Origin of the sequence: Chryseobacterium sp. Leaf404 (assembly GCF_001424145.1) — a bacterium.
Classification (GTDB): Bacteria; Bacteroidota; Bacteroidia; order Flavobacteriales; family Weeksellaceae; genus Chryseobacterium.
Window position 1 is genome coordinate 128940 of sequence record NZ_LMQM01000010.1, and the last position, 57671, is coordinate 186610.

Below are 57671 nucleotides of genomic sequence, written 5' to 3' on the forward strand. Positions count from 1 at the left end.
GGTAGTGATGGCATTGTTAAAACCATAATTTACATAATCAATATTTCCTATATTGCTTCCGTCAAAAGTTCTTACGGTACCTGAAGCATTGATGGATGTTTTTTCAGTAACATCTAAAACCACACCACCGGTAGCATTATAGTTGTCGTTTTTACTTTTTGAAATCGATTCATTATGCGTTTCTCTGAAATCCCCTGATGTAAGATAAGCATTGTTACGGCTGGTATTTTTGGACTCTCTGTAACCACCGCCACCATTCAGAAACCATGTAACGTTTCCTTTTCTCCAGCTTAGATTGGTATTTAAATTTGTTTGAGGCAAATACCCCAAAGTTCCAATTACACTACCGTTAAAACCGGTTTTTTTTGATTTCTTTAAAATAATATTTAAAATACCTGCTGTTCCGCTGGCTTCAAACTTCGAAGATGGGTTGGTAATCACCTCAATTCTTTCAATTTGGTCTGCAGGAATACTCTGTAATGCATTCGCACCATCATCAATTCCCAGAAGGGCAGAAGGTTTTCCGTTAATTAAAAAACGGACGTTAGAACTTCCTCTCATAGAAACTGTACCGTCTGTATCCACAGAAACTGAGGGAACATTGGATAAAACATCCTGCAAACTTCCTCCTTTACTCACAATATCCTGAGATGGGTCGTAAGTTCTTTTATCAAGTTCCACCTTGTAGGGTTTGGTAGTTGCGGTAATTACAACACCTTTAATTTCCTGAGTTTTCTCGGAGGCAGCAGCTGCTTCAGGCTGAATCGTGAGTGCTCCAACGTTTCCTGCGGTTGCAATCTGTTTATTGAAAGTAGCCTTTTTATAGTCAATTGCCTCAATGGTAATATCGTAGTTTCCGGGCGATAAGGGCATTGTGTACTGTCCTTTTTCATCCGTTAATGCACCTTCACTCAGGGCTTTGTTGGTTTTGTTTACATACGTCACAGAGGCGTATGGGACGGGCTGATTATAACTGTTTACTACAGACCCTGTAACATTTACTTTATCCTGCGCAAAAGCAAATGCCGCTGCTGATAAAACAAAAGTCAATCCTAAAGTCTTTTTGGTAAACAGACTGATGATTTCAGTTTGATTCATAAGTTCTTAATTGTATACAGAATGCAAAAAAAATAAAAAATAAGACTGTTTCTTATGATTTAAATTGTTGCAGACAAGTTAGTTTGTTTATTATTTATGCTTAATTAGACGGTTTTTAACCTGATTTGTTAAATTTTAAATTGTTAAAAAAAGGTTAAATATTTTTATTATTTTATATTTCGCGAGTTAAGCCACTCCTGATATACTTTTGCATTGGCAGCATGCTCCTCTGCGTTGTCTGTGAATTTGTGAAACCCCGGTCTGGAAGGATCTGCACACATAAAAATAAAATTGTTTTTTGCTGCATTCAGCACCGCATCTACAGAGTTTTTATCTGTGATACAAATCGGTCCCGGCGGAATTCCTTTATTGGCATATGTATTAAAGGGTGATGGCGTAGAAAGATGTTTGTACAGAACTCTTTTTATAGATTCTTTAAAGTTTGTCTGCTTGTTGATTGCGTAAATCACTGTAGGATCACTCTGAAGTTTCATATCCTTTTTGTAACGGTTCAGATAAAGTCCGGCAATGGTTTTCATCTCATCCGGTTTACCTCCGGATTCCTTAAAAACAATAGATGCCAAAGCGTAAATCTGATCTCTGCTTAAACCGGATTGAGCTTCTTTTGCTTTCCTGTCGGCATTCCAGAATTCGGTATACTGATCATTAAATTTTTTAAAAAATTCGGAAGGAGTTACCGTCCAGTAAAAATTATACGTGTCGATAAAAAAATATTTTTTTAAATCTTCCGCAGAAGTGTAGCCTTTCTCATTTGCAATCTTATTCAGGTCGCTTACAAATTTCAGAGAATCAATTTCAGTTTTTCTGGTTACTTTTCCCACCATTTGGTACACATCACCAAAATCACCAATCCTGAACGAATTTTCACTTTGATTTCCAGCCTTTATCATATTCACAAGATCAGAATTTCCCATTCCTTTCTTAAAATGATACCTTCCCGGTTTAAAGTTTTCAGGCAGATTTTTTTCCTGTGCAATATCTTCAAAAGACGCTTTATCATCTACAAACTTTGCAGCAGAATCTATAATCTGTTTAAACTCTGCACCATGAGGTATTAAAACATAGCCATCTTTTTGGATATTGTTTCCGTAATTTTTTTTGTAAAACTTAAAACCGAAAAATCCACCGATAGCAATCAGCAGAACTACGATAATCAGAGCTGTTTTTTTCATAATTTATAAAAACCGATATGTGTTTTGTTATTTTATCTAAATCTCAATTTCTCCGTTGAAAACCTGACGGGCAGGACCTTCTAACCAGATGTTCTCAAAAGATCCCTTATTTTTATCTGCATAAACTTTCAGGTCTCCGCCTAAAGTTTTTACAGCGATCTCCATGGCAGAGTTTTTCTCAAGATAGGTGAGCGCAGCGGCAGTAACTCCCGTTCCACAGCTGTATGTTTCATCTTCAACGCCACGTTCGTAAGTCCGCACAAAAATCTTTTCATCAGAAAGTACTTCCACAAAATTCACGTTGATACCTTCATCTTTGTAATCAGGGGAGTATCTGATATTTTTTCCTTCTTCAAAAACGTTTACATCAGCAATTTCTGTAACATATTTAATGTAGTGTGGCGACCCGGTATTTAAAACAGAATCTTCACCGTCTTTTAAAATGTCTTTTACATCACTCATCTTCAGTTTTACAATATCACCACTGATTTCAGCTTGATGAAGACCGTCGATGGCTGTAAAGGTAGTTTCAGATTCTTTAAAAATCCCTAAAAAATGGGCAAATGCCACAGAACAGCGCGCTCCGTTTCCGCAAAAACTTTTTGAGCCGTCAGAATTATAATAATCAACTTCAAAATCTACACCTTCTGCAGAATTTATTTTTATCAATCCGTCTGCGCCAATTCCAAATCGTCGGTCGCAAAGCATTTTGATTGCTGAAATTTCTAAAGTATTCCATTCTCCGGCACGGTTATCAAGCATGATAAAATCATTTCCTGTTCCCTGATATTTATAAAAATTCATGATGAGATATCTCTTTTTAATGGCCTGCAAAATTACGCATTATTAAACAAAAAAGCGAACGGCCAAAAACCGCTCGCAAGATATTTGTGATGATTACCTTCTGAAACCGGATCCATTAGTACTTCCGTTGTTTGGGGCAGTATTCTGTCGGTTGGTATCCGTGCCGTTTCTGAAGCCTCCCGAATTTTGATTGGTATTGGTATTCGGCGTTGGTGAAGGAGTAGTGTTATTCCTGAAACCTCCGTTATTTCTCTGCTGAGACTGCTGGTTCTGCTGATTATTTCTAAACCCGCCATTATTACGGGACTGGGAATTCTGGTTAGACTGAGTGTTTCTGAAACCATTATTCCTTCTCGTACCATTATTGGTATTTGTATTGGTGGGAGGAGTTGTAAAGCCATAATTTCCGGATCTCACTCCGCCACTGCTAGCGTCCGAACGTCGTTCTATATAAACCTTCTGTCTGTTGTTTCCGTATAAATAATAAGGAACTCCCTGGTCATAATAATAGTTGATATCATTTCTGTAATAGTATCCGTCGTTTCCGTAATATCCGCCGTTTCCGTAGTAATTGCTCGGCGCATAGTAAGCTCCGTTATTCATATATGGATCTCCATATCCCGCACCCTGATCAGAATATACGGTACATGAAGAAAGACTCATAAAAGCGAAAATGCTTAGCGAAATTTTTATTAAATTTTTCATCGTATTTTAAATTTTACTGTTTTAAACTTTTTTTCCAGGCAGTAAGTCCGTTAATTGCCATGAAGGTAAATACCAAATATTGCACCGAAGTAATTCCCAGCTCTTTATAAAGCATCATGGGAACACAAATCACGTCGCCCAAAATCCAGAAATACCAGCTTTCCAGGCGTCTTTTGGCCATGAGCCACATTCCAACTAAAAAAACAGAGGTGGTAATGACGTCCAGCCAGTTTCCCCAGTCAAGATGGTATAAACCAAAACTGATTCCATCTGAGGAGAAATTATTGTCTATAAATGGCTTGTAATAATAAATAACTGTTACCAGAATCATGCTCACTGCAAACAGAATGATACTGTAAAACCAATCTTTCCTGGTTGCCTTTTGAACATCCACATGAATATGATCTTCAGAGTTTTTAGACCACAGAATCCATCCGTAAATACTCATTACCGTATAATAAATATTGATCATACAGTCGCCCAGCAGCCCAAAGTTAAAGAGAATATAAACATAAAGTACCGTCGAGATAATTCCCGTAGGGTAGAGCCAGATATTCTTTTTAACAGACAGATATACACTAATGATTCCAAATATACAGGCCACAGCTTCTACAGCTATTTGTAAAGAAGTATATGTCTCATAGGGTTTTATGAAGAGATCGTAGAAATTCATCGGTGCAAAAATAATCAATTTTATGGTAGGTAATAATTTTCTAAAAGTTGTGAAAATCAGATTTTTATCATTGATACTTAAAGTTTTTGTTCTAAATATGAGCAATAAACGTTAATATTTCTAAATTTTTTATATTTTCGTAAATCTTAATTAAATTAAATTATATGTCTAAAATTTGGGCTAAAAAGCCAATGAGTGCTTACGAAGCCGATATTCAGAAGAGCGAGCTCAAGCGTGTCTTGGGGAAATGGAGCCTTACTGCCATCGGAATCGGGGCGATTATCGGAGGAGGAATTTTTGTACTTACGGGTACTGGTGCTTACTATAATGCCGGACCGGCTTTAGCACTGTCATTCGTAATCGCAGGTATTGCCTGTGTTTTTGCTGCTTTGTGCTATGCTGAATTCGCATCTATTTTACCCGTTGAAGGTTCTGCTTATGCCTATGCGTACGGAACTGTAGGAGAAATTTTTGCGTGGATCATCGGCTGGGGTTTGATACTTGAGTACGCCATGGGATCAATGACGGTTGCTGTTTCCTGGTCAGGATACTTCGGTAAACTGCTGAAAATGTTCGGGCTTCATCTGCCATACTGGATGACCACAGATCCCGGAACTGCCCACAAAGCCTTTGGTGAAGCTACAAAACAGCTTGCTGACGCAAAATTACCTGCGGATAAGTTATTAGGATTTCAGGAAACCATTGCTAATTTTAATGCAGCGCCAGAAATCGCAAATTTCAAATTATTTTTAAATCTTCCGGCTTTACTTATTGTATTATTTGTAATCTGGATTTTATTGAGAGGAACAAAAGGGGCGGCAAAAGCAAATAACTTCATTGTTATATTAAAGGTTTCTGCCATCATCTTCGTGATTATTGCCGGAATATTTTTTATTAATGTAGACAACTGGTCTCCGTTTATCCCTGAAGCTACAACTATCACAGAAAACGGGGTTTCCCACAAAGCCTACGGTCTTGCCGGGGTTGTTGCCGGAGCATCTGCAATTTTCTTTGCGTATGTAGGTTTTGATGCGGTTTCTACGCAGGCTGGTGAGGCGATTAATCCTAAAAAAGATGTACCTTTTGCCATCATCACTTCACTGATTATCTGTACAGTTTTATACATTTTGGTATCACTTGTTCTTACAGGGATGATGCATTACACAGATTTTAATCCACTTGGAAAATATCCGGATGCAATCAAGGCTCCGGTAGCGTATGCATTTGATATTGCAGGGCAGGCTTGGGCTGGATACATTATCACCATTGCTGCAACCGTAGGTTTAATTTCTGTATTGATGGTAATGATTATGGGGCAGTCCAGAATTTTCCTGGGAATGTCTAAAGATGGATTAATTCCTGCCACTTTTTCTAAAGTAAATCCTGCTTCAGGAGTACCAAGAAAAAACCTGATGATTTTAGGAACCGTGATCGCAATTGTTGCATCACTTACTCCAATCAATGATTTGGCACACATGACAAGTTTCGGAACTCTTTTCGCTTTCACAATGGTGTGTGTAGCAGTTTGGGTTTTGAGAGTAAAAGAACCGAATATGGTAAGAAGCTTCAAAGTGCCTGCATTACCACTTATCGCATGTTTAGGAATCGCAATCAATGTTTACCTCATTTTTAACCTGAGCAAAGAAGCACAGAAGTATTCTTTCGGATGGTTGATTATCGGTTTTATCATTTACTTCCTTTACAGTAAACGAAATTCAAAACTGCAGAACGGCGGTTATGGAGAAACTTTCAAGGCTGAGCAGAAGCCTTTGGAGGATGTAGATATCGATATTGACAATAAAAAATAAATTTTAAATTCCGCACTGGGCGGAATTTTTTTTTGACTAAATTTGATTATTATGAAAAAACTGTTCACCACCACCATCATCACATTTTCTCTGTTTTCATCAGCTCAGAAAATCGAAAGCTTTACCAATATTCTTTCCGATCAGATCAGCATCAGAGCGATAGAAATTTACGACAATAAAGTCTGGTACAGCGGTACTGGATCTATATTCGGTTATGTTGATCTGAAGAATTCTGAAAACAAAAAACAAATGGTTCTTTCAGAAAAAAAGCTGCAGTTTCGAACTCTGGCGCAGGATCAGAATTCTTTTTACACTATTAATATAGAAAGCCCTGCACAGTTTTTTAAAATCGATAAAAAGACTTTGAAATATCAGGTAGTTTATAAAGATACAGCCAAAACTGCTTTTTATGATGCTTTGTATTTTCATAAAAATAAGTTCTTTGCATTTTCAGATCCTTCAGAAGATTCAAATTTAAAACTGATTGATTTTACCTTTGCAAAAGGAAAATTTCTTACTAAAAAATACGCTCACTTAAAAATGAAAACCGGTGAAGCTGGTTTTGCCGCAAGCAATACCAATATCGCTGCCGGAGATAATTATCTTTATGTGGCAACGGGCGGAAATTCTTCAAGAATTTTCAGACTGAATCTTAAAAATGATAAACTTGAAGCTTTTGAAACTCCTTTTGTACAGGGAATTTCTTCTCAGGGAATTTACTCAATAGATTTTTCGGGAGACAAATTCGGGATTGCAGTGGGCGGGGATTACACGAAGCAGAACGAAAATATAAACAACATTGCCACGTCCACAGATGTCGGGAAAACATGGCAGATTCAGGCATCGGGAAATAATGCCGGTTATACGACATGCGTTAAAATAAAGCCTGGCTCGAAAGGAAAAGAGATAATTTCGGTAGGAGATCAGCATATTTCATACTCTTCAGATTTCGGGAAAACATGGAAGAAAATTTCTGACGAAAAAGGCTTGTTTGTCTGTAAATGGATTGATCAGAATACTGTAGTTTTCGCAGGAAAAGATAAAATTCTAAAAGCAAAAATTGTCTTTTAATTTGAAGTAATTGATCTCTGAAATCGCAAATGATCTTATATCAGTCGATGAATTTTATTTCGACGAAATCAAAGTACGACTTTTCAAAAGCTATAGGTCGTTTCTTTCTTAAAGAGGTTAAAGATGTTAAATTTCAGCACTGAAAGAGCGATTTTTCATTAGCCATGGGTGAAGCCCACGGAATCAGTATTTTCACAATGTTAAAGAGCCCTGAAAGGGCAAAATCCTATCTAAAATTGATAATGAAAAAAATGAAAATAATAATTCTAAGTCTAATGCCATTTCTCTTTTCTGCCCAGAAAATGAGAGTTTTTATGTTAGCTGGTCAGTCAAATATGAACGGTTTCGGTTACACAAAAGATTTACCGAAAGATTTAAAAGAATTCAAGGACGTCTACATTTTTCAGGGAAACACTGCTGATGACGGCGACAAAAACGGTGGCGTCGGAAAATGGGATATTCTCAAACCCGGTCACGGAACAGGTTTTAAAACTGATGGTAGAAACAATATGCTTTCAGATAGATTCGGGCTTGAACTTTCTTTGGCAAAAAGACTTAAAGAACTTTTTCCAAAAGATAAAATTGCATTGATCAAATATGCAAAAGAGGGAACTTCAATCGACAGTTTGGCAAAAGCCAATTTCGGTTGCTGGGAGCCAGAGTACAGAGGTTCAAACGGAATAAATCAGTATGATCATTTTCTGAAAACACTTAGTTTGGCTTTAGAAGATTCTGATATTGATAAAGATGGTAAAAAGGATGAAGTAATTCCTTCGGGAATCCTGTGGATGCAGGGAGAAAGTGACGGAGGTTTTACGAAAGAAGTAGCAGAAAAATATTATGGTCACCTTAACAATCTTATAAATTTGATGCGTGCTTCTCTGCGAAAAGATGATATTCCTGTCGTGATTGGAAAAATTTCAGATTCCGGGAAAAATGAAAAAGGTAAAATCTGGGCTTTTGGTGAAATTATACAGGAAGCCGAAGAAAAATTCGCAAAAACCGATAAAAAAGGAGCGGTTGTTCGTTCTACAAAAAATTACAAATACAGCGATAATTGGCATTATGACAGCGCAGGCTACATTGATTTAGGAGAAAAATTTGCGGAAGAAGTATTTAGACTCATTACAAAATAAGAAATCTCAAAAACCCTAACATTTGTCATTCTTTGTAATTCATCATTAATGAGTAATTTTGCATTGCCGGCTTTATAGCGGTTTACAAATTTTCTCACATGAATTCTTTAGTTAATAAATATAATATTCCAGGACCACGTTATACATCTTATCCCACCGTTCCTTACTGGGACGAGAGCAGTTTCTCAACGGAAAAATATAAAGAAACGGTCATCAGATCTTTTAACGAATCCAATCCCGGAGAGGGACTATCGATTTACATTCACCTGCCGTTTTGCGAGGCTTTATGTACATTCTGTGCCTGTCACAAAAGAATTACAAAACAGCACAGCGTAGAAATTCCGTATCTGGAATCTGTTTTAAAAGAATGGAATTTATATTTAAAACTTTTTAATGAAAAACCAAAGCTTAAAGAACTTCACTTAGGTGGCGGTACTCCTACATTTTTTTCTCCCTCAAACTTAAAGACAATGCTTGAAGGAATTTTCGAAACTGTAGAAATTGCAGAAAACCCCGAATTTTCATTTGAAGGCCATCCAAATAATACAACCCGTGATCATTTGCAGACTTTGTATGACCTTGGTTTCAGAAGGGTGAGTTTTGGTGTTCAGGATTATGATCCGAAAGTTCAGAAAGCAATCAACAGAATCCAGTCTTACGAAAAGGTGAAGGAAGTTACAGAATTTGCCCGTGAAATTGGTTATAGAGGCATCAGCCATGATTTGGTTTTCGGTCTGCCGCATCAGAACTGGGAGGCCATGGAAAATACAATCCGTAAAACGATGGAACTGAAACCAGACAGGCTCGCATTTTATTCTTACGCTCACGTACCGTGGGTAAAAGGTGTTGGACAGAGAGGTTTCGACGAAAATGACCTTCCAAGTGGTGACGAAAAAAGACGTTTATACGAAGACGGTAAAAAATTACTTGAAGATTTGGGCTACATCGAAGTGGGGATGGATCATTTTGCACTCGAGCATGACGACCTTTATCAATCGATGAAAGAACGTAAACTTCACAGGAACTTTATGGGATATACTTCAAGCAAAACTCTTCTAATGGTTGGTTTGGGGATGTCTGCAATTTCAGATTCATGGTATGCTTTTGCACAGAATGTAAAAACGGTGGAGGAGTATCAGAAAATGGTTGAAGAAGGCGAAATACCTGTGGTAAAAGGTCATATTTTAAATTCAGAAGATCTTTCAGTAAGAAGGCATATTCTCAATCTAATGTGCCAGCTTGAAACTGAATTTACAGATGCCAATTCTTTTCCGGAACTGCAAAACTCAATGGATATGCTCGCTGAAATGCAGCAGGACGGTCTGGTTGAAATTTACGACAGAAGAATAAAAATTACCGAAAAAGGCAGAGCATTTACGCGAAATGTAGCGATGGTTTTTGACCTCAGAATGATGAGAAACAAGCCTGAAACCAGAATTTTTTCAATGACGATATAGTCTATGAAAAGCAGAATTTTTTTAGCGGTTCTGTATTTTTATGCGCTTTTTTTCAGTGTCTGCAGAACAGTGCGTTTTCCCAATGACTGGGCAATGGCTCACTGGCTGATGGATTATCACTCTGGGATCATCAAACGCGGTTTGGCAGGTGAAATTTTTGGTTTTCTCTTCACTAAAACTGAATTAAATATTACGATTGTCTCAGCAGTTGTTCTTGTAGTCTTGTATTTGGCTGTTCTGATGATTGCTTTGAAGGAAAGTTTCAGAAAAAAAATACAACCTCTTGCTGTTTTATTTTATCTCACTTTTTTCATTTCCCAATACGTGGTTTTTTCGGCGCATTTGATAGGATATTTAGATCATCTCATCTTTCTGATGGCAATTCTGACGGTTTTTCTTATCCGAAAAAAAAAGGTTTTTATAGCTTCTTTAATTGCAGGGCTTTCAGTTTTTATTCATGAAATTTCGTTTTTTCTTCTTATCCCCGTGAGTGTTTTTGCTTTGATTTTATCTGAAATTCAAGCTCGTGAATTTTCATTAAAAAAGCTTATGGAGGGAATGATGGTGAGAAAAATGTTTATATTTTTAATGTTACCAGTGGCCTCTTTAGTATCTGTTTTCTATCTTCAGGAATACCATTTACGGTTAAACCATTCTCAGATTTTCAGTAGTCTTAAAGATTCAGGTTTTATTTCAGAAAGTGCTGCAGATTCGGTTGCATCGGGATTTACCAAAAGTTTTGCCTATCAGTGGGAAGCGCAGAATCCGCATTTTTTTCAACGGATTTTGATGTCAACTTGTACTGTTTTTTACGGAATTCCAATCGCTTTTATGCTTTTGATAATTTTTAAAATATTTAATTTAAGAAAAAACCTGACTTTGTTTTTCGCAACTGTTTTCATTTGTTTATGTCCACTTTTTCTTCACGCCATAGCCTATGATACTTACAGAATCTGGACTTTTCCTTTGATGATTGTTTTCCTCCTTTTTTGGATTCTGAATTCTTCAGAAACTGAATCATTAAATTTTGAAAAATTTCCAAAATCTGAATTTATAATTTTCATCATATCTTTGCTGCTGATGGTATTCACTCCACTGCATCTTTTTGATAATGAGGTTGAAAATGTGTCTTTTTTCAATAAGATGATTGTGTTACTGCAGATAATATTCATTACACTTTTTGGGGTAAAAAAAATCTCAGATTTAAAAAAACCTGAGATTAAATAAGAAAAACAACGTCTGAAATTACTTGATAACGATTCTCTGACTATGAGATTTCAGATCGCCGTTTTTTAGGATCAAATAGTAAACTCCTGCCGGAATTCCTGTTATATTAATCCCGTTTTCATGGTCTATAACTCTTTGTTCTAAAACTTTCAAACCTTCGCTGCTTATAATTTCTGCACTGATTTTCTGAAGATTATTCATATTCACAAAAATCTTTTCAGATGCAGGGTTAGGATAAACTTTGATGGGTTCAGACATTACCGCTTCATCAGTGGCCAGCGTTCCTGAAACAATTTTAAAAATCTTTCCGCTGGTTACCGCTGCTACGTAAAGTTCTTTCTGTGCATCCTGCCCGAATGTTGAAAAATTATTTCCTGTAAAAGCCGGCGTCCATGTAATGGAATTATCGGAGTTCAGCATTCCAATCTGAGTAGAGCAGTAATCTGCGAAAAAATATTTGCCCTGTAACGCAGGAAATGCGGTTCCTCTGTAAACATATCCTCCTGTAATTGAGCATCTTCCGACCGAGTGATCATACACAGCAAGAGGAAATGTGAGAGTAGATGCGGCTGCGCAGCCTCCAGTGTTGTAAGTACTGTTTCCTTCATAACATCTCCATCCGTAATTGATTCCTCCCTGGGTGATTGGCATAGAATTAATTTCTTCAATTACGCCCTGTCCCACATCGGCGATCATGGCGTTTCCTGAGGTCAAATCAAATGAAAATTTCCATGCATTCCGAAGACCGTAAGACCAAACTTCGTCTGCACCGTCAACTCCGATGAAAGGATTTCCTGCAGGAATGTTGTAAGGTCCCGTAGAATTGATATCAATTCTCAACATCTTTCCGAGCAGGGAATTTTTGTTTTGTGCATTGTTATTCGGGTCACCGCCACTTCCTCCATCACCTGTCACAACCCAGAGATTTCCGTCCGGTGCAAAATGGATGCTCCCGCCATTGTGATTGTCAAATGGTTTAGGAATATTCAAGATAATTTTTTCGGTTGCAGAATCTGCAACATCTGCATTTGAGCTTACCGTATATCTGGCAACTGTAAGATTGCCTGCCGTGTTGTTGTAAAAAACAAAAAAGTAGCCATTGGTGGCGTATTGAGGATGGAATGCAAGCCCCAGGAGACCTCGTTCCCCGCCGTAGGTAATTTTGGATGAAATATTTAAAAAACTGGTTCCGTTGGTAACACCATTCGGCTGCAGAATTTTAATAATCCCGTTCTGTTGAACTATGAAAAGCCGCGAATCATTGGCATTTACGATCTCCACGGGAGCTGTAAAACCGGTTGCAAACTCCTGCAGACTGATGCTTTGCGATGACAGATACGATGAACAGATAATGCCCATCGCAAAAAATAGTTTTTTCATAATAATTTGGTATTTAAGGTGTTAAATTAGTGATGAAAAATCTGTACCATAAAATAATCGTACAGGAGAAAAATCGTATATTTCTTTTTTAACATTAATAAATACTGAATTTGTCTGAAAATAAACGATTTCTATTGTTAAAAAGTCAAAAAAAATACAATTAAATTGTTATATTTGCCGACTTAATTTAACGTAGTTATAACAAAATGCAAGGAAAAGGACTTATTACAATTGTTGCTATTGTCCTCGGGTTAATTTGCTTTAACGAGCTAATTCCAACCTGGTACGCCAGCAAAATTGAATCGCAGATCGAAGCTGCGAATGGGAACGAAAAAGAAATCAAGAGACTGAAAGAGCAGACTCTGAATCTTGGGTACACAGAGCTTACTTATGCTAAAGCCAAAGACAAGGAAATGAAACTGGGTCTCGACCTTAAGGGTGGGATCAATGTTCTTTTGGAAATCAATCAGAGAGATCTGGTGAATGATTTAACCAATTATTCCACAAATCCTGTGCTTATCGAAGCTCTAAACAAGACAGATGAAGTACAGAAAAACTCTACAAAATCTTACATCGACAATTTTTTTGTTCAGTTTGATGCAGTAAACAAAGCGAAAGGGGCAAATCTTAAACTTGCAGATTCTGAAATTTTCGGAAATACAAATCTTCAGGAAATTAAGTATAATACTTCAGACGAGCAGGTAAAAAGCATTGTAAAAAAGAGAATTGATCTTTCCGTAGATGCTGCTTTTGAAGTGATCAGAACCAGAATTGACAAAGTAGGAGCTATACAGCCAAACGTTCAGAGAGTACCGGGTACAGCAAGAATTTCTGTTGAAATGCCGGGTATGAAAGACAGAGATAAGGTGAAAAAAATGCTTCAGACATCTGCGAAACTTCAGTTTTGGGAAGTGCAGAAAGCTGAGGAGGTGGTTCCTTATTTCCAGTCTTTAGGCTCTATGATTACTGCAAAAGGAGATTCTATCGGGATTTCTAACAAGACAGATCTAATAAAACTTTTACAGTTCGAAAAACTGCAGTCAAACGGTGTAGGAAACATTAAAATTTCTGATACTGCAACTGTAAACAAAATTTTAAGAAGTAAAGTGGCTCAGTCTCTAAGACCTGCCAACTTGAAATATACTCAGTTCCTTTGGGGATATAAGCCGGAAGCTACATCTCCTGATGATCTTGTGCTTTACGCTATCAGAGGGAATATCAACCAGAAAGCACCGGTAGACGGAGCGGTAGAAACAGCAAAAATCAGCTACGATGATCTTGGAAGAATAGTAGTAGATATGCAGATGGATTCTAAAGGTGCCAAAGAATGGAAAACTTTAACGGAGAAAAACGTTGGAAGACCAGTTGCAGTAACTCTTGACGGAAATGTTTATACAGCACCAAATGTTGTAGGCGCAATTCCTAACGGTAGAACCCAGATTTCAGGGAACTTCTCTCAGGAAGAAGCCAAAGAATTGGTAGACGTTTTGGGAGCTGGTAAACTTCCTGCAGGAGCAAAAGTGGTTCAGGATACTGTTGTAGGTCCGTCATTGGGTCAGGAATCTATCAACGCGGGGATGATGTCATTCGCAATTGCATTCCTTATTATCATCGTTTACATTATTTTCTACTACGGTGGAGCTGGTGTTTATGCGGTTATAGCGATGATCATCAACTTATTCTACATCTTCGGAATTATGGATTCCGGTGACTTCACACTTACACTTCCAGGTATCGCAGGTATGGTACTTACGATGGCGATGGCGGTAGATACGAACGTCATTATTTATGAAAGAACAAAAGAAGAACTTTTCGCTGGAAAAGGTATTCTTCAGGCTTATAAAGACGGATTTAAACACGCTTTAAATGCAATTATTGACGGTCACCTTACCACTTTATTAACAGCAGCTGTTCTGTTCTTCTTCGGAACAGGTCCTATTAAAGGATTTGCGATTACTTTAGGTATTGGTATCATCATGACTTTATTCACGTCTGTAGCATTATCAAGAGTAATGATTTTCTCAAGACTTGAAAAAGGAAAAGGGCTTTCAGTTTGGACGGCTCCTACGAAGAATTTATTCAGAAATACTTGGATTGATTTTATCGGTAAAAGAAAAATTGCTTACGCTGTTTCAGCTGTTTTAACGATTATAAGTTTAGTTTCAATCTTCACCAATGGTTTCAAATACGGAATCGACTTTACCGGAGGTAGAAATTATGTAGTGAGATTTGATAAAAATGTCGGCGCTGAAGAAGCAGAAGAAAGTTTAGTAAAACTTTTCAGAACTGATGAGGGAAAAAATTCTTCAGTAGAAGCAAAAACTTTCGGTAACGACAGACAGCTTAAAATCTCTACCGATTACCTTATTGATGATGAATCTCTAAAAGCAGATCAGACTGTAGAAAAGAAATTATACGAAGGTCTAAAAGCTAATCTTCCTGCAAAAATGACTTTAGAAGAGTTTAAGGCTGCAGATAAAGATCACGCTGGTATTGTATCTTCAGAAAAAGTGGGTCCTACCGTAGCAGATGATATCAAAACACACGGGATTCTTGCTGTAGTTGCGGCTTTGGCAGGTATTTTCATCTATATTCTGATCAGATTCAGAAAGTGGCAGTTTTCTTTAGGTGCGGTCGTAGCTTTATTCCACGATGCTATCATTATCCTGGGAGCGTATTCACTGCTACACAATATCATGCCGTTTAATATGGAGATCAATCAGGATTTCGTTGCGGCAATTCTTACGGTATTGGGATATTCAATCAACGATACTGTAATTATCTTCGACAGAATCAGGGAATATTTAAGAGAGAAAAAATCGGTGACATTAGCTGGTTTGTTTGATGACTCTATCTCAAGTACTTTGGGTAGAACGTTCAACACCACTTTCACGGTATTATTGGTAATCCTTGCTATTTTTATCTTCGGTGGAGACAATCTTAAAGGATTTATGTTTGCCCTGTTAATCGGTATCGGTTTCGGTGCGTACTCATCCGTATTCATTGCATCCGCGATTGCATACGACTTCCTGAAAACAGGGAAGGAAGAAGAGGTGAAAGGAAGATCAACTTCGGACAAAGAAGTTTTGGCTTCAAAATAAATTTAACTACAATTAAGTTATACGGACTGTCTTTTTTAAGGCAGTCCTTTTTTTTGGAGTTTTTAAATTTTCTAATTACTTATATGAGTAAAATAAAACAGTAAGCGAAACAAACTTTCCCGTGACGAAAACCATTCAAAAAATCATTGGAGTATTTGCTGTAAAATTTCAGGATCAAATTGGATTAAACTCATTTGGATTTTTATTTAAATTTAATCTAAATGAAAAATAAAAGACTACATTTTTTCACTTTTCAGTAATTTTGCACCTATGGAAAAATCAAAGAAAAGTGCAGCCATCGGCTTTATCTTTATTACACTTTTAATCGATGTAATCGGGATTGGAATTATCATTCCCGTAATTCCGAAACTGATCGAAGAACTCATCCACGGAAACGTAGGTGATGCTGCAAAATACGGTGGCTGGCTGGGCTTTGCCTATGCATTTACCCAATTTGTTTTTTCACCGATCATTGGAAATCTCAGCGATAAATTCGGGCGGAGACCTGTTATTTTAATTTCACTCTTTGGTTTTGCCATTGATTATATTTTCCTTGCACTGGCACCCAATATCTGGCTTTTATTTGTAGGAAGGGTGATTGCCGGCATTACTGGGGCAAGTTTTACCACGGCAAGCGCCTACATCGCAGATATTTCTTCCGATACAGACCGGGCAAAAAACTTCGGAATGATCGGCGCTGCATTTGGTTTGGGTTTTATTATAGGTCCTCTTTTGGGCGGAGTTTTAGGGCATTTTGGGCCAAGAGTTCCTTTTTATGCTGCGGCAGTTTTATGTCTGGTAAATTTTCTTTACGGATATTTTATTCTTCCCGAAAGTTTAGACAAAGACAAAAGACGAGAGTTCGACTGGAAGCGGGCAAACCCCATAGGATCATTAAAATTTTTGTTGAAGCACCGCGAACTTTCCGGTTTGGTCATCAGTCTTTTTTTAATTTATATCGCGGGTCATGCGGTACAGACCAACTGGACATATTTCACACAGAGCGAATTTAACTGGAGTACAGCAATGGTGGGCTTTTCGCTTGCTGTGGTGGGAATTTTAGTCGCTTTGGTGCAAGGAGTTTTAATCAGATACACCACTCCAAAATTAGGTGAATACAAAAGCATCTATCTCGGTCTGTCTTTCTATGCAGTAGGAATGCTGTTTTTTGCTTTTGCTAAAGAAGGATGGATGATGTTTGTGATTTTAATCCCGTATTGTCTGGGCGGAATCTGTGGTCCCGCTCTGCAATCTGTAATCTCCCGCAACGTGGCAGATAATGAGCAGGGCGAGCTGCAGGGGGCTCTCACCGGTTTAATGAGTATTACAGCAGCTATCGGACCACCTCTGATGACGTATCTTTTTTACAGATTCAGTGAAAAAAATGCCGAGTTCAGATTTCCCGGCGCTCCGTTTTTTCTGGCATTCATCATGATGAGTGTAAGTGTGGTGATTACGTATTATGCTTTCGAAAAAAAGAAATCTTAAAATATCTTTAAATTTAAACCTAAACTGAAGATTTATATTGAATCTTTTGTATTTTTACAAAATGGAATTAAGCTTTGGAGAAATGGCTCTCATCGTTCTGGCAATCGTTGTTTTGTTCGGTCCCGATAAACTTCCGTCTATTGCCCGTGATCTGGGTGCAGGCGTAAGAAAAATGCGTGGTGCTGTGGATGAAATCAAAACAGAAATCATGAAAGAAGCCGATAATCCGGTTTCTGATATCAAAAAAGAAATCGATAAGATTAAAGATGCTGCCAAAGATTATAATCCTTTAAATAATCTGGAGGACGATCTTAAAAATACAGGACCGAAAGAATTAACCGACGATAAACCTATAATCAAACCTTCTGAAGATGATACTTACGAAGGGCCTGTAAGCAGATAATGGAAGAAGTAGTATTAGAAGACAAAGAGATATTTCTGTACCTGAATACTCTCGGAAGCCAGCCCTTTGACCAGTTTTGGATTTTAATCTCCAAGACCTTTATCTGGATTCCTCTTTATGCTATTTTCTGCTATTTTCTTTACAAGAACTTTAAGCTGAAATCTTTTATTTTCATTTTAATTTTTGTGGCAATAGGAACTGCAGTTTCAGACCAGATGGCGGGTGTATTTAAACACGGTGTCCAGAGATTGAGACCTTGCCATGACCCGTCATTACAGGGCTTGATGAGAATTGTAAAATGCGGCGGAGAACACGGTTTCTATTCTGCCCACGCATCTAATACTTTCTTTCTGGCATCTTATTTAACGGTTTTATTAGGAAAAAAAATCAAGTGGCTGCCTTATTTCGTATTCTTTTGGGCAGCTGTGGTATCATACAGCAGAATTTATTTGGGCGTACATTTCCCGGGAGATATTTTGGTGGGGGCGTTTGCAGGATCTTTGGTGGGAGTGGTATTTGCCTTACTCGCAAAAAAAGTGATCAACAAACAAACCATATCTCAATGACAGCAAAACTATTTTTTTTAGGCACAGCATTGTTTTCAATGATCTGTATCCATGGTCAGGATAAAAAAGCTGCAGAAGACTGCATGCGCAAAAACGATTTTCTGTGCGCAGAAAAACAGTATCAGATTTTGGCAGATAAAGAGCTGATTCAGAAATTCAAATCAGATTATTACGTTCAGCTTGGAACAGCACAGCGAAGACTCGGTAAAACCTCTGCAGCATTCAAATCTTTCGAGTCTGCGCTCATTACTAATCCTCTTTCAGTTTCTGTTTACGAAAACCTTGCAGCACTGCACAATACAAAAGGCAGCCGCCCGAAAGCGCTGGAATACATCACTTCCGGACTTAAAGTGGATGATCAGAATGCCAACCTTTATCTTTTAAGATCTAAAGTCTATGACAATATGGGCAAAAAAGATCTTGCCCTGAAAGACCTGAACTATATTCTTACATTCGCTCCAGAAAATCTTTTTGCAAAAACAGGTTTGGCAACGTTGAAAAAACGTTCAGGGGATCTTGAAGGTTCACTGGCAGATTACAACAAACTTCTTGCAGAACGTCCGGAATCACTTTTATACAACGGAAGGGCAGAAGTGTATGTTCAGATGAAAAAATATAAAGAAGCTCTGGCAGACGTCAACAAATCGATTTCTATAGATCCCAAATTTTCTCAGTCTTATGTTACAAAAGCCGCAGTTCTGTTTGAAACTGCAAAATCTAAGGAAGCCTGCGAAAATTTAGACAAAGCCATAGCACTGGGACATGAGAAATCTCTTTTGCCTGATTACGCAGCTAAATGCATCAAAAAAACGCAGTAAGCTCTTTGTTTTTCATCTTTATAAATTTTTTCTCCATTCATGTTAAATATCGTTCTCGTAGAACCTGAAATACCAAACAATACAGGAAATATAGGAAGACTGTGTGTAGGAACCGAAAGCAGATTACACCTCATTCATCCACTGGGATTTTTAATTGATGATAAAAATCTGAAACGTTCCGGCCTTGATTACTGGGTTCATCTGGACGTTACCGAATACAGTAATGTAGACGAATGGATGAAAAATATTCGTGATTTGTCGCGGGTTTTTCTGATGAGTTCCCATGCTCAAAAATCCTATCTCGAAATAGAATTTCAGGATGGCGACTGGTTGGTTTTCGGGAAGGAAAGTAAAGGGTTGAGCAAAGATGTTTTAGACCGTTTTGAAAATCATCTTACAATTCCGATGTCTAAACTGATACGGAGTTTTAATATTGCCAATTCAGTTGCTTTTGTGGTGGGAGAAGCGAAAAGACAGCTTAATCTGAAACTGTAGTTTAATCATTATGATAAGGTTTTCCCTGTAAAATCTGATCTGCACGGTAGACCTGTTCAACGATAAATAAGCGGATCATTTGGTGAGTAAAAGTCATTTTTGATAATGACAGTTTTTCGTTGGCTCTGCTGTAGATTTCATCTGAAAAACCGTACGCTCCACCAATCAGAATATGTGCTTTTTTCACTGAAGAATTCATCCATACATCAATTTTCTGCGCAAATTCACGGCTGGTAAACTGTTTTCCTTTTTCGTCCAGAAGAATGACCAAATCTGTTCTGTCGATTTGATTTAAAAATAATTTGCCTTCCTCTTTTTTCAGAAGTTCAGCTGTTAGATTCTTTGCATTTTTGATATCAGGAATCTCGGTAATTTCAAAATTCCAGTGTCGCGGAAGACGGGTAAGATAATACTGAATGAGAAAATTGATTTCTTTATCGTCTGTTTTACCTATGCAGAGAAGTGAAATGCGCATTGTAGAATTTTTAGACTGCAAAGATATTTAATTTGAATCAGACTTTATCGGGCCTGATTTTTGAAAATGATTTTATTTGTTTACATTTACCTTTTAAACAAAATTTAAACGTTTTCCAACTTGAAATTGATGACTTCAGAAGTTACATTTTCAGTTTAAAAAAGATTTAATCGAAATGGCTTTTAAAACTCCTAAAGTAATCCTAAAGGTTCAGAAATTTTTTGAAGACATTCACCTTCCTGTACTGGGAATTTCTCTGTGGGAAATGTTCCAGATCTATTTTGCAGGTATTTTCAAAGACAGAATCGGTAGAAAAGCAGCAGGGATTTCCTGGAATTTTACCTTGAGCCTTTTTCCTTTTTTGCTTTTCCTCCTTTCGGTTTTGCCTTATCTGCCGCACTATGACAAGCTTCAGTTTTATATTTTTGAAGTTTTGATGCACAATATTTTTCCCAGTAATATTGAAGGCGATGTGAGATCTTATATTGAAGAGAATATTATTCCCAATATGAAGGGAATCAGCAATTTAACGATTCTTATCGCTTTGGTTTTTGCCACCAACGGAACTTTCGCACTCATCAGCGGTTTTAATGAGAAATCCGAAGAAAAACTTACCGATGTTAAAGAATTTATTCTCTCATTCTTTATCACAATAGGATTTGTGACGATGGTTTTTTTAACTCTTTTTGGAGTGTATTACGTGGAAGTGGTAGTAAAACTTTTTACACCGAGTGATAATCTTACATGGCTGGTCAAAAACCTTACAGCAATCATAGGTTTTGTATCATTTCCGCTGTTCTTTTTTCTTCTTCTGGCGCTGTTTTACTGGCTCGGCACGGTGAAGATTGTCCGTTTCAGGCAGGCGGTACCCGGAGCAATTCTTACGACAGTTTTGTTTATAATTACCACTTATTTCTTCACCCTTTATGTAAAAAATATTGCAAGATACAACGTACTTTACGGCTCTATCGGAAGTATGATTTTACTGATGGTCTGGATCAATGTGAATGTGTATCTTCTCCTTTTCGGAAACGAACTAAATATGGCATTACGAAAACTTAGAGTTGAAAAACTGCTTGCTGATGCCCTGAAAAACGAAAAAGAAAAAAATATTTCCGATACTTCAGAAACCGATTCGCAAGGGGACGATAAGCAGTAAGAAACTTGAAGAAAACAGATACAATGATAAAAAAGATAATCACACAGGTAGTTCTCCTGACTGCAGTTGTAAGCCTGCATTCCTGCCAACATATTTTAGATCAGGCTGAAGAAAAGAGAGCACAGGAAAATTTTACCTCAGAATTTATGGGAAAATGGACGGGAACGTATTATGGAGATCTCAGCGGTAATCTTACGGTGAATGTTGCTAAAAATGCTTCTGCAGAAGTGAGCAGAAGTGCTAGTGGTGGCACAGATTCTTACTGGACAAGCCTGATCGGATCTTCTTTCAATACCACTGTAAAATCTCCTCAGGGGTTTATTATCTACGGAAATCTACAGAACAAAGCCGGAACCTGGGAAATGGGAACTGCTAAAGGAACGTGGACTCTAATGAAAAATTAATGATTATATTTTTTTTCCGGGTCTGAAATTTAAAACCAAAACTCCCGAAACTGCGGCAATCACCGATGCTGTGAGAACAGCAAATTTCGCCTCATTCTGAATTTCAATATCGTTTTTAAACGAAAGCAGAGCGATAAAAATAGACATCGTAAAACCTATTCCCGCCAAAAGCCCAACACCAATCATGTGTCTCCACTTAGATTTCTTTGGAAGTGCGCTTATTTTCATTTTTACAGCAATGAATGAGAAAAGGTTGATTCCAATGAGTTTTCCTGCAACCAGGCCAGCAATAATTCCCATCCCCAAACCACTGAAAAGTTCTTCAACCATCCCATTCTCAAATCGAATATTGGTATTGGCGAGAGCAAAAATGGGCATGATGACAAAGTTAACCGGTATGTGAAGTTTATGCTCTAATTTCTCAAGCGGAGACGGGATCACAGATGATTCATTTGTGGGTATGGTAAACGCCAGCAGAACGCCAGCAATTGTTGCGTGAATGCCAGACTGATGCAGAAAAAACCAAAGAAAAAGTCCGGGAATCAAATAAAAAATGATTTTTTTAACTTTCAGGAAATTTAATAAAGCTAAAAATCCTACAATTCCAAAAGAAATGAAAAGGCTTGAAAGATAGATTGAATCGGTATAAAAAAAAGCTATTACCAGGATTGCTCCCAGATCATCAACAATCGCCAACGCTGCCAAAAAAATCTTCAGCGAAGAAGGCACTTTACTGCCGAGGAGTGAAATAACTGCGAGAGAAAACGCAATATCTGTAGCCATCGGAATTCCCCATCCATTCCTTACATCTGTGTTAAGATTGAACGCCAGAAAAATCAGAGCAGGAACAAGCATTCCGCCAACGGCCGCAAAAATGGGAAGGGAAGCTTTTTTAAATGTTGCCAGCTCGCCTTCCAGAATTTCTCTTTTGATTTCCAGACCTACCAAAAGAAAAAATATGGCCATCAGACCATCATTAATCCAGGTACTCACAGAATATTTCAGGTGTAAATTTTCTGCTCCGATTTTGTGATTTAACAGTGAAATGAAATTTTCATTTAACGGAGAGTTGGCAATTACCAAAGCTGCGGCAACACAGAATATCAGCAGAACTCCTGAAGACTGGTTGCTTTTCAGAAAATTGATAAAGTAGTTACTGAGTTTCATATTTTTATAATCTTCTTACCCTTGAAACTCCGTTGATGTCTTTCAGCTTTTTAAAAGTTTCCTCGAGCTGACCTGTATGTTTTACTTCAAGATTAATATTTCCTGTAAAAATTCCGTCGTTGGATTCTATAGACATGCTTTTCATATCCATTCCCATCGCACCGCTGATTACGGTAGTAATATCGTTAATCATTCCCATTCTGTCGAGACCTTCAATCTCAATTTTCACTCTGTTTTTAAAGCTTTCCTCATTCACCCACTTGGCAGGAATTACACGGTAATCGTACTGTGCGCGAAGATTTATGGCATTAGGACATACGTCGCTGTGTACTTTTATTCCTTCAGAAATGGTAATAAAACCGAAAATCTTGTCTCCAGGAATTACGGTACAGCATTTAGCATAAGAATAATTGAGTTTTTCTTCATCTTTACCAAAAACAATCATATCCAGATTCTGCTCTTTCTGTTCGGTGTAGTGAACATTCTTTGCCGGTGATTTTCTGAATCTTGAAAGCAGGTTATTAAACACATTTTTACTTTCAATATATTTTCTTAAACTGCTGGCATCAAGCTCGTTGCTCTGAAATTTTAAAAATAATTCCTGAGATGTTTTAAGATTGAAAAACTTCTGAAGTTTATTGATTTCCTCATCATTAAAATTGATTTTCGCATGACGGAGTTTACGCTGAAGAATCTCTTTCCCTTCATCTACCAGGGTGTTTTTCTGGGAATTCAGGTAACCTTTGATCTTTGATTTGGCTTTTGAAGTAACCACAAATTCAAGCCAGTCTGATTTTGGTTTCTGGTTTTGAGAAGATAATATATCGATCTGATCACCATTTTGGAGTTTATAGGAAATCGGAACCAGTTTGCCGTTGATCTTCGCTCCTAAACATTTCATTCCCAAATCTGAGTGCACAGAAAACGCAAAATCCAGAGCAGAAGCGTTGGTTGGAAGTATTTTAATTTCGCCTTTCGGGGTGAAGACAAATACCTCTTTTGAATAGAGATTGAGTTTTATGTTATCTAAAAGTTCAGATGTAGTAAGATTTTGCTGCTGTTCCAAAACATCACGGATTTCCGTCACCCATTTTTCAAAATTACGGTCTTCAGTGCTTTGTTTGTAGCCTTCTTTGTATTTGTAATGGGCTGCGACGCCTTTTTCAGCAATATCATCCATTCTCTCGGAACGGATCTGAACTTCAATCCACTTTCTGTCTGGTCCCAAAACGGTTAAGTGCAAACTTTCATACCCAGTAGAACGAGGTTGGGTAATCCAGTCCCGCATTCTGGATGGGTTGGAGTGATAGACATCTGTTACAATTGAATATATTTTCCAGGCAAGAAATTTCTCATTTTTGGCATCAGATTTATAAGTAATTCTGATCGCATAATTATCATAAACTTCTTCGAAAGAAACGCCCTGTTTCAGCATTTTCCTATAGATTGATGAGATGGCTTTTGCCCTTCCTTTGATGCTGAAGTTTAAACCTTCATCTTTCAGACGGTCTGATACTTCATTTTTAAATTCCTCAATGTATTTTTCGCGGGATTCTTTTGCAAGTTCAAGTTTTGAGGTAATTTCATTGTAAACATCAGGGTTGTTGTATTTTAATGAAAGATCTTCAAGCTCAGATTTGATGTAGTACAAACCTAGACGGTGTGCCATTGGAGCGTAAATATAGACCGTTTCTGAAGCTATTTTTTTCTGTTTGTCTGGTGCCATACTTCCGAGAGTACGCATATTATGAAGGCGGTCCGCGATTTTGATCAGAATTACCCTGAAATCTTCAGAAAGTGTAAGGAGAAGTTTTCTGTAATTTTCAGACTGAACAGAAATATTCTGATGGTTCATGATCGAAATTTTGGTAAGACCATTCACGATCTCAGCGATTTTAGACCCGAATATTTTCTGCAGATCTTCAAACGTATAATCTGAATCTTCGATTACATCATGCAAAAGTGCACAGGCAATGGATGTGGCGCCCAGACCTATTTCTGTGGCGACAATTTTTGCAACGGCAATAGGGTGATAAATATAAGGCTCCCCGGATTTTCTTCTCTGGTCTTTGTGAGCGTCCAGAGCGATATCAAAAGCCTTTCTTATCAGTTTGTTGTGTTCTTCATCTAAAGTACGGTACGTATTAGAAATCAGATCTTTATATCTTGCGAGAATTTCTTTATTCTCCTGTTCCAGGTCATAACTCATTTGCGAAGGCTTTATCAGACGAAAATACGAAAAATAAATGCAGTTATCAATTTAAACCCACAAAAAATCCGCAGTTTTTAGCTGCGGATAAGGTTATTAGTTTATTAGAATCAGTTTATTTTAAAATTTTACTTCAGAGTCCATGCCTTCTGTGGCACCTTTAAATTTGAATTCGGGACTTGCGTGAATTTCAGATTTGTTTTTCGCATCAATGTACTTTTTAACGGTAGCATAAGATGCCTGACTGATGCTCATGTTTTCAAAAAGATATATCTTAAGTACAGAATTTTCAGCAAAAACTTTTCTTGCCAGATTTTCCTGCGTGTATTCTGATATCTGTACACTTGCTATGTAAGGCGAATCATGATGATGTTCTGTAATGTATACAATGTAGTCTTCATCACCGAAACCAGCCATTTCCAACTCGATCTCGAGTCTCTTGTAGTCGCTGTGTTTTTGGAAAACACCGGTTATAATTGTAGACATGATAAACTGTTTTGAATTGGTTGTTTAAAGATAAGAATAATTTATATATAATTATTTAAAATTTAAATAAAATTAATATTTATTATTTTATCTATATTAATTTATTATTATTTAAGAAATTTTCTATTGTCTTTCTTTTTTCCAATTTTCTGTTTCCGCTATTTTTTTAATCATTTTATAGAAATTCCTACAAGAAAATAGATCAACTTCATTTTGAAAAAGTTTACATTTAAAAAGCCTGTCTAAAAAATTAAACAGGCACTAAATTATTTAAATAAAATTAAATTCTCTCATTTTTAATTTCCTCCACAATTTCAGGATTCAATAGAGTAGAAGTGTCGCCGAAATTACTAAAATCTCCTTCAGCAATTTTTCTTAAAATTCTGCGCATAATCTTTCCTGAACGGGTTTTCGGAAGTCCGGAAACAAACTGAATTTTATCCAGTTTAGCAATCGGACCAATCTGATCTGAAATCAACTGATTAATTTCTTTAACCAGATTTTCCTGCTTTCTGTCTGATCCTGAATCTTTTAAAATCACAAAACCGTACAAAGCACTTCCTTTGATGTCATGCGGGAAGCCTACAATAGCAGATTCTGCCACTGCCGGATGTTCATTGATGCTGTCTTCAATCGGAGCTGTTCCCAAATTATGCCCGGAAACAATGACCACATCATCCACACGACCGGTAATTCTGTAATAACCAACTTCGTCTCTTAGAGCACCATCACCAGTGAAATATTTCCCCGGAAATGCTGAGAAATAAGTCTCTTTATATCGTTGATGATCACCCCAAATTGTTCTGGCAATTCCCGGCCACGGAAAACGGATGCACAAGTTTCCTGTAACCTGATTTCCTGTAATTTCGTTGCGTTTGTCATCCATCAGAACCGGCTGAATTCCCGGCAAAGGAAGCGTTGCGTAAGTAGGTTTTGTAGGCGTCACAAATGGAATAGGAGAGATCATGATTCCGCCTGTTTCTGTTTGCCACCACGTATCTACAATCGGGCATTTTTTTCTTCCCACGTGATCGTTGAACCAATGCCAAGCCTCATCATTAATAGGTTCTCCAACAGATCCGATCACCCTCAATGAACTTAAATCATGTTTGTCTACCCATTCAGCGCTTTCTTTTGCCAAAGAACGGATGGCAGTTGGTGCCGTATAGAATTGAGTAACTTTATGCTTTTCAATAACTTCCCAGAATCTGTCCGGTTCAGGATAAGTGGGAACACCTTCAAAAATAACGGTGGTTGCGCCATTCAATAAAGGCCCGTAAAGAATGTATGAATGTCCGGTAATCCAGCCGATATCTGCGGTACACCAGTAAATGTCATTTTCCTGATAATTGAAAACATTTTTGAACGTATAAGCCGAGTAAACCATATAACCAGCCGAAGTGTGAAGCATTCCTTTTGGTTTTCCGGTAGAACCTGAAGTGTACAAAATAAACAAGGGATCTTCAGCATCCATGATGATCGTCACGAAATCTGCGGAAGCTTTTTCATACAGGTCAGCCATCCAGAAATCTCTTCCTTCCATCATTTTTATTTCATTGTGGGTTCTTTTTACCACCAAAGTTTTTTCGACAGTCGGACATTTTTCCAGAGCTTCATCGATGATTGATTTTAAATCTAAAACCTTGTTTCCTCTGTAACTTCCGTCGGAAGTGATCAGCATTTTTGCACCGCAGTCATTTACTCTCGAAACTACCGCAGAAGCCGAAAATCCTGCAAAAATAACTGAGTGTACCGCTCCAATTTTCGCACAAGCCAACATAGTCACCGCAAGTTCAGGAATCATAGGAAGATAGATGCAGACTCTGTCGCCTTTCCCAATGCCCATGTCTTTCAGAACATTTGCGGTTTTGTTGACTCTTTCGTACAGTTCGTTGTAAGAAATGTGTTGTGCTTCTTCTTTCGGGTCGTTGGGTTCCCAGATTATTGCTGTTTTTTCGCCACGTACCGATAAATGTCTGTCTAGGCAGTTTTTGGTGATATTTAATTTAGCATCTTTAAACCATGTGATTTTTGCCTCATTCATATCATATTTTACCACCTTGCTCCACCTTTGATACCAGACAAAATTTTGGTCAGCCACCTTGTCCCAGAATTTTTTAGGGTTTTTGATTGATTTTTTGTACTCTTGAAAGTAGTGCGGTAAATCTTCTATCACGTAATTTCTCATACTTTTTCTTTTTAGAATTATTTGTTATTTTAATTTTTGAATGTAATTACTGGTTTTAACGCAAGGTTTCACAAAGATTTTGTTTTAAAATATTCTGCATATTCTTCGTTCGCAAAGGCGTTCTACTCAGAAAAGATGTATTTACAAATTAGATTTTTAGTTCCATGATTGGTAGAAATCTATCTTTTATGGATGTTTCAACTTGTCCAATATTTGAAAACCCGAAGCTTTCATAAAATTTTTGTGCGTTCGGATCGGCATCCAGAATTATTCTTTTGGTTTTGTTCTTTTTTACTATGAAAATAAAATCATTCATTAATAATTTGCCATAACCTTTTCCAATTTCATCAGGTAAAACAAATAAATTATCAAGCTTTACAGTATTTTCATTTATACTGAAGAAAGAATAATAAGCAACCGTTGAGTTGTCAATTAATAATTTATAAATCTCATTATTTTTAATGTATTCCTCTTTTATGGTAAGCAAATCAGACCATTCTTCCATTTGCTCATTCGAATATCCCCAATATGCCTTTGACTTTTTTGTAATCTCAGTCAAAATTGTATGGTCATAGATATTTGCTTTAATGATTTCAACCATTGAATTTTTACTTATTCATATTTTTCCACTCTTCCAAATAGTAATCCAAACAGTTATTTTGCTGACTTCGGAAACGGAGGCGTTAAGAAATTTTGAATTATTTTCGTTAAAAAAATTCCACTGTCTGAGTGGCGGCTATAAATATTCTGACAATATATATTCTTCATCCGCCCGAGTTTGGAAATTTTAGAAAATAATTTAAAATTTTAGCTGAGTTTCCAAGTCTTGTTCCGAAGTTTCGGGATTGGTTCTTTTGTTTGACTGCGTCTAATCTTCGATTGCAAGACAAAAGAACAATCTTACCACAACTTATTTGTTTTAGCTTCAACTTAATTTCTATAATCATTAATTTTCTCTTTCAATTCATCAATAATCTTCTCATCATCAATCGTCGATGGAATCTGAAATTCCTTGCCATCAATAATTGTTCTGATGAGTTTTCTTAAAATTTTTCCGGAACGCGTCTTTGGAAGTCTTTTTACGACCATCACAGATTTCAGGAAAGCAACAGCACCAATTTTTTCTCTTACTTTAAGAATGATTTCTTTTTCAACAGCTTCTTCTGAAATTTCCGAACCATTTTTTAAAACAACAGTTGCAAAAGGAACCTGTCCACGCAGATCATCATCAACTCCTACAACCGCACATTCCGCAACATCGGGATGAGAGGAAACAATTTCTTCCATTTCAGAAGTCGAAAGTCGGTGCCCGGCAACGTTGATGACATCATCAACCCGTCCTGTGATGAAAATATAACCATCTTCATCTTTTATCGCTCCGTCACCGGAAAAATAATAGCCTTTGTATTGTGATAAATAGCTTTTCTCAAAACGTACGTAATCATTCCAGATTCCCAGCATTGCACCAGGCGGAAGAGGAAGTTTAATGACAAGATAACCTTCTTTATGCTCGTCGAGTTCATAACCGTTTTCGTCAAAAATTTTAATATCATAACCTGGAATGGGTTTTCCTGCGGAAGCTCTTTTAATTTTATAATCTTCATTAAAAGTCATCAACCCCAACATCGGCGAACCCGATTCTGTCTGCCACCAATGATCGATCGCGGGAACTCCAACGTGTTTTTCGAACCAGTCCAAAGTTGCCACATCGCATCGCTCGCCTGCCAGAAACTGTTTTTTGAAATGGCTTAAATCATATTTTTTAACAAATTCTCCATTAGGATCTTCTTTTTTAATGGCACGAATTGCGGTTGGAGCTGTAAACATTGCCGAAACTTTATACTCGGAAATGATCCTCCAAAAAGTTCCTGCATCAGGAGTCATGATCGTTTTTCCTTCAAAAATAATGGTAGTATTTCTGTTGATTAAAGGTCCGTAAACCGTGTAACTGTGACCAACTGCCCAACCAAAATCTGATGCTGCCCAAAATGTCTCGCCCTGCTCAATTCCATAAATATATTTCATGGAAAATTTCAGAGCTGTGGCGTAACCACCTGTATCTCTTGTGATTCCTTTCGGTTTGCCCGTCGTACCTGAAGTGTATAAAAGATAGAGTGGATCATTGGATTCTACCCAAACACAATCTGCAGGCTCGGATTTTTCGACCAATTCTTCATAATCCATGATGCCTTCAAACATTTCATGTTGATTGTCGACTAATTTTCTGTTGAAAACGATGATGTTTTCAACCTTATCCTGAGCCCGTTCAATCGCTTTTTCAATCAAAGGCAGATAAGGAATTCTTTTGGCAATTTCAATTCCTGCGGTGGCTGTAATCAAAGCTTTAGGTTTGCAGTCATCGATTCTTACAACCAGTTCATGCGGTGCAAAACCTCCGAAAACTACGTTATGAATCACGCCGATTCTCGCACATGCCAACATCGCAAAAAGTGTCTGTGGAATCATCGGCATGTAAATAACGGCAGTATCCCCTTTTTTTAAACCTAAAGAAACCAGTCCGCCAGCTAATTTTGAAATTTCTTTTCTAGCCTGATTAAAAGTATATTTTATTTTCTGATTGGTAACGGGAGAATCGTAAACAATCGCAATTTCTTCCCCGAAACCATCTACAATATGTTTGTCGATGCAGAGGTAAGACATATTCAGTTTCCCGTCTGCAAACCATTGGGTGTAGTTGTTTTTGTCCATTGAAATAATGGCTTCGGGAAATTTAAACCACGAAATTTCCTGTGCCTGCTCTTTCCAAAACTGCTCTTTGTTTTCTATGCTTTGTTTAAATAGATCGTCTGCAATCATAATTATTTTGTGTTTCTGTCATTGTGAGGAAAAGCTTGGCCCGACAAATCGGCCAAGCAATCTCATTATTCAACAGATTTCTTCGTTCCTCGCAATGACACGGCGTTTAATTAGTTAACAATTCTTCAATCTGCTGAATCAGTTTTTTAATTGAATAAGGTTTTGTTACGTATGCGTCAGCTCCCATTTCCAGACCTTTTTCAATGTCTTTCGGATTATTTTTGGCGCTGAGGAACAAAACTTTGGTGTTGTTTAAATTTTCATTCTTTTTAATTTCCTCCAACGTGCTGTAGCCGTCGAGATTCGGCATCATAATGTCGAGCAAAATCACATCAGGAATGATTGTTTTCAGAAATTCCAAAACTTCGGTTCCGTCTCTGGCGATGAAAACTTCGTAGCCGATTTTCCTGAAACTGTATTCCAAAGACATTAAAATTTTATGTTCGTCATCTGCAATTAATATTTTTTTCATTGTGTTTCTTAGTTAAGGTTCAACTTCATTGTTTTTAATATTTTTCATCGGAAGGATAATGGTAAACGTCACACCCAATCCACTGTTTTCTGCTTTAATATTTCCATCGTGGGCTTCAACAATTCTTTTTGAAATCGCCAATCCGAGGCCGCTTCCGGTGGGTTTTCTTATGTTTTGATTTTTAGACTGATAAAATTTATCGAAAATCATTTCCAGATCTTCTTCAGGAATATTTTTTCCGGTATTGAAAATTGTAATCATTAAATCATCACCGTTTTCTGAAAATTTGGTCTGAATAATTCCCTGTTCGTCAGTAAATTTCAAGGCGTTTCCTAAAATATTCTGAAACAGCTGTATAAAACGGGCTTCATCATAATTAAAAACATAATTCCTGAGCAAATCAACTTCACTTACATGAATAAATTTCTGCTGAATCAAATGCAGGATAGGGTTTAACGCTCTTTTATAAGTTTCAACAATATTATTTTCCTGAATATTTAAAGCAATTTCGCCGTGTTGGAGTTTGTCCAAATATAAAATATCATTGATGATTTCACTCAAACGGTCAGATTCTGTGATGATGTTGTTTAAAAATTCTTTTTTAATTTCCAATGGAATATCATCGTCATCGGCCAAAATTTCTCCTGCCGAACGGATTGCTGTAATCGGTGTTCTCAATTCATGCGCAACGGAATCCAAAAAATCGTCTTTCTGACGGTCTTTTACTATAAGGTTTTGATTGGCGGCACTGAGGTCGTTAGAAAGCTGTTTCAGTTCTTCAGATTTCTCGGTCAGTTTTTTATTTAAAGTAATATTTTCTTTTGATTCTTCCAGAATATTTAAAACTTCCTTCAAAGAAATTTTATCTTCTTTCGTCACGCCTTCAATCAAAATTTTTGCCGAAGCCGTCCCGATTCTCCCTGCCAAAAGGTTTTCAGAAAACTTAATAAATCTTGAATCTGCTGTTTCGGTTTGCGAATCTATATTGTATTTAATATTGAAAATCCGCATTGCCTGTTCGGTTTTCTTTTTGCCTAAAAAACGTTCCAGAATATTTTGTATATCAGAAACATACGCAGTTCCTCTCCAGATGAAAGCATTTTCGTGGTTTTGAATATATTTGTCTATATCAACATACAATTCAGCGAAATTTCTCTCACGGTAGTTTCCTTTCATGCTGACGGAGAGTATGGTAAAAAGGGCAGTATTCACTAATATTGACCAGAAGAAAATTTCAGGAATTCTGTCTAAAAATGTAATGTCGAAAAACTGAAAAGCATCATACATTTCACGCAGTACTCCTTTTAATTCTGAATTATAAGAAAAATAATATTGCGGTATGATTAAACCGAAATAACAGATGATTAAGCCAGCAATGAGTCCGGTCACGGCGCCTTTGTAACTTCCGCGTCTCCAAAATACCGCTCCGAAAAATGATGGTGCCAACTGGGCAATAACTACGAAAGAAATTAAGCCAACGGAATCTAAGGATGTCTGAAGAATAAAATATTTGTAAAAGGCAAACGCTAAGATAACCAGCCCGAAAATCGAGAATTTACGGATGTTTGTAATATTTCTGGTGTTTTGAGTTTCATTTTCAGCTTTAAATTTTCCCAGTAAACCGTAAGGAATAATCAAATTGTTTGAAAGCATAATAGACAGCGTAATCGCCGAAATGATAATCATGGAAATGCACGAACTTAAACCTCCCAAAAAGACTAAAACTGTAATCAAAGTGTTGTCAAAATATTGAGGAATCAAAATGGAGTAGAACTCGGGATTGACGTTTTGTCCGTCAAAAATTAACCTTCCGCCCCAGGCTATCGGGAAAATGAAAATGGTAAATATCAAAAGATACAAAGGAAAAAACCAAATCGCGGTTTTGATATGTTTTTCCTGTCTGTTTTCTACAATTGCGGTGTGAAACTGTCTGGGAAGAATACAGATTGCTGTTCCGGAAATCATGCAGAGCACCATCCAGTTCATAGCTCCTTCAATTCCGTTAAAAGTATTTTTTGCTTTAAAATCTGAAAATGCGCTTGCTTTCTGATACAAATCTGAAAATCCGTCAAATGCGAAATAAATAACAAATAATCCTAAGATAATAATGAAAAACAGCTTCAGAAAACTCTCTAAAGCAATGGCAGAAATGATTCCTAAACGTTTTTCAGAAGCGTCAACATATCTGGTTCCGTAATATGACGAAAAAACAGCGATCAGAATCACGACGAAGGTTGCGTTGTCTGTAAGGATATTTTTTGAAACGGGAGTTTCTGTGACCAAATGAAAGGTTTCAGAAATTGCTCTGATCTGTAAACCGATGTAGGGAACAATTGCAAAAACACAAACCAAAGTAATAATGGCGCTGAAACTCCTGCTGTTTCCGTATCTTAAAGAAATAAAGTCGGCTAAACTGCTGATTTTGTTTACTCTAGAGATGCGGACAATCCTTGTATTAATGTAAATCCATGCAGGAATAACCATGATGGGCCCAATGTAAATCGGTAAATAATTGAGTCCGCCGGTCGCTGCAACGCCGATGCTTCCGTAATATGTCCAGGCCGTGCAATAGACCGCCAGAGACAAAGCATAGATATACGGATTATTAATCCACACCTTACTCTTTTTCTTCTCTGCCAGATGGGCAACTAAGAACAAAAGTGCGAGGTAGACTAAAACAACGACAAATAATGCGAAACTACTCATCATATTTTTTTATGATTACGAAAGAAATAATGATGGAAATCATCCAGACCGTAAAAAGATAAACAAGAATCATCGGATAACCGAAAACTTCCCGTTCGCTGTTAAATAGCAACGAAATGGGAATACTGAACGCAATCAGTAAACCTACGCTCAGGATAATCAGTTTTTGTTCGTGACGCTTTTTCATTAATGATGAATGATGATTGATAATTGTTTGATTCGAATGTTTTAATATTATTAGATTTCGAATCAGTTTTCATTAAAGTTTCTTTCCCCAGTCCTAAAGGGAGGAAAACTTTTATTTAAAATTGACTAAAACTAATAGCATGTCATCCTGAGCTTGTGGAAGGACTTTTGGAAGAATAATCTTATTCAATTTTTTGATAAAAGATAATTGATGAACGGAAATCATTCATCAATTATCAATCATCGTTTATAAATTACTGTTTGTCATCAGAATATTCTCCAATTAAAGAATAATATCCGAAAATTGCCATTCCTCCTGAAACAATCGGTACCAGTACAAAAAGTATAATGATTCCGAATACAAGATCTTCCTGTTTTTCTGAAGTGATTTTTGGGATTCCCATTACGGTGATACCGAAGTAGGCAACCACCAAGGCAACTAAAATCCAAACTATGCCTAATATTTTTTTTAATCCGTCCATTTTGTTAGATTTAAAATTAATAAATTTTTGAGTTATTCCGCCTATTAATCGTGGATATTATTGTTCTTGTTCTTAAGATAGAATAACCCGATGACCAAACAGACTGCTGCGACGCCGATAGGGTACCAAAGTCCTTCCAGATACCATGTTGCATGCCCCGCATCTTTTCCCTGAGTTACCAGATAGGTTGCCACAGCCGGCAGTAATCCTCCAAAGACCCCATTACCAATATGATACGGCAATGACATCGAAGTATAACGTATTCTCACTGGGAACATTTCCACTAAAAATGCGGCAATCGGACCGTAAACCATCGTCACAAAAATCACCTGAATGAATACAAGGAATACCAGATACCATCTCGTGTCGTCGTTCAGTGTAATCGAGGTTGATACTTTTGGCTCCTCAGCTTTTCCGTCTTTCATGACCGGGCCGGCTGCTGACCAATGTACGATACTGTCTTTTTTAATTAAAGTTCCGTCTGTAAAAGTGGTTTCTTTATGGAATGTAACTAAACTGTCTGATGCAATAGTTTTGTGCACTGCTGCAACTCGTGTTTCTTTAATTCCATTGTCTGCCACGGTTTTTGCCTCAATATTCACGCTTTTGTACATTGCGTCGTAAATTGGTCTGTAGGCTAAGATTGCGACCAGCATTCCGGTCATCATAATTGCTTTTCGGCCAATTTTATCTGAAAGCCAACCGAAAAAAACAAAGAAAGGCGTGCCCATTAATAATGCAGTTGCCATCAGATAATCGACCTGCATTGAGTTGATATTCATTACTTTTTGAAGGAAACTCATGGCGTAAAATTGCCCTGTGTACCAGATGACTCCTTGCCCCATCGCGGCTCCGAATAATGCCAGTAAGACAAATTTGAAGTTGAATTTATTCCCGAAACTTTCTTTCAAAGGATTGGTTGATGTTTTTCCTTCTGCTTTCGCTTTCGCGAACAAAGGAGATTCTTTCATATTTTTTCTGATGAAATAAGAAACTCCCACCATTAAAATTGAAATCCAAAACGGAACTCTCCATCCCCACGAATCAAAATCTTCAGCGGAAAGGGTATTTTTTGTAATCAAAATGACAATCAGTGAAATGAAAAGTCCTGCTGTAGCGGTAGTCTGAATCCACGAAGTCCAGTATCCTCTTCTGTTAGGCTGAGAGTATTCTGCAACATAAGTCGCTGCTCCTCCATATTCTCCACCTAATGCCAAACCCTGTAAAAGTCTTAAAATTAAAACTAAAACCGGTGCCATAAATCCAATTGTTTCATATCCCGGAATACATCCAATCAGGAATGTCGAGAATCCCATGATCAATAAAGTAACTAAGAAAGTATATTTTCTTCCGATTATATCTCCCAATCTTCCGAAGAATAAGGCTCCGAAAGGTCTGACTACAAATCCAGCTGCAAAAGTGGCAAGCGTAGATAAAAATGCTGCGGTAGGATTGTCTGCCGGGAAAAATTTGGTCGCCAAAACGACAGCCAGACTTCCGAAAATGTAGAAATCATACCATTCTATCAAAGTTCCGAGGGACGATGCGGTGATCACGCTCCAAATGGTGCGGTTTTTCTGCTTATCTGTCATATTCTCGTAAGCATCATGATGTTGTTCGCTCATATCAATAGATTTTTTTGTTAATTAAATTAAATGGAATTAGTTTTTATAAATAAATCTGAAGCTGTACGATAAATTCTCCTTTAGATTTAGGATTTTCTGTCGGACTTGTGTAAACCGGTCTTGTAGAATACTGCGTCGTAATTTTAGCGTGATGACCGTCCAAAAACCAGTTGGCTCCCACATCAATTTGTGAAGAAGGTTTGTCAAACGCTTCAAAATCCTTGTATGTGTAAGCTGCAAAAGGCTGAATTCTGATTTTTGGTTTCTCTGCCTGACTCGGCAGTAATAATCCTGCTTGTGCGTAAACTACATTTCCGGTTCCAATCATCGGTTGAAGATTTCCGGGACCTGCCAGAGCTCTTTGTCCGACAAAATTCGGGTCGTTGGCTGCGATATTCATTGTTCCTAAATTTCTAATATAGTTCGGACCAAAATTGTAGTTAAAATAACCAGCGTAAGCCGAAACTGCCATTTTATTTTTCGCTTCTCCCAAAGGAATATCGGCAAATGCATCTACGGAAAGTAGAGTGATGTCGTGTTTTTCGATATTGGAATTGAGAGATGTTCGTGTTCCTTCAGCCTGATGATAAAAACCAGCACCGACGTTGAAAACTTTTTTTGTTCCCAAATAAGAACCAACTTTGAAAGGTAGAAGATTGGATTCTGTATCGAGGAATTGATATTCAAAATATCCAGCTTTAGACCAGTTCGGATTTCCGTTATTGTCTACTGCGACTTCATTTCCGGGAACTAAAGTATTGGCTGGCGTCAAATCTGTTGCGAATGGTTTGTTTAAACTCATTCGGTACTCAAATTTGCCGTATTTACCTTTTGCAAAAACGCCCATCTGTCTTGCAAATTGGTCTGAATTATCAATCAAAGGCCAGCTGAAAACCGGAGAATCCAAAGTGAGAAAGTTCAGCGTGGAAGCCATTGTCATACGCGAAAGTCCCATGTAATAATGAAGCCCGCCTCCCAAAGTCAGACTGAATTTCCCGGCTTCGCCCGGCATTACGACTTCATATTCATTCCAGGCATCATGAAAGAAAAGCTGAGGTTTTTTACCGTTTCCGTAGCCGCCAGTTCCTGTAGTTCCGGTTGCGCCGCCGTTGATGAATGTTTGATTATTGATCCCGAAATGCGTAAGAATCATGTATCGCTTTGTGATCTGAGCGTAAGCCAGAATACGTGCTCTTCGGTTGCCCAAATTCCACGTATTATCTGTGGGTTCGCCTCCAACCATACTTCCGGGGTTCATATCCGAATTCCTGATCCAGAACTGATCCCAGAGAATAAATCGTACATATTTATCTCCTTCAGGATTTATATTAATCTTCAGACCACCTCCATAATCTGGAGAACCCTGACCGTATATAGAACTGCTGATTAAAGCTAATCCAATAAAACTTAATATTTTCTTCATAAATTATTAATTTTTTGGCTGTTATTTTGTGAAAGCCAAATTGGAATTAATAATTTAGTTATGAAAATTTAATATATATATATGGTTTGTATATAGTTTTTAATTTTAAATTATAAGCTTTGAGTTATGAATATTCATTTAATTATTATTTAAAATATTGATTTTTAGTTTTTTAAATAGATTTTATAAGAAATTTTTATTTTATGATTATCATTTATCAATCATCAATCATTTCTTAAAGCGTTCCCATTTAATAAGCATATATTTATCTGCAAACTGAGTGATAATGAGTCCTGAATTTTTGATATTTTCCTCCTTGCTCATGTATTCAATTAATTCGTTTTGTTTCAGAATTTTATAAACAGGATGAAAGTCAGAATGGGGTGGTCTTGTGATGTTGTATTTCTTAATCCATGAACTCACCGTCACGTGCGAGACACCGATGATACGCTCAATTTCACGGAAACTGAGGCCTTCAAGATAAAGTTGTAAAGCTTTGGTTACATAGTAATCATCAATCTGTTTCCCGAGTTTTTTTACTGTAAAATAATAATTACAGTCTTTGCAGTGAAATCTCTGTTTGTTGTTGATAATTCCACTTTTTACAACATGGTCATTTTTGCATTTCGGACAGATATTTTCCATAACTATACAATTTTAGCAAATGTATAATAATTTAGCGAAATTATAGTTTCGATTTAATTCAATTGATTATCTGAAGACTTAAATTGTTTAATGATAAGATCTGAAATTCTTTCACAAGACGTTAAACTGTATTTACCCCAAATCAATCTTAAACTTAGTAGATTTTTTCACTTCGTGTAAAACAATAGAGCTGTGGTATTGCCCGATATTGGGAACGTTTGAAATAACATTGACGGTAAAATCATTATAAGAATTAATGTCTTTTGCGATTATTTTCAGCATATAATCATATTCACCGGATAAACTGATGATTTCCTGAACCTCGTCATACATCATTATATGATCTTCAAAAGTTTCTAAAACCTTTTTAGATTGCTCTTTCAGACGCACGTTGCAGTACACAACGATGTTAAGTCCCAATTTTTCACGGTTTAAAAGTGCGACATACTTTTCAATAACGCCCTGTTTCTCCAGCTGTTTGATGCGTTCGTAGGTCGGGGTAAAAGTAAGACCGATTTTTTCTGAAATTTCTTTCACAGAATATGTAGAATCTTCCTGAATGATGCTGAGAATCATTTTGTCTTTTAAATCCATAAAAAAATGTTGAGTTGTAACAAAAATAGCATTAAAAAATGATAATCAGGACGCAGAAATATTTTTGATTTAATCACAAAAACTGTTTTGCCAGTTCCCCCAAATGTTATATCTTTGCACCTAATGAATAACACAGTATTTATATCATTAGAATTACCGGGCGCAGACGCCCTTTACGATATTTATTTATTTTAAGCGAAGATATTTTCTTCGCTTTTTTTATGTTCAAAAATTAAGATTTTATGTTTACGATTACAGAACTAAGTACAGAGAAAATCAATAAGATACTGACAGAAGCTTTAGCTTTCGCCAACGGAAAAACTGCCAAAATTGAAGGTGAAGTTTTCTGCTCAAATCTGTTCTTTGAAGACAGCACAAGAACCAAAACAAGTTTCGATGTTGCCGAAAGAAAACTGGGTTTGCAGGTTGTTCCTTTTGATGCATCACACAGTTCTGTAAATAAAGGTGAAAGTTTATATGATACCGTAAAAACAATTGAAAGCGTAGGGGTAAACCTTGTCGTGATCAGAGATAAAAAAGACAGATATTTTGATGAACTGAAGAACATCAACATTCCCATAATCAATGGAGGCGACGGAACGGGAAATCACCCTTCACAATGTATGCTTGATTTACTCACGATCTATCAGGAATTTGGAAGATTTGAAGGTTTAAAAGTAGGAATCGTTGGAGATGTAAAGCACAGCCGTGTTGCCAATTCAAATGCAGAAGCGCTGAGAAGACTCGGTGCTAAAGTTTATTTCTCAGGACCTGAACAGTGGTTTGACGAAGGTGCTTTAATTAATGGAACCTATCTTTCTGTAGATGAACTGATGAAAGAAGTAGATGTTTTGATGCTCCTGAGAATCCAGCACGAAAGACACGATTCAAAAATAAGTTTCTCAGCTTCAGAATATCATAAAAAATATGGTCTGACAAAAGACAGAGAAAAAACCATGAAAAAAGAAGCTATCATCATGCATCCTGCACCAATTAATAGAGGTGTAGAAATCGATACCGATTTGGTAGAATGTGAACGCTCAAGAATCTTCAAGCAGATGCAGAATGGTGTTTTCGCGAGAATGGCAATTCTGAAAAATGCTTTGGAAGAGAAAGGTTTCACTTTCAAGTAAAAAGGTAAAAGTTAAAAGCCAAGTTAGGTGATTAACATTCTAATTAACGAGGCTTAAATTAAAAAAAGCACTCACAAAATTCCCCTCCTTTGGAGGGTGGCAAAAATTCAAAGAATTTTTGACGGGGTGGTTAAAAAAGGTCATCAAAAGAAGACGATTTAAAAAAAAAGTAAAAATAGAAATAAAGATAAAAGTTTAAAATGAAGAAAAAATTAATACTGGAATCCGGTGAAGTATTTCATGGAGAAGGTTTCGGAGCAGATTTGGAAACCGCAGGCGAAGTGGTTTTCAATACCGGAATGACGGGTTATCAGGAGCTGATTTCTGATCCGTCATACTGCGGTCAGATTGTTTGCATGACCTATCCGCTGATCGGAAATTATGGGATTAATAGAGATGATTATGAAAGTATCGAACCTGCAATTAAAGGTCTTATCGTAAAAGAACTTTGCGATTTGCCGTCGAATTTCCGTACTCAGATTACTTTAGATGAATTATTTAAAAAGAAAAAACTTTCAGGAATTTCAGGAATTGATACAAGAAGACTCACAAGAATTCTCCGCAATTCCGGAGTAGTGAAAGGCAAAATTGTGAATGTAGATTCCGATGAAAATGAGGTTGTTGCAGAATTAAGAGGAACCACTTTCCCAACCAATCAGGTAGAGCAGGTTTCTACAAAAACTTCCTACGCCAACCCGGGACGCGGACTTAAAGTGGTACTTGTAGATTTCGGTTCTAAATTAGGAATTATAAGAGAGTTATCTCAAAGAAACTGTGATATTACAGTTGTTTCTCACAATACCACAGCAGAAGAAATTTTATTGATGGATCCGGACGGAATCATGCTGTCCAACGGTCCCGGAGATCCCGAAGACAACCAGCAGGCATTAGAAATGATCCGTGGATTATTAGGAAAAGTTCCCATTTTCGGTATCTGTTTAGGTCATCAGCTCATCGGTTTGGCCTGTGGCGCAAAAACTTTCAAGTTGAAATTCGGTCACAGAGGAGGAAATCACCCGGTTTTAGATTTAGAAAAAAACAAAGTGGCCATCACTTCCCAAAACCACGGTTACGCTGTAGATCAGGAAAGTCTGAAAGGTACAGATTTGGTAGAAACGCACATCGCCCTGAACGACAGAACAAACGAAGGTCTGAAGCATAAAATCCATCCATGTTTCTCAGTTCAGTATCACCCTGAAGCAAGCCCGGGACCTGAAGATGCAAATTATCTGTTTGATGATTTCATCACCTTGATGGAGGATTTCAAAAAGTAGGAAATTAATTATTTGGGCAGCTTATCCGCCTTCCGTTCCCGCTTTTTTGCTCGTCGTGCCTCCTCACAAAAAGAGCTCCACTCAAGTCGGGCTGCGTGCAATTCGCTGCAGATTAAAGGTGGAAATTATCAGAATCCGAAGGATTCAAAATAAATAGCCGTAGGTGAAACCTATGGAATATGGTTGAAAAAACATCATCAGAACCCGATAAGGTTCAACAATAAAAGGATAAATTTAAAAATGAAAAGAAACGACATAAAAACAATTTTAGTAATCGGTTCCGGTCCAATTATCATCGGTCAGGCGGCGGAATTTGACTACGCAGGAACGCAGGCCTGTCTTTCCCTGAGAGAAGAAGGCTACAAGGTGATTTTGATCAACTCAAACCCTGCAACGATTATGACGGATGTAGAAATCGCTGACAAGGTTTATATCGAGCCGATCTCACTGCAGTTTGTAAGTCATATCATCAGAAAAGAGCGTCCGGATGCACTTTTACCAACACTTGGCGGACAAACCGGACTGAATATGGCGGTAGAACTGGAAAATTCAGGGATTCTTGAAGAATGTAAAGTGGAAGTTTTGGGAACAAAGCTTTCTGCCATCAACAGAGCGGAAGACAGAGATCTTTTCCGTGAACTGATGAGAGAATTAAACGAACCGGTTCCTGAATCTGACATTGTAAACACCGTAGAAGGAGCAATTAATTTTGCAAATGAAATCGGATATCCTGTAATCGTGCGTCCAGCCTTCACCATGGGTGGAACAGGTGGTGGAATCGCTGCCAACGAAGCTGAATTAAGAGAAATCGCTGAATTGGGTTTGAAATACAGCCCGGTTACCCAGTGTCTGATTGAAAGATCAATCGCAGGTTTCAAAGAAATTGAATACGAAGTAATGCGTGATGCCAACGACAACGCAATCGTGGTCTGTAACATGGAAAATATCGATCCGGTTGGTGTTCACACAGGAGATTCAATCGTGGTGGCACCTTCTCAGACGCTTTCAGACAGAGAATATCAAATGTTGAGAAATGCTTCACTGAAAATCATCAGAGCATTGGGAATTGAGGGTGGATGTAACGTACAGTTGGCGTTAGATCCGCATTCATTCGAATATTACATCATAGAGGTGAACCCAAGAGTTTCCCGTTCATCAGCTTTAGCATCCAAAGCGACCGGTTATCCAATTGCCAAAATCGCTGCGAAAATCGCGGTTGGTTTGACTTTAGATGAAATCATGAATCCTGTTACAGGAACATCTTACGCCTGTTTTGAGCCCGCTTTGGATTATGTGGTAACAAAATTCCCAAGATTCCCGTTTGATAAATTTGAAACGGCAGACAGAAGATTATCAACCCAGATGAAAGCAACGGGCGAAGTAATGGCTATCGGAAGAAACTTTGAAGAATCTTTACAGAAAGCCATCCGTTCTCTGGAAACAGGAATTAAACATATCGGTTTAAAAACCAAACAGGCTGCCGCTTTAACAGCTGAAGAAATCGAAAGAAGAATCAGAGTTTGTGATGACGAAAGACTTTTCATCATCGGTGATGCTTTAAGAAGAGGTTACGACTGGGAACAGATTGTAGAATGGAGTAAAATTGATAAATTCTTCATCTGGAAAATCAAAAAACTAATTGATTTCGAAAAGGTAATTGCTGAAAATAAATTCAAAACAGACACTTTATTAGAAGCTAAAAAACTAGGTTTTGCAGATATCAATATTGCTGTTCTCTGGGATGTAACAGAGCGCGAAGTTTTCAATTTCAGAAAAGAAAACGGAGTAATGCCTGTTTACAAAATGGTAGACACCTGCGCCGCAGAATTTGAATCTGAAACACCTTATTTCTACGGAACTTACGAAGAAGAAAACGAATCTTTTGCTTCAGACAAAGAAAAAATCATCGTTTTAGGTTCTGGTCCCATCAGAATCGGGCAGGGCGTTGAGTTTGATTACGCAACAGTTCATTCGGTTTGGGCAATCAAAGAAATGGGTTATGAAGCGATCATCATCAACAATAACCCTGAAACAGTTTCTACAGACTTCTCCATTTCAGATAAATTATACTTCGAACCTTTAACGGAAGAAGATGTAATGAACATCATCGAACTGGAAAAACCCAAAGGAGTGGTGGTACAGTTTGGCGGTCAGACAGCAATCAATTTAGCAGATAAACTTGCAGCTCACGGCGTTCAGATTTTGGGTACAACTTTAGAAGACTTAGACAGAGCGGAAAACAGAGATAAATTTGAAAAAGCTCTTCAGGAAATGGGAATTCCTCAGCCTTTAGGAAAAACCTCCACTTCAAAAGAAGAAGCTATAAAAATTGCCAACGAAATTGGGTATCCGGTTTTGGTTCGTCCAAGCTACGTTTTGGGAGGTAGAGCCATGGAAATTGTGTATACAGAAGCAGAATTGGCGCATTACATGGAGTTTGCGGTAGAAGCAAGCCCCGATCAGCCGGTTCTGGTGGACCGTTATATTACTGGAAAAGAAGTGGAAGTGGATGCAATCTGCGATGGTGAAACGGTGATTATTCCTGGAATTATGGAGCACATAGAAAGAGCGGGAGTACACTCCGGAGATTCTATTGCGGTCTATCCACCACAAAATGTTTCTGATGCTGAAATCGAAACTTTGGTAGATTACACGCAGAGATTGGCTAAAGGATTGAATGTGATTGGTTTAATGAACATCCAGTACGTTCTATTCGAAGGAAATGTGTATGTAATTGAGGTGAATCCAAGATCTTCAAGAACAGTCCCTTTCTTATCTAAAATTACCGAAGTTCCTATGGCAAACTTAGCTACGAAAGCAATTTTAGGTCAGAAACTGAAAGATTTAGGCTACAAAAACGGATTGGTTCCTAAAAAAGAAGGTGTTTTCGTAAAAGTTCCGGTTTTCTCATTCTCAAAATTAACGAAAGTTGATATCTCTTTAGGCCCAGAAATGAAGTCTACAGGAGAAGTGATGGGGAAAGACACGACTTTGGAAAAAGCACTGTATAAAGGATTGGTTGCAGCAGGAAGAAAAGTTCCGATGCACGGTTCAATTTTATTCACGGTAGCTGATAAACACAAGCAGGAAGCTGCTGATCTAGCATCAAGATTCCATGAAGTTGGTTTCAGAATCTGGGCAACAGAAGGAACTGCAAAATTCTTTGAAGAAAAAGGTATTCCGTGCAAAATAGGATACAAAATCGGAGAGGAGAGTGTGAACTTAATCGACCTGATCCAGAAAGGAAAAGTTCAATATGTTGTCAACACAATGACGAAAGGAAAGCAGTCTGAAAGAGACGGTTTCCAGATCAGAAGAATGAGCGTTGAAAATGGTGTACCTTGTTTAACATCAATGGATACAGTTGAAGCGATCTTGAAAGTGATTGAAAGTATGAGCTTTAAGATGGAAACGATGTAGTTTTCGGATTAAGATAAAGTAAAAGCGGAAGATTTTTTCTTCCGCTTTTTTTATGGATATTTTTCAGGATTCTGTGAGGTATGAAAAACTCTGAAAATTTTTATAATTTCCTTATCTTTTTCAATCTTATAAATAATAATGAATGGAAAAACTTTAAGTGGCAAACGGTGAAAATCGTTGTGGATTTTTTGGTAGTACGTAACTTTCCTAAGTTTGCTCACTGTAAATTTGAAATCCCTAAAGAAACTGTTTGCTACTCTTTTACCAGCGACATCTTTGTAATATTCGAAAGAATTTATAATGTCTCTATTTGCTTTAGAAGTGGTTACTATTTTAAATGCCATACTTTGCTTTCATTTCAGCAAACAAATCTTCAATAGGCATAAAATCTTCATCTTTCAAATTTTCCATTGCATCCAATTCACTTTTCTGCTGATCTGTCAACTGGTAATTTAAATTATGTTCATACCAATTTTTTTCAGATTTGTTTTCAATAATTCCATCAAGATATCCCAAAACTTGTTTCAGAATTTCCTCAGGTTCATTCTTTAGTTTTTGGTTGATTATATGTAATGTGTTAGAACTCATTGGACTTATTTTTATCAAAGTTAATAAAAATTTTAATTCAAAATTGTGATTCTGATTTATGAATTGTAATTGAGAGTCAATGATAAATTTGAAAAGCATGACTTAAAATAGTTAAAACTTGCCACCGAATTTTACCCCAAACTCCTATCCAAATGCACATATCCACCATCCACATGAATCAATTGCCCCGTTGTATGCGAAGATCTTTCCGATAAAAGGAAAGCCGCCATATCAGCAATTTCCTCAGAAGTCGTCATGCGGTTTTCCAAAGGGATTTTTGAAGTAATACTTTTCAATTTTTCATCCGGATCTTCAAACGTAGAAATCCACGATTGATAAAGCGGTGTCCAGGCTTCGGCAACAATAATCGCATTCACTCGGATGCTGTAAGGCAAAAGTTCAACCGCCCATTCTCTCGTCAAAGCATTTCTCGCGCCGTTTGCTGCGGCATATCCGGAAGTTCCGCCCTGTCCGGTTTCTGAGGTTTTACTTCCTATATTTAAAATTGAGCCTTTACTTTCCTTCAGATAGGGAAGTGCGTGTTGCACCAAAAGGTAGTAATGCACCACATTTTTATGATAGGAAGAAATAAATCCTTCATACGAACCGTTTTCCAATCCAACACCATCGTTGACACCCGCGTTATTGACGATTCCATCAACTTTGCTATATTTTTTTACGACATCATCAATCGCTTTTTTGCATTCTTCAGGCTGCGAAAGTTCGGCAGTCACAAAATCAGCTTTGCCACCATTTTCGACGATTTCCTGAACAGCTTTCCTGTTATCATACTTATTTCTTCCGATAATGATTGGCAATGCTTTTTCTTCAGCCAAAACTTTTGCAATAGCATTTCCAATTCCCTTTGCACCGCCGCTTACGATGATTATTTTATTGTCTAAATTTAAATTCATAATGTTTTTTTTAACTCAAATTGCGCAAAGATCTTTTTGAACACTAATTGTTTTTAAGTTCGCAAAACAAAGTTTCGCCGATTCAAATAAAATTAATTATATATTTGAGGCAAAGGCGTTTGACTACGTCGAATCTTCGATTTCACTCAGCAAAGAATAAGTCTTTAATTTATCACATTCTCCTACAAAAATTTTTGATTTTTAAAACTTATGTGCTCTAAATATTCTCAAAGCATTAAACTTAATCTAATGTGACTTGTGTGTCAAAATCTTTTGCGACTTTTAACTTCGTCGAATCTTCGATTTGTGGTTAATTATAATTTATAAAATTTCTCAACATTTCCATAGAAAAACAATTGCTGCTCAGTTTCAGTGAACTGACTAACATATTTTGTAATCAATTCCATCCACAAAGCATAATTTCCTCCCAAAAGCATCACAGGCCAGTCACTTCCAAAAACCAACCGCTGAATTCCGAATTTTGCAAAAACAAAATCTAAAACTTTGAAAATTGATTTCTCATCAATCATACTCCTGTTTCCCTGCGTTAAAAGTCCTGAAATCTTACAATAGATATTGGGATTTTGAGACAGCTCTGTAATATTTTGTTCCCAGTCTTTTAAATCATTTGTTCTCAAATCCGGTTTTCCGCAATGATCCAGAATAAAAGGTTGATCGAATAATTTTCCCGAAAGTTTTACTGCGTCCGAAAGCTGATCCTGTCTCAACAAAATATCAAATGTATAATCAAACTGATGAAGCTTTGAAATTCCATTGAGAACATTTTCTCTTAATAAAAAACCAAGATTTTCTCCCTCTGCAACGTGCCTGAACCCTTTAATTAATTTTTCAGACTGATAATTTTCAAGCAATTCTTCAATATGATTAGAAGTCAAATCAATCCAGCCGACAACACCTTTAATGAAAGGATTTTCTTTAGCTAAATTGACCAAAAATTCAGTCTCTTCATCACTCTGATCAGCCTGAACTGCAATGCAGCCATCAATGCTGTTTTCTTTTAAATATAAAGAAAAATCTACCGGCAAAAAATCTTTTTGGATAGCATTCATTTCATCCGTAATCCATGAATCCCGAACCGGATCAAACTTCCAGAAATGAACGTGAGAATCAATAGTCATATTGAATTATTTTTATCTAAAATGTAATTTACAGCGAAAATATTTTGTCCATCAACCGCCACTTTTCTCCAGCTTTCGAATTGGGCAACTTCTGTTGAAATTTCCACATCAGTTCTTCCCATTCCTGAACTGTCGGATTGTTTTTATCCGCTTCATTTTTAGCTTCAAAAGAGAAATTTTTATCAGCCTCAACAATCATCATCAATCTGTTTTCAACCCGATAAATTTCCATATTTACAATTCCAGAATCCAAAATACTATGTCTGACTTCAGACCAGATGTTTTGATGATAATTTTCGTATTCCGCAATCAATTCAGGGTCATCAATCAAGTCGAGGGCAAGACAGAATTTTTTCATTCGTCGTACGCTTTTACTTTTTGGATGCTACTTCCCAAACCATCAATTCCCAGTTCCACCACGTCGCCGGATTTCAGATACCAGGGCTCAGGTTTTTGTCCCAAACCAACACCCGCAGGCGTTCCTGTACTGATGATATCACCCGGAAGCAAAGTCATAAACTGACTGATGTAGCTCACAATAAATGGCACATTAAAAATAAGATTTGAAGTATTCCCATCCTGCAGAATTTCCCCGTTCACCTTCAGCCATAAATGAAGATTATGAACATCTTCAATCTCATCAGGCGTCGCAATAAACGGTCCGATCGGCGCAAAGGTATCACAGCTTTTACCTTTTACCCACTGTCCATTTCTCTCCAGCTGGAAGGCTCTTTCGCTATAATCGTTGTGCAAAACATAGCCGGCAACGTGCTCAAGGGCACTTTCCTCAGAAACATAGCTCGCTTTTTTTCCAATCACAATGGCCAACTCAACTTCCCAATCGGTTTTGGTGCTCGTTTTTGGAATAATTAAATCATCATTCGGACCCACAATCGCAGAAGTCGCCTTAAAAAACAAAATCGGTTCCTGCGGAATCGGCGCGTTGGTTTCAGCCGCATGGTCTTTATAATTCAGTCCCACACAGATAATTTTTGAAGGTCTTGCCAAAGGAGCTCCCAGTCTTTCGTCAGCAGAAATTTCAGGTAAATTATGGGTATGTATTTCAGATTTTAAATTTTCAATCGCCTCACCAGAAAAGAAATTTTCATCATAATCTCGCACCAGATGAGAAACATCATATCTTTTGTCTCCGATGATGACGCCCGGTTTCTCCTGTCCCGGCTGTCCGAATTTTATTAATTTCATATTATTTTTATATTATTTAAAAGCCAAATTTTTATTTGAAGCTAATCCCGCTATCCACTATATTTTTTTTGTCATTGCGATCAACGTGATCAAATGTTGTACTTTTTCGCCACCGCAATGACAAAAAAGGATGCCGTTTCTATCGGGGCTAGGGTAGTTTTTCACCGTTTCAACTTTTGTTTTAATTTACAGATTTTAATTGTTCAAAGTAGTAAAACCTCCGTCGATAGGATAGTCCACACCAGTAATAAATGATGCTTCGTCACTACATAAATACAATGCTAGAGAGGCGACTTCCTCAGGCTGAGCCATCCTTCCGATAGGTTGTGTTTTCGATAATTTGGCAAACATTTCTTCAATATTATCAGGATAATTATTCTTTAAAAATCCATCCACAAAAGGGGTATGCACCCGCGCCGGAGAAATCGAATTACAACGGATATGTTCACTGATATAATCCTTTGCAACACTCATCGTCATTGCTTTCACCGCACCTTTCGCCGTACTGTACGCAAACCGGTCCGGAATTCCCACCAACGCAGCAATGGAAGCCATATTAATAATCACACCGCCGCCGGATTTTCTAATCTGAGGAATTGCGGCAAACAGACAATTGTAAACGCCCTTGATATTGACATTATAAATTCTGTCAAAATCCTCCTCCGAAGTCGTGTCAGCTTTTCCGATGTGAGCAATTCCTGCATTATTTACAAGAATATTGATCGCTCCGACTTGATCAAAAACTGCCAAAACATCTTTCTGTTTTGAGACATCACAGGCATAAACTTTAGCATTTCCCCCCACAGACTGAATTTTCCCAAGCGTTTCCTGTCCGTTCTGCTCTGTAATTTCAAGGATATGAACTTCCGCACCATTAGCTGCCAACTGAACCGCAATCGCCTGCCCAATTCCGCTTCCTCCGCCTGTCACAACGGCTTTTTTATTTTTTAATGAAAACATTTATATTTTAAGTTTTTATTTGTTTTTAACGCAAAGAGCGCGAAGATTTCTTTGATATTGTTCTGCATATTTTTCGATCGCAAAGGCGTTTGACTTCGTCGAATTGTTCAATTTCACTCAGCTAAGGCTTCCTATTGATTTTGAAATAACACTCTCATTATTTTACATTTTATTCTTAATATGCTTGCCTTCAACCTTGGCTCTTTTTACTTTTAACTTTTAACTTTGTTCTTCCTATAAACTTACCCCTCGTTTCCAGGGAATAAAATCATCCTGATTCAAAGCCACCGCTTTTGGAATAATATTCCCGCTTGCCACTTCAATACAGAAATCCAGAATATCTTCGCCCATCTGCTGAATCGTTTTTTCGCCACGAACGATTGCTCCTGTATCAATATCAATAATATCTGACATTCTTTCAGCCAGAACAGTATTCGTCGCCACCTTGATCACCGGACAAACCGGATTTCCCGTCGGCGTGCCAAGTCCTGTAGTAAACAGAATTAAAGTCGCTCCTGAAGCAGCTTTTCCCGTGGTGGCTTCCACATCATTTCCTGGTGTACAAACCAGACTTAATCCTGGTTTTGTCGCAGGCTCAGTATAATCCAAAACATCTACGACAGGAGAGGAACCACCTTTTTTTGCTGCACCGGCAGATTTTATGGCATCTGTGATCAGTCCGTCTTTAATATTTCCTGGTGATGGATTCATGTAAAATCCTGAACCGACTGCATGAGCAAGCTCATCATATTCCGTCATCAGTCGAATGAATTTTTCAGCAGTTTCCTGATTTACGGCTCGGTCTATTAATTCCTGTTCTGCTCCGCATAATTCAGGAAATTCAGCAAGGAGAACTTTAGCTCCCAAAACAGAAAGAATATCCGCAAGATGTCCGACTGCAGGATTGGCTGAAATTCCGCTGAAACCATCGCTTCCGCCACATTTCACCCCAACACAAAGTTTGCTGAGCGGCGCATCTTCACGTTCAATTTTATTGATTTCCTGAAGACCTTTCACTGTTTCAAAAATAGAATTTTTAATCATTATTTCTTCGCTGACCGCTTTCTGCTGTTCAAAAACGAGTAAAGGTTTATTAAAATCAGGATTTCTATTGTATAAATCTCTTTTGAAATTATCAATCTGGAGATGCTGACACCCCAGACTCAACAAAGTAACCCCTGCGACGTTGGGATGATCTGCGTAAGCTGCTAGAAGTTTACTCAGGGAATCTGAATCCTGTCTTGTTCCACCACAACCTCCGGTGTGATTCAGAAATTTGATGCCGTCAACATTTTTAAAAACTCTCTCTTTCGCCGGAATATTGGAAGGCGAAAAATTAAGTTCATCCAAATTATCTCCTTTGGAAATCGCTTCCACCAATTGTTGCGTGTAATCTTTGTATTTTGCATCGACCGCATATCCCAAACTGTCATACAGAGATTCTTTAATAATATCAAGATTACGGTTTTCACAAAAAACGGTAGGGATAAAAAGCCAGTAATTGGCCGTTCCCACATCGCCGTTTGAACGGTGGTAACCTTTAAAAGTTTTATGCAAAAATCTGGAAACATCAGGTTTTGTCCATTGATAATCCACTTCGCGATAGTAAAACGGTTCGGCGGCGTGTTTTGTATTATCGGTGGTCATTCGGGTTCCCGATGACAAGTCATACTGCGTTTTTCCGACCAAAACGCCGTACATGAAGATCTCGTCACCCTGTTTCATATCATTCATAAAGAATTTATGTTTGGCAGGAATGGGTTCCAGAATTTTATACGTTTTTCCTTCAAAAAAAATTTCAGTTTCCGAAGGAATATCCTGAAGGGCGACTAAAACGTTGTCTTTTGGATTTATTTTTAAAATTAAATTGCTCATTTTAATATCATTTAAACGCAAAGAGCGCAAAGATTTTTTTAATATTGTTCTGCATATTTTTCGTTGGCGAAGGCGCTCTGCTCAATAAAGAACATTCTTTTACTCAATTATTGTAGAGAACTTTTATTTCTGAACCTCAATGAAAACAGAAAAACAATGATAAAACAGAGTAGAGGTACAGCATACGAATGCTGAATATTCCCTGAAATATCTGTGATTTTACTGGCAAGAGGAGGAATGACCGCGCCTCCGACAATCGACATGATGAGAAGACTTGAAGCAGTCTTTGTATCTGCACCGGCACCTTCAATTCCCAAAGCAAAAATCGTCGGAAACATAATGGACATGAAGAAAGTCAATCCAACAAGCGCATACAAAGTAGAAATTCCTGATCCGAAAATAATCCAGATTGTGAGAATTACACTGATTACGCTGTACACTGAAAGTAATTTTTGTGGTGAAATGTATTTCATCAGAAAAGTTCCCGCAAAACGGCCGATCATAAATAAAAATCCTGCTACACCTGCGTAATACTTTGCTTCCTGACCTTTCATATCAACAGCGTCTTCTGCGAAAACCAAAAGAAAACTGAAGACATAAATCTGTGCACCGATGTAAAAAAACTGAGCCAGTACGCCCCATCCTACATTTTTCACGCCTAAAACCTGAAGATAATTTTTTGAAGAGTTTTCGTTGCTTTCAGTTACTTCCGGTAATTTTATGAATAGAAATAAAAACATGACCAGTAAGAGAATCGCTCCTAAAATCAGGTAAGGTCCTTTTACCAAAGCAGTTTCTGCCTGAATGTAAGCTAATTTTGCAGCTTCAGAAAGTGTTGAAAGTTCAGCCTGCGATTTTGGTTCTTCACTCAGTATAAAAATTCCGCCAACAATGGGAGCAATTGAAGCTGCCAAACCGTTGAAAGATTGTGCAAAGTTTAATCTCTGTGTGGCTTTTTCAGGTGGTCCTAAAACGGTGATGTAAGGATTTGCGGCCGTCTCTAGAACGGCCAGTCCACAGGACAAAATGAATAAAGCTCCAAGAAAGAACGGATAACTCACAGTATTGGCTGCGGGGACAAACAGAAAACATCCTGCTGCAAAGAAAAATAAACCCACCAAAATTCCTGTCTTGTAACCATATTTCTGAATAATCATTCCCGCTGGAATTGCCAAAAGGAAATAAGCCGCAAAAACTGCAGAATCCACCAATGAAGCCTGAAAATGATTTAATTGAAATGCACTTCTTAAATGTTTAATTAAGATTGGATCGAGGTTGTGAATAAATCCCCAGAAGAAAAACAGACTTGTGATCAAAATTAGTGGAAGTCCGTAATTTCTCTTTTTCGGTGAAGATAAAATTGAATTTCCGGTAGGATTATTATTCATTAATTTGGTTATTTTAAAATTATTCAGACTGTTTTTCAAACTATCAGTTAATCGGTTGCATCAACATTATTAATGATAATATTAAAAAAGTATTGATTAAAATTTAAACATCAATCTGATTTTTTAAAAATATAAAAATTAAACGAGAATAAAATTGATGATACATGATAGTGCATGACAGTTTGACATTCTGACAAGGTTCTGTGAAGCTGATAAAATTGTGTGAAATTTTGAATTCTAAAAAAAGGATGACTAGCTAATTTTATAGTATGGTTTTTTGAAATATTTACTTGGTTTTATATAAACTTTTTTTCTTTCTTTATCAAAAATCCAGTTGAATCTGCGCATCACATCGGCAGCAAGATAGTTCGTTTTCTGATTTTGAATATCTCCGGTGAAAAATCCAACACTGACATGGCTTAAACTATGACTTCCTATTTTTAGAAACGGTAAAATCCCCTGTTTTGTGGTGATCGTTTGTCCGGCAGAATTTTTTAACGATTTTTCTCCGGTGATAAACAGTTTCTCATCTAATTTATTGTCATCTGCAAATTGATTGCTGTACATCAAACCTCCCGAATAGCCAGACTGTAACAGAAAATAAGCTTTCGGCCGTTCAAGGTCTATAATACTCTCAGCAGGAATAAAATACTGACCGTTTTCCACTTTCAGATCAATTGCATCATAACCTTTCAAATCAGGCTCTTTATTATAAACAATAAACTCGCTGCGGTCATAATCAATTTTGAAAAATTTGTCTTTAAAAATTGCAATTCCTATTTTTCCGTCCGCTTCGTGACCGGTTAATTCGTTGTTGTAAAATCTTATATTTTTGTATCTTCTTTGTCCGATTTTCACTGTATTTCCGTCGCTAATTATATCTTTAAAAATGATGTGGTCAGCTTTTCTTATTCTTTCTGGTGAAATCGACGCATCTTCCATCGCAATCTGAAACATCAGATGAAGAGAATCTTTATCATTAACCAAAGTCTTAACGATAATATTGTTGTGCTTTGTTAATCTAAAAGGAATGTTTTGTTGTGCATTGAACAGAGCAAAACTGATGAGTATGAATGGTAAAGCTATTTTCCGGATCATTTTAAAATTAAATTGAGTCAAATATAGTCATTAAATTTTTCTCTATAAATTGATATATTTTGCTTTTAAATTTTGGTTATATTCGTCTAACTAATTTTTACTAATGACGAAACATCAACAGCGTGTGAAGGAAGTTCAGCATTTTTTTGACAATAAAGATACTGTTCTGGGATTCAGAAAACTGCTCGATTGTGCCATGGATACTCAAAACATGGAAATCTACAGGGAAGCCATCGAACTGACAGACTGGAAAGAAAAGTTCCCGACATATACCGAAGAACTGATTGAAAAATCTAGAATTCTTCTCACAAAAATCGAGAAAATTCCTGTGCAGGAACATTTAACGGAAAAATCTGTGCTTCGGGCGAGAAATATTCTGAAATCCTACGGAAGCAACCGGTTTTCTCTCGGTCCGGTTTCAATGGAAATCAATAAAGGTCAGGTTTACGGTTTGGTAGGTGAGAACGGAAACGGGAAAACAACCTTGCTGAGAATTTTAGCTAAAGAAATTTCCTTTAACGAAGGCGAACTGAACTATTCATTTAATCAGGAGCCCAAAGATGATTTTGATCTTTGTACCAAGCTGGTTTACATACCGCAGCGAACTGAAAAATGGTACGGAAGTTTAAAAGATAATTTGAAATTTGTCCTGTCAAATTACGGCGTAAAACCTGACGAAAACGAAACCCGCACACTGATGATGATTGCCCGCCTCGGACTTTGGAATTACAAGCATCTGAAGTGGAGCGAACTGTCATCGGGTTACAAAATGCGTTTCGAACTGGCGAGAACGCTCCTCAGACAGCCGGAAATTCTGCTTTTGGATGAACCGTTGGCAAATCTTGATGTGTTGGCTCAGCAGGTAATTCTGGAAGATTTAAAATCGATTGCAAATTCTGTTAATAATCCAATCGCTTTGATTTTGAGCTCGCAGCAACTGTATGAGGTTGAAAAAGTTTCAGACAAAGTGATCTTCCTGAAAAACGGTCAGTACAAAGACAATTCTGAACTGAATAATGCCGAAAATGACGGTTTAATTATAGAAATTGACACCCCAAGTTCTAGAGAAAGTCTGTTGGAAGTTTTCAATGCTTTCCAACTTGAAAAACTGAATTTCAATGGGGGTGTTTATGTTGCATATTTCTCTGCAGATACCGAGTTTTATAATGTATTGTCTGCTTTGGGAAATGCCAAAACCGATATTGTTTACATCCGGAATATTTCGTCATCCACCAGAAGATTTTTCGTCAATTAATACCTTATTTATTTAAATTACAATGCAAAAAATCAATAAATTCAATCAGTTTCTGCTCGAAAAATATCCTACGGTCTGGAATACCAAAATTGTGTGGATGCTTTCGGCGGGAATTGCCGTTCATATTTTATTTTTCGTCATAGGATATCTTTCACACATCAACCCGATGTCGCTGCAAACATCGAATGTTACAGATGACTACTTCCGTGACGGAATTATTCTCATTCATCTGATTATTTCCATTCTGATGATTGTCGGATGGCTGATTATGATGTTTAGAAACAATGCTTTCAAGAATTTTTATCCTAATTCCAAAGGAAAACTGTTTCTGCAGTTTGTTCAGTATTTTGTCATTATTTTTGTCTGCACTACTTTTTACTTTTCTTATATGGTGGGTTTCAGGACGTTTATCAACAGTAAATATCCTGATGCTGAGATGAAACAGAACATCGAAACCATCAACCTTGGAAACGCCTTTTTAAGTCAGAATTTAGAACTCTACACTTTAGACAACCGTCTTTCGCCCAAGCAGTTCTATGATTTATACTGCGAAACCGATATTAAGAAAGTAGACCGTACCAAAAAATATCACGTTTATTACAACAGAGTGTATCAGTTTAATTCTGTATATTCAAAAACATCTTACAGCAAAGATAATCAGAGAGAATTTATTATTCCAGAACCCGAAAATTCTGAAAAGAAAAAAGTGCTCTATTCTCTGAGAGATGGAAATAAATCTGAAACATTCTACTTCAAAAAAGATGTGGTTGATGTCTCTGAATTTGTAAAATCTGACGGAATCAGTTTCTATAATTTTTCTGAAGTTTTTTACGGAATTGAAAATCCGGTTAGAGATTATTATCCTGTAAATTATGATGAAAAAAACAATGTAAATCAACAGAACCTTGATCTTAAAAAGCAAAAAGCTGAAATCAACAGAAAAACCACACAACTTTTAGATAAAAATAATTCTGTGGATATAGAAAAACTGTTAACAGAATTTTTAAAAATTTCAAACCAGTTTGCTATTGAAAACAATCTTGACGCCAAGCAATGGACGAAAATGGTGTATAACCCAACAGAATTTAACGTCCGCTATTTCATTAAAAAATACAAACCCAGCATTGGGCAAGAGTATGATCCCACCAGTCCTCCAGCGTACGATTATGACGGTGAAACCGCTGTAGCAGTAGATTCTGTGGTAGGTGTTGTGGATGAAGATGCAGCGATTGTAGATGAAAACGGCAGGATTGTAAATGACAGTATTCTGATCAGAGATTTCAATCCGGAAATCAGTTCGCAGATTTCTCCCGAAGATTATTTCAAAAAAAATACAACAGATTATTATTACTACGCAGACAATCTGAAAGACTTTTTAGAAAGCGTTGACGATGTGAAAACGTATGACTTTTTCTCTCAGAATATCCACATTTACCTTTGGATTGCGTTTTTTCTGGCGTCATTTATCTTCAGCTTTAGAATTACGGGTTTGAAATCATTGTTGTTCAGTGTCATTTCGGCGGGAGTGCTTACCTTGGCTGTCACTTTAATTACCGTTCTCTATTCGGTTTCCAGAACCGGTGGCGAAGAGTATTTTGCGTCTTATCTGGCTTTGTTTATTTCACTGTATATTCTTTTCATCCCAATTTTCAGCATCAATAGGTTTAGCAAAATGGTAACTTCAGTTTTTGTTAATATCTCGCTGAACGGCTTCGTTTTATTTGTTCTTATGTTGTTTGTAATTGTTTCAATGCATCAGAAAGCAGCTTGCAGAGCCAGAGTTTACGATTCTACACTCAATGTTTCTTACGAAGACTGTCATTCTATTATAGAAATATTAGACCTAAATCTCAGCTATATTTTACTGATTGCGGGCTTTATTTTCACATACTTCTACACTGCCATCCTCCAAAAATGGAAGGCAAGACCGGAATAATTTTTTAAAATTAAATTTTATTTAAACCTTGTAAGTTTTCTTATGAGGTTTTTTTAAATTAAATCAAATTGGTTTCAATGAACATCAGTTTCATTTTTATGGCGCCTTTTCCGCCCTCCATTCCCGCTTTTTTGTGCCATCGCATTTCCCTCTGCTTACAAAAAGAGCTCCATTCAGGTCGGGGCGCGCGTGATTCAACTTTAAAACTGTTTGCGACATGATCACATATATTTTAACAAACTTTATCATCCCCAAAAACCAATTTCTTACAACCATTTTGTATTTTTATCAAAATTTAAAATAAAGTGAAAAAATTATTATTCGCAATTTGCATTTCGGCTTCGGCTTTCAGTTTTGCACAGGATTATTCGGTACCGGCAGCGAGCCCGCGTCAGAAAGTGGAGCAGCAGTTTTCTATGTCTAAAATCAGTATAGATTACGGAAGACCAGGCGTGAAAGGTAGAAAAATCTTCGGTGAACTGGTTCCTTACGGACAGGTTTGGAGAGCCGGTGCTAACTCATCTACAAAAGTTACATTCGGTCAGGCCGTTAATTTCGGGGGAAAAATGGTTCCTGCGGGAACTTACGGTTTATTTATCGTTCCTACAGAAAAAGAATGGAAAGTAATATTAAATAAAGATTTTCAGCAGTGGGGAGCTTATACTTACGATCCGAAACAAGATGTTGTGGATGTAACTGTTCCGGTAAATAAATTGGCTGATAAACAGGAGTGGTTTGAAATTACCTTAGACCCAACCGACGAAAATTCGGGAAATTTGGTCATCAAATGGGATATGGCGGAGGCTGAAGTAGCATTGAAACCTGCAAAACCTGAAGCAGTAACTAAAATTGCTGAGAAATTAAAAGAAATCAAAAAAATAGAATCTGACGCTGCGAAAGCAAAAAGTTAAGATATTTAAAAGATGAACTTTTCAATTCAACCTGTTTTAGAAAACGAAAAACATCAATTAATCCCCTTACAGCAAGGGGATTTTGAATTGTTGTATGAGGTAGCCTCCAATCC

General features: G+C 37.3%; 51 protein-coding genes (2 of these 51 cut by a window edge). 20 read left to right on the forward strand and 31 right to left on the reverse strand.

Annotated elements, in window-relative coordinates; all coding sequences use genetic code 11:
* From ASG31_RS06305 to pnuC, 5 genes are all read right to left on the reverse strand, one after another.
* Positions 1-1098: the beginning of a TonB-dependent receptor domain-containing protein gene (locus ASG31_RS06305; RefSeq protein ID WP_056029394.1), read on the reverse strand. Its footprint begins 1416 nt before the window's first position; the window shows 1098 of its 2514 coding nt (coding positions 1-1098); its start codon is at positions 1096-1098; its stop codon lies beyond the left edge, outside the window.
* 167 nt (positions 1099-1265) lie between these two features.
* Entirely contained in the window at positions 1266-2291 is a 1026-nt protein-coding gene (gene mltG, locus ASG31_RS06310; RefSeq protein ID WP_056029397.1) for an endolytic transglycosylase MltG, read from the reverse strand.
* Positions 2292-2327: 36 nt separating this feature from the next.
* Positions 2328-3095: a diaminopimelate epimerase gene (gene dapF / locus ASG31_RS06315; protein WP_185113199.1), complete on the reverse strand. Its 768-nt coding sequence runs from the start codon at positions 3093-3095 to the stop codon at positions 2328-2330.
* Positions 3096-3188: 93 nt separating this feature from the next.
* Positions 3189-3800 (reverse strand): hypothetical protein, encoded by a 612-nt coding sequence (locus ASG31_RS06320; protein ID WP_056029400.1) that lies wholly within the window; start codon positions 3798-3800, stop codon positions 3189-3191.
* A gap of 13 nt (positions 3801-3813) precedes the next feature.
* The gene (gene pnuC / locus ASG31_RS06325; RefSeq protein WP_056029403.1) at positions 3814-4473 is read right to left on the reverse strand and encodes a nicotinamide riboside transporter PnuC; all 660 of its coding nucleotides are present in this window, start codon (positions 4471-4473) and stop codon (positions 3814-3816) included.
* Between the two features lie 164 nt (positions 4474-4637).
* On the opposite strand from pnuC, the gene ASG31_RS06330 reads away from it, so the two are divergent.
* From ASG31_RS06330 to ASG31_RS06350, 5 genes are all read left to right on the forward strand, one after another.
* Complete coding sequence (locus tag ASG31_RS06330) at positions 4638-6281, forward strand: APC family permease (RefSeq protein WP_056029406.1); 1644 nt, start codon at positions 4638-4640, stop codon at positions 6279-6281.
* A gap of 51 nt (positions 6282-6332) precedes the next feature.
* Complete coding sequence (locus ASG31_RS06335) at positions 6333-7352, forward strand: WD40/YVTN/BNR-like repeat-containing protein (protein WP_056029409.1); 1020 nt, start codon at positions 6333-6335, stop codon at positions 7350-7352.
* Between the two features lie 251 nt (positions 7353-7603).
* On the forward strand, positions 7604-8488 hold the full coding sequence (locus ASG31_RS06340; RefSeq protein WP_117585837.1) for a sialate O-acetylesterase: 885 nt from the start codon (positions 7604-7606) through the stop codon (positions 8486-8488).
* Between the two features lie 98 nt (positions 8489-8586).
* Positions 8587-9945, forward strand: coding sequence for an oxygen-independent coproporphyrinogen III oxidase (gene hemN, locus ASG31_RS06345; protein WP_056029415.1), 1359 nt, complete (start codon positions 8587-8589; stop codon positions 9943-9945).
* Positions 9946-9948: 3 nt separating this feature from the next.
* On the forward strand, positions 9949-11172 hold the full coding sequence (locus tag ASG31_RS06350) for a hypothetical protein (protein WP_056029417.1): 1224 nt from the start codon (positions 9949-9951) through the stop codon (positions 11170-11172).
* Positions 11173-11190: 18 nt separating this feature from the next.
* On the opposite strand, the gene ASG31_RS06355 is transcribed toward ASG31_RS06350, so the two are convergent.
* The gene (locus tag ASG31_RS06355) at positions 11191-12552 is read right to left on the reverse strand and encodes a PQQ-dependent sugar dehydrogenase (RefSeq protein ID WP_056029420.1); all 1362 of its coding nucleotides are present in this window, start codon (positions 12550-12552) and stop codon (positions 11191-11193) included.
* A gap of 206 nt (positions 12553-12758) precedes the next feature.
* On the opposite strand from ASG31_RS06355, the gene ASG31_RS06360 reads away from it, so the two are divergent.
* The 6 genes from ASG31_RS06360 (at position 12759) to ASG31_RS06385 (ending at position 19423) form a co-directional block, all read left to right on the forward strand.
* A complete protein-coding gene (locus ASG31_RS06360; RefSeq protein WP_056029423.1) occupies positions 12759-15653 on the forward strand; it encodes a protein translocase subunit SecDF in 2895 nt (964 codons plus the stop codon).
* Positions 15654-15923: 270 nt separating this feature from the next.
* The gene (locus tag ASG31_RS06365) at positions 15924-17141 is read left to right on the forward strand and encodes a TCR/Tet family MFS transporter (RefSeq protein WP_056029425.1); all 1218 of its coding nucleotides are present in this window, start codon (positions 15924-15926) and stop codon (positions 17139-17141) included.
* Between the two features lie 61 nt (positions 17142-17202).
* Positions 17203-17544: a twin-arginine translocase TatA/TatE family subunit gene (locus ASG31_RS06370; RefSeq protein WP_056029428.1), complete on the forward strand. Its 342-nt coding sequence runs from the start codon at positions 17203-17205 to the stop codon at positions 17542-17544.
* On the forward strand, positions 17544-18110 hold the full coding sequence (locus ASG31_RS06375; RefSeq protein WP_056029430.1) for a phosphatase PAP2 family protein: 567 nt from the start codon (positions 17544-17546) through the stop codon (positions 18108-18110). Before ASG31_RS06370 ends, ASG31_RS06375 begins: the two co-directional genes overlap by 1 nt.
* Complete coding sequence (locus tag ASG31_RS06380) at positions 18107-18928, forward strand: tetratricopeptide repeat protein (RefSeq protein ID WP_056029434.1); 822 nt, start codon at positions 18107-18109, stop codon at positions 18926-18928. The genes ASG31_RS06375 and ASG31_RS06380 overlap by 4 nt, the downstream gene beginning before the upstream one ends.
* A 39-nt stretch (positions 18929-18967) precedes the next feature.
* Complete coding sequence (locus ASG31_RS06385) at positions 18968-19423, forward strand: tRNA (cytidine(34)-2'-O)-methyltransferase (RefSeq protein WP_056029437.1); 456 nt, start codon at positions 18968-18970, stop codon at positions 19421-19423.
* A 1-nt stretch (position 19424) separates the two neighbouring features.
* Here the strand turns inward: ASG31_RS06385 and ASG31_RS06390 are convergent, their stop codons facing one another.
* Positions 19425-19898: a 23S rRNA (pseudouridine(1915)-N(3))-methyltransferase RlmH gene (locus ASG31_RS06390; protein WP_056029440.1), complete on the reverse strand. Its 474-nt coding sequence runs from the start codon at positions 19896-19898 to the stop codon at positions 19425-19427.
* Positions 19899-20073: 175 nt separating this feature from the next.
* Here ASG31_RS06390 and ASG31_RS06395 point away from each other — a divergent pair, with 175 nt between their 5' ends.
* Positions 20074-21057 (forward strand): YihY/virulence factor BrkB family protein, encoded by a 984-nt coding sequence (locus ASG31_RS06395; RefSeq protein ID WP_056029443.1) that lies wholly within the window; start codon positions 20074-20076, stop codon positions 21055-21057.
* A gap of 23 nt (positions 21058-21080) precedes the next feature.
* Entirely contained in the window at positions 21081-21461 is a 381-nt protein-coding gene (locus ASG31_RS06400; protein WP_131725510.1) for a hypothetical protein, read from the forward strand.
* 3 nt (positions 21462-21464) lie between these two features.
* On the opposite strand, the gene nhaA is transcribed toward ASG31_RS06400, so the two are convergent.
* From nhaA to ASG31_RS06475, 14 genes are all read right to left on the reverse strand, one after another.
* Positions 21465-22628 (reverse strand): Na+/H+ antiporter NhaA, encoded by a 1164-nt coding sequence (gene nhaA / locus ASG31_RS06405; RefSeq protein WP_056029449.1) that lies wholly within the window; start codon positions 22626-22628, stop codon positions 21465-21467.
* A 4-nt stretch (positions 22629-22632) separates the two neighbouring features.
* Positions 22633-24837: a RelA/SpoT family protein gene (locus ASG31_RS06410; RefSeq protein ID WP_056029452.1), complete on the reverse strand. Its 2205-nt coding sequence runs from the start codon at positions 24835-24837 to the stop codon at positions 22633-22635.
* Positions 24838-24957: 120 nt separating this feature from the next.
* A complete protein-coding gene (locus ASG31_RS06415; RefSeq protein WP_056029455.1) occupies positions 24958-25323 on the reverse strand; it encodes a hypothetical protein in 366 nt (121 codons plus the stop codon).
* 280 nt (positions 25324-25603) lie between these two features.
* Positions 25604-27511, reverse strand: coding sequence for an acetate--CoA ligase (acs, locus tag ASG31_RS06420; protein WP_056029458.1), 1908 nt, complete (start codon positions 27509-27511; stop codon positions 25604-25606).
* Positions 27512-27659: 148 nt separating this feature from the next.
* On the reverse strand, positions 27660-28112 hold the full coding sequence (locus ASG31_RS06425) for a GNAT family N-acetyltransferase (protein ID WP_056029462.1): 453 nt from the start codon (positions 28110-28112) through the stop codon (positions 27660-27662).
* Between the two features lie 329 nt (positions 28113-28441).
* A complete protein-coding gene (locus ASG31_RS06435) occupies positions 28442-30328 on the reverse strand; it encodes an AMP-binding protein (protein WP_056029469.1) in 1887 nt (628 codons plus the stop codon).
* A 106-nt stretch (positions 30329-30434) separates the two neighbouring features.
* Positions 30435-30800 (reverse strand): response regulator transcription factor, encoded by a 366-nt coding sequence (locus ASG31_RS06440; RefSeq protein WP_056029472.1) that lies wholly within the window; start codon positions 30798-30800, stop codon positions 30435-30437.
* A 12-nt stretch (positions 30801-30812) separates the two neighbouring features.
* The gene (locus ASG31_RS06445) at positions 30813-33506 is read right to left on the reverse strand and encodes an ATP-binding protein (RefSeq protein ID WP_056031315.1); all 2694 of its coding nucleotides are present in this window, start codon (positions 33504-33506) and stop codon (positions 30813-30815) included.
* Complete coding sequence (locus tag ASG31_RS06450; RefSeq protein WP_056029475.1) at positions 33499-33693, reverse strand: hypothetical protein; 195 nt, start codon at positions 33691-33693, stop codon at positions 33499-33501. Before ASG31_RS06450 ends, ASG31_RS06445 begins: the two co-directional genes overlap by 8 nt.
* A gap of 253 nt (positions 33694-33946) precedes the next feature.
* Positions 33947-34174 (reverse strand): DUF6814 family protein, encoded by a 228-nt coding sequence (locus tag ASG31_RS06455; protein ID WP_056029478.1) that lies wholly within the window; start codon positions 34172-34174, stop codon positions 33947-33949.
* A gap of 44 nt (positions 34175-34218) precedes the next feature.
* On the reverse strand, positions 34219-35799 hold the full coding sequence (locus tag ASG31_RS06460) for an MFS transporter (RefSeq protein WP_056029481.1): 1581 nt from the start codon (positions 35797-35799) through the stop codon (positions 34219-34221).
* Between the two features lie 43 nt (positions 35800-35842).
* Positions 35843-37222, reverse strand: coding sequence for a hypothetical protein (locus ASG31_RS06465; RefSeq protein WP_056029484.1), 1380 nt, complete (start codon positions 37220-37222; stop codon positions 35843-35845).
* A 228-nt stretch (positions 37223-37450) separates the two neighbouring features.
* Complete coding sequence (locus tag ASG31_RS06470; RefSeq protein ID WP_056029487.1) at positions 37451-37867, reverse strand: terminase gpP N-terminus-related DNA-binding protein; 417 nt, start codon at positions 37865-37867, stop codon at positions 37451-37453.
* A gap of 132 nt (positions 37868-37999) precedes the next feature.
* Positions 38000-38461, reverse strand: coding sequence for an Lrp/AsnC family transcriptional regulator (locus tag ASG31_RS06475; RefSeq protein WP_056029490.1), 462 nt, complete (start codon positions 38459-38461; stop codon positions 38000-38002).
* Between the two features lie 242 nt (positions 38462-38703).
* Between ASG31_RS06475 and ASG31_RS06480 the strand changes: the two genes are divergently transcribed.
* From ASG31_RS06480 to carB, 3 genes are all read left to right on the forward strand, one after another.
* Complete coding sequence (locus ASG31_RS06480) at positions 38704-39594, forward strand: aspartate carbamoyltransferase catalytic subunit (protein WP_056029493.1); 891 nt, start codon at positions 38704-38706, stop codon at positions 39592-39594.
* A gap of 200 nt (positions 39595-39794) precedes the next feature.
* Positions 39795-40868 carry a carbamoyl phosphate synthase small subunit gene (locus ASG31_RS06485; RefSeq protein WP_056029497.1) on the forward strand — a complete coding sequence of 358 codons (1074 nt, stop codon included), beginning with the start codon at positions 39795-39797 and terminating at the stop codon, positions 40866-40868.
* 240 nt (positions 40869-41108) lie between these two features.
* A complete protein-coding gene (gene carB / locus ASG31_RS06490) occupies positions 41109-44288 on the forward strand; it encodes a carbamoyl-phosphate synthase large subunit (RefSeq protein ID WP_056029500.1) in 3180 nt (1059 codons plus the stop codon).
* Between the two features lie 50 nt (positions 44289-44338).
* Here the strand turns inward: carB and ASG31_RS06495 are convergent, their stop codons facing one another.
* The 10 genes from ASG31_RS06495 to ASG31_RS06540 form a co-directional block, all read right to left on the reverse strand.
* Positions 44339-44632 (reverse strand): type II toxin-antitoxin system RelE/ParE family toxin, encoded by a 294-nt coding sequence (locus ASG31_RS06495; RefSeq protein ID WP_056029503.1) that lies wholly within the window; start codon positions 44630-44632, stop codon positions 44339-44341.
* Positions 44622-44876, reverse strand: a complete 255-nt coding sequence (locus ASG31_RS06500; protein WP_131725511.1) for a hypothetical protein — start codon at positions 44874-44876, stop codon at positions 44622-44624. Before ASG31_RS06500 ends, ASG31_RS06495 begins: the two co-directional genes overlap by 11 nt.
* Before the next feature lie 131 nt (positions 44877-45007).
* Positions 45008-45790, reverse strand: a complete 783-nt coding sequence (locus ASG31_RS06505) for an SDR family oxidoreductase (protein WP_056029509.1) — start codon at positions 45788-45790, stop codon at positions 45008-45010.
* A 314-nt stretch (positions 45791-46104) separates the two neighbouring features.
* Positions 46105-46929 carry an amidohydrolase family protein gene (locus ASG31_RS06510; RefSeq protein WP_056029512.1) on the reverse strand — a complete coding sequence of 275 codons (825 nt, stop codon included), beginning with the start codon at positions 46927-46929 and terminating at the stop codon, positions 46105-46107.
* 28 nt (positions 46930-46957) lie between these two features.
* Complete coding sequence (locus ASG31_RS06515; protein ID WP_056029515.1) at positions 46958-47287, reverse strand: L-rhamnose mutarotase; 330 nt, start codon at positions 47285-47287, stop codon at positions 46958-46960.
* Positions 47284-48135 (reverse strand): fumarylacetoacetate hydrolase family protein, encoded by an 852-nt coding sequence (locus tag ASG31_RS06520; protein WP_056029518.1) that lies wholly within the window; start codon positions 48133-48135, stop codon positions 47284-47286. The genes ASG31_RS06515 and ASG31_RS06520 overlap by 4 nt, the downstream gene beginning before the upstream one ends.
* A gap of 195 nt (positions 48136-48330) precedes the next feature.
* Positions 48331-49095, reverse strand: coding sequence for an SDR family NAD(P)-dependent oxidoreductase (locus ASG31_RS06525; protein WP_056029521.1), 765 nt, complete (start codon positions 49093-49095; stop codon positions 48331-48333).
* A 234-nt stretch (positions 49096-49329) separates the two neighbouring features.
* Positions 49330-50970 (reverse strand): UxaA family hydrolase, encoded by a 1641-nt coding sequence (locus ASG31_RS06530; RefSeq protein WP_056029524.1) that lies wholly within the window; start codon positions 50968-50970, stop codon positions 49330-49332.
* Between the two features lie 107 nt (positions 50971-51077).
* On the reverse strand, positions 51078-52358 hold the full coding sequence (gene fucP / locus ASG31_RS06535; RefSeq protein ID WP_056029527.1) for an L-fucose:H+ symporter permease: 1281 nt from the start codon (positions 52356-52358) through the stop codon (positions 51078-51080).
* Positions 52359-52610: 252 nt separating this feature from the next.
* Positions 52611-53456 (reverse strand): hypothetical protein, encoded by an 846-nt coding sequence (locus ASG31_RS06540; protein ID WP_056029530.1) that lies wholly within the window; start codon positions 53454-53456, stop codon positions 52611-52613.
* A gap of 103 nt (positions 53457-53559) precedes the next feature.
* On the opposite strand from ASG31_RS06540, the gene ASG31_RS06545 reads away from it, so the two are divergent.
* The 4 genes from ASG31_RS06545 to ASG31_RS06560 form a co-directional block, all read left to right on the forward strand.
* Positions 53560-54711, forward strand: coding sequence for an ATP-binding cassette domain-containing protein (locus ASG31_RS06545; RefSeq protein ID WP_056029533.1), 1152 nt, complete (start codon positions 53560-53562; stop codon positions 54709-54711).
* Positions 54712-54733: 22 nt separating this feature from the next.
* Positions 54734-56647 carry a hypothetical protein gene (locus tag ASG31_RS06550; protein ID WP_056029536.1) on the forward strand — a complete coding sequence of 638 codons (1914 nt, stop codon included), beginning with the start codon at positions 54734-54736 and terminating at the stop codon, positions 56645-56647.
* A 305-nt stretch (positions 56648-56952) separates the two neighbouring features.
* Positions 56953-57558 carry a DUF2911 domain-containing protein gene (locus ASG31_RS06555; RefSeq protein WP_056029539.1) on the forward strand — a complete coding sequence of 202 codons (606 nt, stop codon included), beginning with the start codon at positions 56953-56955 and terminating at the stop codon, positions 57556-57558.
* 12 nt (positions 57559-57570) lie between these two features.
* Positions 57571-57671: the 5' portion of a GNAT family N-acetyltransferase gene (locus ASG31_RS06560; RefSeq protein WP_056029542.1), read on the forward strand. It continues 430 nt past the right edge of the window; the window shows 101 of its 531 coding nt (coding positions 1-101); its start codon is at positions 57571-57573; its stop codon lies beyond the right edge, outside the window.

Excerpts from the sequence above, each read along its gene's own strand:
- ASG31_RS06545 (WP_056029533.1), top strand. The coding sequence starts at position 53,560 with ATGACGAAACATCAACAGCGTGTGAAGGAAGTTCAGCATTTTTTTGAC.
- ASG31_RS06465 (WP_056029484.1), bottom strand. The coding sequence starts at position 37,222 with ATGAAGAAAATATTAAGTTTTATTGGATTAGCTTTAATCAGCAGTTCT.
- hemN (WP_056029415.1), top strand. The coding sequence starts at position 8,587 with ATGAATTCTTTAGTTAATAAATATAATATTCCAGGACCACGTTATACA.
- ASG31_RS06415 (WP_056029455.1), bottom strand. The coding sequence starts at position 25,323 with ATGTCTACAATTATAACCGGTGTTTTCCAAAAACACAGCGACTACAAG.
- ASG31_RS06370 (WP_056029428.1), top strand. The coding sequence starts at position 17,203 with ATGGAATTAAGCTTTGGAGAAATGGCTCTCATCGTTCTGGCAATCGTT.
- acs (WP_056029458.1), bottom strand. The coding sequence starts at position 27,511 with ATGAGAAATTACGTGATAGAAGATTTACCGCACTACTTTCAAGAGTAC.
- dapF (WP_185113199.1), bottom strand. The coding sequence starts at position 3,095 with ATGAATTTTTATAAATATCAGGGAACAGGAAATGATTTTATCATGCTT.
- ASG31_RS06520 (WP_056029518.1), bottom strand. The coding sequence starts at position 48,135 with ATGAAATTAATAAAATTCGGACAGCCGGGACAGGAGAAACCGGGCGTC.
- ASG31_RS06530 (WP_056029524.1), bottom strand. The coding sequence starts at position 50,970 with ATGAGCAATTTAATTTTAAAAATAAATCCAAAAGACAACGTTTTAGTC.
- fucP (WP_056029527.1), bottom strand. The coding sequence starts at position 52,358 with ATGAATAATAATCCTACCGGAAATTCAATTTTATCTTCACCGAAAAAG.
- ASG31_RS06330 (WP_056029406.1), top strand. The coding sequence starts at position 4,638 with ATGTCTAAAATTTGGGCTAAAAAGCCAATGAGTGCTTACGAAGCCGAT.
- ASG31_RS06350 (WP_056029417.1), top strand. The coding sequence starts at position 9,949 with ATGAAAAGCAGAATTTTTTTAGCGGTTCTGTATTTTTATGCGCTTTTT.
- ASG31_RS06445 (WP_056031315.1), bottom strand. The coding sequence starts at position 33,506 with ATGAGTAGTTTCGCATTATTTGTCGTTGTTTTAGTCTACCTCGCACTT.
- ASG31_RS06455 (WP_056029478.1), bottom strand. The coding sequence starts at position 34,174 with ATGGACGGATTAAAAAAAATATTAGGCATAGTTTGGATTTTAGTTGCC.
- ASG31_RS06515 (WP_056029515.1), bottom strand. The coding sequence starts at position 47,287 with ATGAAAAAATTCTGTCTTGCCCTCGACTTGATTGATGACCCTGAATTG.
- nhaA (WP_056029449.1), bottom strand. The coding sequence starts at position 22,628 with ATGAAACTCAGTAACTACTTTATCAATTTTCTGAAAAGCAACCAGTCT.
- ASG31_RS06355 (WP_056029420.1), bottom strand. The coding sequence starts at position 12,552 with ATGAAAAAACTATTTTTTGCGATGGGCATTATCTGTTCATCGTATCTG.
- ASG31_RS06450 (WP_056029475.1), bottom strand. The coding sequence starts at position 33,693 with ATGAAAAAGCGTCACGAACAAAAACTGATTATCCTGAGCGTAGGTTTA.
- ASG31_RS06475 (WP_056029490.1), bottom strand. The coding sequence starts at position 38,461 with ATGGATTTAAAAGACAAAATGATTCTCAGCATCATTCAGGAAGATTCT.
- ASG31_RS06550 (WP_056029536.1), top strand. The coding sequence starts at position 54,734 with ATGCAAAAAATCAATAAATTCAATCAGTTTCTGCTCGAAAAATATCCT.
- ASG31_RS06525 (WP_056029521.1), bottom strand. The coding sequence starts at position 49,095 with ATGTTTTCATTAAAAAATAAAAAAGCCGTTGTGACAGGCGGAGGAAGC.
- ASG31_RS06425 (WP_056029462.1), bottom strand. The coding sequence starts at position 28,112 with ATGGTTGAAATCATTAAAGCAAATATCTATGACCATACAATTTTGACT.
- ASG31_RS06320 (WP_056029400.1), bottom strand. The coding sequence starts at position 3,800 with ATGAAAAATTTAATAAAAATTTCGCTAAGCATTTTCGCTTTTATGAGT.
- ASG31_RS06410 (WP_056029452.1), bottom strand. The coding sequence starts at position 24,837 with ATGAGTTATGACCTGGAACAGGAGAATAAAGAAATTCTCGCAAGATAT.
- mltG (WP_056029397.1), bottom strand. The coding sequence starts at position 2,291 with ATGAAAAAAACAGCTCTGATTATCGTAGTTCTGCTGATTGCTATCGGT.
- ASG31_RS06540 (WP_056029530.1), bottom strand. The coding sequence starts at position 53,456 with ATGATCCGGAAAATAGCTTTACCATTCATACTCATCAGTTTTGCTCTG.
- ASG31_RS06485 (WP_056029497.1), top strand. The coding sequence starts at position 39,795 with ATGAAGAAAAAATTAATACTGGAATCCGGTGAAGTATTTCATGGAGAA.
- ASG31_RS06335 (WP_056029409.1), top strand. The coding sequence starts at position 6,333 with ATGAAAAAACTGTTCACCACCACCATCATCACATTTTCTCTGTTTTCA.
- ASG31_RS06495 (WP_056029503.1), bottom strand. The coding sequence starts at position 44,632 with ATGGCATTTAAAATAGTAACCACTTCTAAAGCAAATAGAGACATTATA.
- ASG31_RS06510 (WP_056029512.1), bottom strand. The coding sequence starts at position 46,929 with ATGACTATTGATTCTCACGTTCATTTCTGGAAGTTTGATCCGGTTCGG.
- ASG31_RS06385 (WP_056029437.1), top strand. The coding sequence starts at position 18,968 with ATGTTAAATATCGTTCTCGTAGAACCTGAAATACCAAACAATACAGGA.
- ASG31_RS06470 (WP_056029487.1), bottom strand. The coding sequence starts at position 37,867 with ATGGAAAATATCTGTCCGAAATGCAAAAATGACCATGTTGTAAAAAGT.
- ASG31_RS06505 (WP_056029509.1), bottom strand. The coding sequence starts at position 45,790 with ATGAATTTAAATTTAGACAATAAAATAATCATCGTAAGCGGCGGTGCA.
- ASG31_RS06460 (WP_056029481.1), bottom strand. The coding sequence starts at position 35,799 with ATGAGCGAACAACATCATGATGCTTACGAGAATATGACAGATAAGCAG.
- carB (WP_056029500.1), top strand. The coding sequence starts at position 41,109 with ATGAAAAGAAACGACATAAAAACAATTTTAGTAATCGGTTCCGGTCCA.
- ASG31_RS06435 (WP_056029469.1), bottom strand. The coding sequence starts at position 30,328 with ATGATTGCAGACGATCTATTTAAACAAAGCATAGAAAACAAAGAGCAG.
- ASG31_RS06500 (WP_131725511.1), bottom strand. The coding sequence starts at position 44,876 with ATGAGTTCTAACACATTACATATAATCAACCAAAAACTAAAGAATGAA.
- ASG31_RS06400 (WP_131725510.1), top strand. The coding sequence starts at position 21,081 with ATGATAAAAAAGATAATCACACAGGTAGTTCTCCTGACTGCAGTTGTA.
- ASG31_RS06440 (WP_056029472.1), bottom strand. The coding sequence starts at position 30,800 with ATGAAAAAAATATTAATTGCAGATGACGAACATAAAATTTTAATGTCT.
- ASG31_RS06395 (WP_056029443.1), top strand. The coding sequence starts at position 20,074 with ATGGCTTTTAAAACTCCTAAAGTAATCCTAAAGGTTCAGAAATTTTTT.
- ASG31_RS06340 (WP_117585837.1), top strand. The coding sequence starts at position 7,604 with ATGAAAATAATAATTCTAAGTCTAATGCCATTTCTCTTTTCTGCCCAG.
- ASG31_RS06375 (WP_056029430.1), top strand. The coding sequence starts at position 17,544 with ATGGAAGAAGTAGTATTAGAAGACAAAGAGATATTTCTGTACCTGAAT.
- ASG31_RS06390 (WP_056029440.1), bottom strand. The coding sequence starts at position 19,898 with ATGCGCATTTCACTTCTCTGCATAGGTAAAACAGACGATAAAGAAATC.
- pnuC (WP_056029403.1), bottom strand. The coding sequence starts at position 4,473 with ATGAATTTCTACGATCTCTTCATAAAACCCTATGAGACATATACTTCT.
- ASG31_RS06365 (WP_056029425.1), top strand. The coding sequence starts at position 15,924 with ATGGAAAAATCAAAGAAAAGTGCAGCCATCGGCTTTATCTTTATTACA.
- ASG31_RS06360 (WP_056029423.1), top strand. The coding sequence starts at position 12,759 with ATGCAAGGAAAAGGACTTATTACAATTGTTGCTATTGTCCTCGGGTTA.
- ASG31_RS06380 (WP_056029434.1), top strand. The coding sequence starts at position 18,107 with ATGACAGCAAAACTATTTTTTTTAGGCACAGCATTGTTTTCAATGATC.
- ASG31_RS06480 (WP_056029493.1), top strand. The coding sequence starts at position 38,704 with ATGTTTACGATTACAGAACTAAGTACAGAGAAAATCAATAAGATACTG.